This window comes from Idiomarina sp. ST20R2A10 (assembly GCF_051842345.1).
In the GTDB taxonomy this organism is placed as follows: domain Bacteria; phylum Pseudomonadota; class Gammaproteobacteria; order Enterobacterales; family Alteromonadaceae; genus Idiomarina; species Idiomarina loihiensis.
This window is the reverse complement of the sequence record NZ_JBNIEY010000011.1, coordinates 1-57671: the sequence shown is the minus strand read 5'-3', so window position 1 is coordinate 57671 and position 57671 is coordinate 1. Positions and strand designations below refer to the sequence as shown.

Annotated in this window: 55 protein-coding genes, 4 tRNA genes and 1 other annotated feature (1 of these 60 running past the window's edge); of the genes, 22 read left to right on the top strand and 37 right to left on the bottom strand. The window is 47.0% G+C overall.

What is annotated here, in order from left to right:
* A protein-coding gene (locus ACP7H9_RS12775; protein WP_110013834.1) for a SpoIIE family protein phosphatase crosses the window boundary here: on the bottom strand, nt 1-347 show its 5' end (the start). Its footprint begins 1324 nt before the window's first position; only the first 347 of its 1671 coding nucleotides appear in the window; its start codon is at nt 345-347; the stop codon falls past the left edge of the window.
* A complete protein-coding gene (locus tag ACP7H9_RS12770) occupies nt 347-652 on the bottom strand; it encodes an STAS domain-containing protein (RefSeq protein WP_011234950.1) in 306 nt (101 codons plus the stop codon). The genes ACP7H9_RS12775 and ACP7H9_RS12770 overlap by 1 nt, the downstream gene beginning before the upstream one ends.
* A gap of 101 nt (nt 653-753) precedes the next feature.
* Here ACP7H9_RS12770 and ACP7H9_RS12765 point away from each other — a divergent pair, with 101 nt between their 5' ends.
* Entirely contained in the window at nt 754-1548 is a 795-nt protein-coding gene (locus ACP7H9_RS12765) for a response regulator (protein WP_011234951.1), read from the top strand.
* Between the two features lie 97 nt (nt 1549-1645).
* On the opposite strand, the gene ACP7H9_RS12760 is transcribed toward ACP7H9_RS12765, so the two are convergent.
* Nucleotides 1646-2947, bottom strand: a complete 1302-nt coding sequence (locus ACP7H9_RS12760) for an amidohydrolase family protein (protein ID WP_439222868.1) — start codon at nt 2945-2947, stop codon at nt 1646-1648.
* Nucleotides 2947-6027, bottom strand: coding sequence for an amidohydrolase family protein (locus ACP7H9_RS12755; RefSeq protein WP_439222867.1), 3081 nt, complete (start codon nt 6025-6027; stop codon nt 2947-2949). Before ACP7H9_RS12755 ends, ACP7H9_RS12760 begins: the two co-directional genes overlap by 1 nt.
* 141 nt (nt 6028-6168) lie before the next feature.
* Here ACP7H9_RS12755 and ACP7H9_RS12750 point away from each other — a divergent pair, with 141 nt between their 5' ends.
* Nucleotides 6169-6633, top strand: coding sequence for a c-type cytochrome (locus ACP7H9_RS12750; protein ID WP_439222866.1), 465 nt, complete (start codon nt 6169-6171; stop codon nt 6631-6633).
* Here the strand turns inward: ACP7H9_RS12750 and ACP7H9_RS12745 are convergent.
* Entirely contained in the window at nt 6630-7277 is a 648-nt protein-coding gene (locus tag ACP7H9_RS12745; protein ID WP_439222865.1) for a cytochrome b/b6 domain-containing protein, read from the bottom strand. The two genes, ACP7H9_RS12750 and ACP7H9_RS12745, sit on opposite strands and share 4 nt — an antisense overlap.
* Before the next feature lie 78 nt (nt 7278-7355).
* Between ACP7H9_RS12745 and ACP7H9_RS12740 the strand changes: the two genes are divergently transcribed.
* Entirely contained in the window at nt 7356-7712 is a 357-nt protein-coding gene (locus ACP7H9_RS12740) for a response regulator (protein WP_034821749.1), read from the top strand.
* Between the two features lie 19 nt (nt 7713-7731).
* Here the strand turns inward: ACP7H9_RS12740 and tyrA are convergent, their stop codons facing one another.
* From tyrA to ffh, 7 genes are all read right to left on the bottom strand, one after another.
* Nucleotides 7732-8874, bottom strand: a complete 1143-nt coding sequence (tyrA, locus tag ACP7H9_RS12735; RefSeq protein ID WP_439222864.1) for a bifunctional chorismate mutase/prephenate dehydrogenase — start codon at nt 8872-8874, stop codon at nt 7732-7734.
* 11 nt (nt 8875-8885) lie between these two features.
* Nucleotides 8886-9488, bottom strand: coding sequence for a DNA-J related domain-containing protein (locus ACP7H9_RS12730; protein WP_110013840.1), 603 nt, complete (start codon nt 9486-9488; stop codon nt 8886-8888).
* Nucleotides 9489-9559: 71 nt separating this feature from the next.
* Entirely contained in the window at nt 9560-9919 is a 360-nt protein-coding gene (gene rplS / locus ACP7H9_RS12725; protein WP_011234959.1) for a 50S ribosomal protein L19, read from the bottom strand.
* 32 nt (nt 9920-9951) lie between these two features.
* The gene (trmD, locus tag ACP7H9_RS12720) at nt 9952-10710 is read right to left on the bottom strand and encodes a tRNA (guanosine(37)-N1)-methyltransferase TrmD (RefSeq protein ID WP_370543302.1); all 759 of its coding nucleotides are present in this window, start codon (nt 10708-10710) and stop codon (nt 9952-9954) included.
* A complete protein-coding gene (gene rimM / locus ACP7H9_RS12715) occupies nt 10710-11234 on the bottom strand; it encodes a ribosome maturation factor RimM (protein ID WP_011234961.1) in 525 nt (174 codons plus the stop codon). Before rimM ends, trmD begins: the two co-directional genes overlap by 1 nt.
* Before the next feature lie 28 nt (nt 11235-11262).
* Nucleotides 11263-11511, bottom strand: a complete 249-nt coding sequence (gene rpsP / locus ACP7H9_RS12710; RefSeq protein ID WP_011234962.1) for a 30S ribosomal protein S16 — start codon at nt 11509-11511, stop codon at nt 11263-11265.
* A 119-nt stretch (nt 11512-11630) separates the two neighbouring features.
* Complete coding sequence (ffh, locus tag ACP7H9_RS12705; protein WP_011234963.1) at nt 11631-12995, bottom strand: signal recognition particle protein; 1365 nt, start codon at nt 12993-12995, stop codon at nt 11631-11633.
* A 157-nt stretch (nt 12996-13152) separates the two neighbouring features.
* Here ffh and ACP7H9_RS12700 point away from each other — a divergent pair, with 157 nt between their 5' ends.
* Both ACP7H9_RS12700 and ACP7H9_RS12695 read left to right on the top strand, forming a co-directional pair.
* Complete coding sequence (locus tag ACP7H9_RS12700) at nt 13153-13947, top strand: cytochrome C assembly family protein (RefSeq protein ID WP_110013841.1); 795 nt, start codon at nt 13153-13155, stop codon at nt 13945-13947.
* 68 nt (nt 13948-14015) lie between these two features.
* On the top strand, nt 14016-15314 hold the full coding sequence (locus ACP7H9_RS12695; RefSeq protein ID WP_011234965.1) for an HlyC/CorC family transporter: 1299 nt from the start codon (nt 14016-14018) through the stop codon (nt 15312-15314).
* On the opposite strand, the gene ACP7H9_RS12690 is transcribed toward ACP7H9_RS12695, so the two are convergent.
* Nucleotides 15311-15949 carry a hypothetical protein gene (locus ACP7H9_RS12690; protein ID WP_439222863.1) on the bottom strand — a complete coding sequence of 213 codons (639 nt, stop codon included), beginning with the start codon at nt 15947-15949 and terminating at the stop codon, nt 15311-15313. The genes ACP7H9_RS12695 and ACP7H9_RS12690 overlap by 4 nt on opposite strands.
* Before the next feature lie 128 nt (nt 15950-16077).
* Entirely contained in the window at nt 16078-17691 is a 1614-nt protein-coding gene (gene gshA / locus ACP7H9_RS12685) for a glutamate--cysteine ligase (protein ID WP_110013843.1), read from the bottom strand.
* A 155-nt stretch (nt 17692-17846) separates the two neighbouring features.
* Between gshA and ACP7H9_RS12680 the strand changes: the two genes are divergently transcribed.
* The gene (locus ACP7H9_RS12680; RefSeq protein ID WP_110013844.1) at nt 17847-20447 is read left to right on the top strand and encodes a response regulator; all 2601 of its coding nucleotides are present in this window, start codon (nt 17847-17849) and stop codon (nt 20445-20447) included.
* Nucleotides 20448-20456: 9 nt separating this feature from the next.
* Nucleotides 20457-20630, top strand: coding sequence for a hypothetical protein (locus ACP7H9_RS12675; RefSeq protein WP_011234969.1), 174 nt, complete (start codon nt 20457-20459; stop codon nt 20628-20630).
* On the opposite strand, the gene ACP7H9_RS12670 is transcribed toward ACP7H9_RS12675, so the two are convergent.
* The 9 genes from ACP7H9_RS12670 to ACP7H9_RS12630 form a co-directional block, all read right to left on the bottom strand.
* Nucleotides 20627-21754 (bottom strand): sodium ion-translocating decarboxylase subunit beta, encoded by a 1128-nt coding sequence (locus ACP7H9_RS12670; protein WP_439222862.1) that lies wholly within the window; start codon nt 21752-21754, stop codon nt 20627-20629. The genes ACP7H9_RS12675 and ACP7H9_RS12670 overlap by 4 nt on opposite strands.
* A 1-nt stretch (nt 21755) precedes the next feature.
* Nucleotides 21756-23567 (bottom strand): sodium-extruding oxaloacetate decarboxylase subunit alpha, encoded by a 1812-nt coding sequence (gene oadA, locus ACP7H9_RS12665; protein ID WP_110013845.1) that lies wholly within the window; start codon nt 23565-23567, stop codon nt 21756-21758.
* Nucleotides 23564-23827: an oxaloacetate decarboxylase subunit gamma gene (locus ACP7H9_RS12660; protein ID WP_034821770.1), complete on the bottom strand. Its 264-nt coding sequence runs from the start codon at nt 23825-23827 to the stop codon at nt 23564-23566. Before ACP7H9_RS12660 ends, oadA begins: the two co-directional genes overlap by 4 nt.
* A gap of 176 nt (nt 23828-24003) precedes the next feature.
* Nucleotides 24004-24080 (bottom strand) — tRNA-Arg (locus ACP7H9_RS12655).
* Between the two features lie 21 nt (nt 24081-24101).
* Nucleotides 24102-24178, bottom strand: a tRNA-Arg gene (locus tag ACP7H9_RS12650).
* A 21-nt stretch (nt 24179-24199) separates the two neighbouring features.
* Nucleotides 24200-24292 (bottom strand) — tRNA-Ser (locus ACP7H9_RS12645).
* A 162-nt stretch (nt 24293-24454) separates the two neighbouring features.
* Nucleotides 24455-24643, bottom strand: a complete 189-nt coding sequence (gene csrA, locus ACP7H9_RS12640; protein WP_011234973.1) for a carbon storage regulator CsrA — start codon at nt 24641-24643, stop codon at nt 24455-24457.
* A gap of 148 nt (nt 24644-24791) precedes the next feature.
* On the bottom strand, nt 24792-27389 hold the full coding sequence (gene alaS, locus ACP7H9_RS12635; RefSeq protein WP_439222861.1) for an alanine--tRNA ligase: 2598 nt from the start codon (nt 27387-27389) through the stop codon (nt 24792-24794).
* An 81-nt stretch (nt 27390-27470) separates the two neighbouring features.
* A complete protein-coding gene (locus ACP7H9_RS12630; RefSeq protein ID WP_439222860.1) occupies nt 27471-27938 on the bottom strand; it encodes a regulatory protein RecX in 468 nt (155 codons plus the stop codon).
* A gap of 50 nt (nt 27939-27988) precedes the next feature.
* Here ACP7H9_RS12630 and ACP7H9_RS12625 point away from each other — a divergent pair, with 50 nt between their 5' ends.
* Together ACP7H9_RS12625 and ACP7H9_RS12620 are read left to right on the top strand one after the other, a co-directional pair.
* The gene (locus ACP7H9_RS12625; protein ID WP_034821778.1) at nt 27989-28708 is read left to right on the top strand and encodes an SIMPL domain-containing protein; all 720 of its coding nucleotides are present in this window, start codon (nt 27989-27991) and stop codon (nt 28706-28708) included.
* A 71-nt stretch (nt 28709-28779) separates the two neighbouring features.
* Nucleotides 28780-30624 carry a tetratricopeptide repeat-containing diguanylate cyclase gene (locus ACP7H9_RS12620; RefSeq protein ID WP_243734997.1) on the top strand — a complete coding sequence of 615 codons (1845 nt, stop codon included), beginning with the start codon at nt 28780-28782 and terminating at the stop codon, nt 30622-30624.
* On the opposite strand, the gene ACP7H9_RS12615 is transcribed toward ACP7H9_RS12620, so the two are convergent.
* The 8 genes from ACP7H9_RS12615 to ACP7H9_RS12580 all read right to left on the bottom strand — a co-directional run bounded on the left by ACP7H9_RS12615 (nt 30621) and on the right by ACP7H9_RS12580 (nt 38186).
* Nucleotides 30621-31670 carry an agmatine deiminase family protein gene (locus ACP7H9_RS12615; RefSeq protein ID WP_439222859.1) on the bottom strand — a complete coding sequence of 350 codons (1050 nt, stop codon included), beginning with the start codon at nt 31668-31670 and terminating at the stop codon, nt 30621-30623. The genes ACP7H9_RS12620 and ACP7H9_RS12615 overlap by 4 nt on opposite strands.
* The gene (gene rluB / locus ACP7H9_RS12610; RefSeq protein WP_011234979.1) at nt 31671-32531 is read right to left on the bottom strand and encodes a 23S rRNA pseudouridine(2605) synthase RluB; all 861 of its coding nucleotides are present in this window, start codon (nt 32529-32531) and stop codon (nt 31671-31673) included. It lies immediately after the preceding gene.
* Nucleotides 32531-33103 (bottom strand): SMC-Scp complex subunit ScpB, encoded by a 573-nt coding sequence (gene scpB, locus ACP7H9_RS12605; RefSeq protein ID WP_011234980.1) that lies wholly within the window; start codon nt 33101-33103, stop codon nt 32531-32533. Before scpB ends, rluB begins: the two co-directional genes overlap by 1 nt.
* The gene (locus ACP7H9_RS12600; protein WP_439222858.1) at nt 33084-33899 is read right to left on the bottom strand and encodes a segregation and condensation protein A; all 816 of its coding nucleotides are present in this window, start codon (nt 33897-33899) and stop codon (nt 33084-33086) included. The genes scpB and ACP7H9_RS12600 overlap by 20 nt, the downstream gene beginning before the upstream one ends.
* Nucleotides 33900-33926: 27 nt before the next feature.
* Nucleotides 33927-34550: an L-threonylcarbamoyladenylate synthase gene (locus ACP7H9_RS12595; RefSeq protein WP_439222857.1), complete on the bottom strand. Its 624-nt coding sequence runs from the start codon at nt 34548-34550 to the stop codon at nt 33927-33929.
* An 18-nt stretch (nt 34551-34568) separates the two neighbouring features.
* On the bottom strand, nt 34569-35396 hold the full coding sequence (locus tag ACP7H9_RS12590) for a PHP domain-containing protein (RefSeq protein ID WP_011234983.1): 828 nt from the start codon (nt 35394-35396) through the stop codon (nt 34569-34571).
* Nucleotides 35396-37417: an FAD-dependent oxidoreductase gene (locus ACP7H9_RS12585; protein ID WP_439222856.1), complete on the bottom strand. Its 2022-nt coding sequence runs from the start codon at nt 37415-37417 to the stop codon at nt 35396-35398. Before ACP7H9_RS12585 ends, ACP7H9_RS12590 begins: the two co-directional genes overlap by 1 nt.
* A 70-nt stretch (nt 37418-37487) precedes the next feature.
* Nucleotides 37488-38186, bottom strand: a complete 699-nt coding sequence (locus tag ACP7H9_RS12580) for a hypothetical protein (RefSeq protein ID WP_153849990.1) — start codon at nt 38184-38186, stop codon at nt 37488-37490.
* A gap of 122 nt (nt 38187-38308) precedes the next feature.
* On the opposite strand from ACP7H9_RS12580, the gene ACP7H9_RS12575 reads away from it, so the two are divergent.
* From ACP7H9_RS12575 to ACP7H9_RS12520, 12 genes are all read left to right on the top strand, one after another.
* Complete coding sequence (locus ACP7H9_RS12575) at nt 38309-39844, top strand: S10 family peptidase (RefSeq protein WP_011234986.1); 1536 nt, start codon at nt 38309-38311, stop codon at nt 39842-39844.
* Nucleotides 39845-39959: 115 nt separating this feature from the next.
* Nucleotides 39960-40064, top strand: a sequence feature (Trp leader region).
* Between the two features lie 52 nt (nt 40065-40116).
* Nucleotides 40117-41715: an anthranilate synthase component 1 gene (locus ACP7H9_RS12570; protein WP_414018963.1), complete on the top strand. Its 1599-nt coding sequence runs from the start codon at nt 40117-40119 to the stop codon at nt 41713-41715.
* Nucleotides 41715-42350 carry an anthranilate synthase component II gene (locus tag ACP7H9_RS12565; RefSeq protein ID WP_153849988.1) on the top strand — a complete coding sequence of 212 codons (636 nt, stop codon included), beginning with the start codon at nt 41715-41717 and terminating at the stop codon, nt 42348-42350. Before ACP7H9_RS12570 ends, ACP7H9_RS12565 begins: the two co-directional genes overlap by 1 nt.
* Nucleotides 42347-43360 carry an anthranilate phosphoribosyltransferase gene (trpD, locus tag ACP7H9_RS12560; RefSeq protein ID WP_153849987.1) on the top strand — a complete coding sequence of 338 codons (1014 nt, stop codon included), beginning with the start codon at nt 42347-42349 and terminating at the stop codon, nt 43358-43360. The genes ACP7H9_RS12565 and trpD overlap by 4 nt, the downstream gene beginning before the upstream one ends.
* On the top strand, nt 43353-44807 hold the full coding sequence (gene trpCF, locus ACP7H9_RS12555) for a bifunctional indole-3-glycerol-phosphate synthase TrpC/phosphoribosylanthranilate isomerase TrpF (protein WP_414018961.1): 1455 nt from the start codon (nt 43353-43355) through the stop codon (nt 44805-44807). Before trpD ends, trpCF begins: the two co-directional genes overlap by 8 nt.
* Nucleotides 44804-46027 carry a tryptophan synthase subunit beta gene (gene trpB, locus ACP7H9_RS12550; RefSeq protein WP_011234991.1) on the top strand — a complete coding sequence of 408 codons (1224 nt, stop codon included), beginning with the start codon at nt 44804-44806 and terminating at the stop codon, nt 46025-46027. Before trpCF ends, trpB begins: the two co-directional genes overlap by 4 nt.
* Entirely contained in the window at nt 46024-46833 is an 810-nt protein-coding gene (gene trpA, locus ACP7H9_RS12545; protein WP_110013859.1) for a tryptophan synthase subunit alpha, read from the top strand. The genes trpB and trpA overlap by 4 nt, the downstream gene beginning before the upstream one ends.
* Nucleotides 46834-46853: 20 nt before the next feature.
* Nucleotides 46854-47396 carry an inner membrane-spanning protein YciB gene (locus tag ACP7H9_RS12540; RefSeq protein ID WP_110013860.1) on the top strand — a complete coding sequence of 181 codons (543 nt, stop codon included), beginning with the start codon at nt 46854-46856 and terminating at the stop codon, nt 47394-47396.
* Nucleotides 47396-47698, top strand: a complete 303-nt coding sequence (locus ACP7H9_RS12535) for a YciI family protein (protein WP_110013861.1) — start codon at nt 47396-47398, stop codon at nt 47696-47698. Before ACP7H9_RS12540 ends, ACP7H9_RS12535 begins: the two co-directional genes overlap by 1 nt.
* 18 nt (nt 47699-47716) lie before the next feature.
* A complete protein-coding gene (locus tag ACP7H9_RS12530; RefSeq protein WP_110013862.1) occupies nt 47717-48565 on the top strand; it encodes an alpha/beta hydrolase family protein in 849 nt (282 codons plus the stop codon).
* Nucleotides 48566-48606: 41 nt separating this feature from the next.
* Nucleotides 48607-49869 carry an MgtC/SapB family protein gene (locus ACP7H9_RS12525; RefSeq protein WP_110013863.1) on the top strand — a complete coding sequence of 421 codons (1263 nt, stop codon included), beginning with the start codon at nt 48607-48609 and terminating at the stop codon, nt 49867-49869.
* A gap of 25 nt (nt 49870-49894) precedes the next feature.
* On the top strand, nt 49895-51022 hold the full coding sequence (locus tag ACP7H9_RS12520; RefSeq protein ID WP_110013864.1) for a DSD1 family PLP-dependent enzyme: 1128 nt from the start codon (nt 49895-49897) through the stop codon (nt 51020-51022).
* Between the two features lie 47 nt (nt 51023-51069).
* On the opposite strand, the gene ACP7H9_RS12515 is transcribed toward ACP7H9_RS12520, so the two are convergent.
* The 5 genes from ACP7H9_RS12515 to ACP7H9_RS12495 all read right to left on the bottom strand — a co-directional run bounded on the left by ACP7H9_RS12515 (nt 51070) and on the right by ACP7H9_RS12495 (nt 56818).
* Entirely contained in the window at nt 51070-52143 is a 1074-nt protein-coding gene (locus ACP7H9_RS12515) for an MBL fold metallo-hydrolase (protein ID WP_287797767.1), read from the bottom strand.
* Nucleotides 52144-52259: 116 nt separating this feature from the next.
* Nucleotides 52260-52667 carry a septal ring lytic transglycosylase RlpA family protein gene (locus tag ACP7H9_RS12510; protein ID WP_287797365.1) on the bottom strand — a complete coding sequence of 136 codons (408 nt, stop codon included), beginning with the start codon at nt 52665-52667 and terminating at the stop codon, nt 52260-52262.
* Nucleotides 52668-52730: 63 nt separating this feature from the next.
* Nucleotides 52731-53621: a TIGR01777 family oxidoreductase gene (locus tag ACP7H9_RS12505; protein ID WP_287797366.1), complete on the bottom strand. Its 891-nt coding sequence runs from the start codon at nt 53619-53621 to the stop codon at nt 52731-52733.
* Nucleotides 53622-53643: 22 nt separating this feature from the next.
* Complete coding sequence (locus ACP7H9_RS12500) at nt 53644-56148, bottom strand: ABC transporter permease (RefSeq protein WP_287797368.1); 2505 nt, start codon at nt 56146-56148, stop codon at nt 53644-53646.
* Entirely contained in the window at nt 56138-56818 is a 681-nt protein-coding gene (locus ACP7H9_RS12495; protein WP_110013869.1) for an ABC transporter ATP-binding protein, read from the bottom strand. Before ACP7H9_RS12495 ends, ACP7H9_RS12500 begins: the two co-directional genes overlap by 11 nt.
* 3 nt (nt 56819-56821) lie before the next feature.
* On the opposite strand from ACP7H9_RS12495, the gene ACP7H9_RS12490 reads away from it, so the two are divergent.
* Entirely contained in the window at nt 56822-57439 is a 618-nt protein-coding gene (locus tag ACP7H9_RS12490; protein WP_011235004.1) for an arylesterase, read from the top strand.
* A 46-nt stretch (nt 57440-57485) separates the two neighbouring features.
* On the opposite strand, the gene ACP7H9_RS12485 is transcribed toward ACP7H9_RS12490, so the two are convergent.
* A tRNA-Glu gene (locus ACP7H9_RS12485) sits at nt 57486-57561 on the bottom strand.
* Between the last annotated feature and the right edge of the window lie 110 nt (nt 57562-57671).

Sequence of the window (57671 nt, the reverse complement as noted above, 5' to 3'; positions counted from 1 at the left end):
GCATTTAGTTTTGCCTGCAGGACAACCGGCTCAAAAGGCACGCTAATAAAATCATCCCCTCCGGCCTCAAGGCATTTCAACAAGGTTTCCTGATCATCCAGTGCCGTAATAAATAAAATCGGCAAATGGACATCGCCGCTTAGGGCTTTTAACCGGGGAGCAGTCTTAAGCCCATCCATAACCGGCATCATAACGTCCAGTAGCACCACGTCCGGCGCCAGACTGGCGAAAATGTCTATAGCCTCAATGCCGTTATCAGCGCAGGTGACCTGATGGCCAAAGCGTTTAATCAGACCACTCAGCATCACCTGGTTAGCAGGCTGATCATCGACAATCAGTACCTTCATCAGGCAATAACAAACATCTTATCAAAGCGGGATATATCGAGAATACGACGCACGTCCGGTTTAGCATTAATCAGTTGAATACCTTTAACGCTGCTGCCTAAAGACTTACGCATGTTGAGCAGCATACCGAGCGCCGAGCTGTCCAGATAATCGGTTTCCCTCAGGTCGATAATTACGGTTGGTTGTGAATCACCAATATGACTGTAGGCCTGACGGAATTCCTGTACCAGGCTAAAATCAAATTTCCCTTTAATAGCAATAACTAACTGCTTACCATCATTTGAAAAGTCGCGACTAACGTTCATACTCACCTCTTTTTTTAATGAGCATAACACAGATTTTCTGATTGAGTTTATCTGCTGAATACCCTACTCTTTCGGTCACAATAAATCCTAATTATGTGATTATGGCAATAGCCTTTGACGAACTCCGTATTTTGCTTATCGAACCTTCCGATGTGCAAAGAAAAGTAATTACTCAGCACCTGAACCAGGCGGGCATTCAACATACCCGTGGCGCTTCAACCATTGCTGAAGCAAAAGAAGAAATACTTCGCTGGCAACCCGATATTGTCACCAGCGCTATGTATTTTTCTGACGGCACTTCACATGAACTCATTGAATTCATTAATAGTAACGACTTAAAAGATACTTTACATTTTATGTTGGTGTCATCCGAACATCGTGCCGATCAGCTGGAGCAATTCAAACAAGCGGGTATTATTGCCATTTTACCAAAACCTTTTACGCCGGATCAGCTCCAGCGGGCTATTACCGCTACCATGGACATGATGGAACCCGAGCCACTTCATCTTGAGCTTTATGATGTCGAGGATTTGCGGGTATTAATTGTTGATGACAGCATGACCTCGCGCCATGTCTTAAGACGTGTATTTGAAAATCTGGGTGTGGAGAGCTTTGTTGAAGCAGAAAATGGTCAGCAGGCAATTGATATCTTAGTGGAACATCAATTTGACTTGATCGTCACCGACTTTCATATGCCGGAGGTAAACGGCAGTGAACTCACCCAATACATTCGCAATAGCTCAGCACATGCTCACACTCCGGTACTGATGGTGACTGCACGCGCCAATGAGCCACAACTTGCTAACGTAAAACAAAGCGGTGTCGATGCCTTAACCGACAAACCCTTTGAACCGGCAACGCTAAGAAAACTCATCGCCCGTTTATTAAACAGTTGAGCCTGAATTTAAGAATTAATATTGTCCGTTAAAATGAAAAGCCCCTGCCAGTTGAACTGACAGGGGCTTTTTCGTTTTAGACTTAGCCAAAGAGCGGCTATTCAGATGGTTTCTGACGATACTTCTCGTAAAGCTCAGTATGTCGGCTGCTTAAGCTTACTTTGCGTCCATCAATATAAAGATGCGTTAACTTTTGTCCTATTGGATCAAGTAAGTCACCTTCAGAGACACTCAGTGAGGCACTTTTACCCACTTCCAGTGAACCCAGCTTATCGGCAACTCCCATAATCTCAGCCGGCTTCAATGTAATAGCTGCAAGAGCCTGCTGTTGATCCAGGCCAAAAGCAACCGCATTTCCGGCAGCAAAAGGTAAGTTACGTACGTCCCAGTAACCCGGATAAGAAATAGCAAAGTTAACTCCGGCTTCGGCCAGACGAGCCGGCGTGGCAAAGGCCTGATCATAACCTTCGTCGTTGCGGGCAGGCAGACCGTAAGGCGAGCCAAAAACAACAGGAACATTAAGCTCGGCTAGCTTATCGGCAATACGCCAGGCATCTCTGGCTCCCATAAGCACCAGTTCAAAGCCATACTCCTGAGCAGTATCAATGGCCTGCTCCAGCTGACGTTTGTCGTCTGCGTGTACGTACAGCTTCTTACTGCCGTCAAACAAGCCCGTCATAGCTTCCCAGCGCTGGTCCAGATCAATTTTACGATCGGCCTGCTTCGCATCGTAGTAAGCCTTTGCATCAGCGAAGACTTTCATTAGTTGCTGACGGGATTCCTCGTTCGCTTTACGCTGTTCTTCAGGTGAACGTCTTTCCCACCAGGTATTTACTACATATGTGCGCGGCCAGGAAACGTGCACACCTATTTCTCCGGCGACCAGAGCGTCCTGATAGTTCCACCCATCTAAGTTCATTAAAGATGACTGACCGGCTACCAGCGAGCCCTCAGGAGCTACCTGAGCGTGTGTAATGCCATGATAACGTACCGTCGGGATAATTTCCGAATCAGCATTAAAGGCAATGTGACCGGCAACTTCCGGGTGCACATCACCCACTTCACGCGCGTCGCGGGTTGCCCGTACTGCTTCAATTTCATTCAGGCCAATAGTGGTATCCATGGCAATAACTCCCGGATACACGTGCTGACCGGAAATATCGATAACTTCAGCGCCGTCCGGGATACTGACATCCTGCCCAATAGCGGTGATTTTACCGTTTTCAAACACCAAGTCTGAGTTGGTAAGCACTCCGTCAGAAACGGTATGCAAGGTTCCACCCTGAAGTACAATAGGGTTGCTTTGTTCTTCGCCCGGAACTTCGTCATGTGCCGCAGCACTATTAAGCGTCAGCGCACTGACTAATGCGGCACTAACGGTTGTAAGTAATTTATTCATTAGTGTTGTCCTCCGTGCTGATGCCCTTTGCCGGTAAAGTGATCTAACCAAAAGTCGTGTTCAGTATCACAGTGCCAGGTAGGTTGATCCGATTTATAACCGTCTTTAGCCCCTATTTTTGCATCATCACCTGCCGCTAAAACTTTTTGGATAAGTGCGTTCTTTTCTTGTTTAACCGCCTGCTGTCGTTGTTTATCCAGTTCGCGGTCGAAGAACTTACGGCCGTTAATCCAGGTTTGCTCTGCTCGCGCATAAGCACTTAACGGATAATGGCTCCAAAGTACGAAATCGGCGTGTTTACCTTTTTCAACAGACCCTACATAACGGTCCACTTTCAACTGCTTAGCCGGGTTAATGGTCACCATTTTCAGTGCTTCGTGTGGATCCATATCACAGTACAGAACCGATTTAGCCGCTTCAGTATTTAAACGACGTTGTAAGTCATTACTGTCAGAGTTAATGCTGGTTAAGACTCCGCGTTCTTTCATCAAGCACGCGTTATGCGGAATGGCATCATAAACCTCAAACTTATATGCCCACCAGTCCGCAAAGGTTGAGCCACTGGCACCGTGCTCAGCCATTTCATCAGCGACCTTGTAGCCTTCCAGAATGTGAGTAAAGGTATCCAGGGTAAACCCAAAGTCTTCTGCGACTTCCATTAACATCAAAATTTCTGACGCTACGTAAGAGTGAGCATGTACAAAGCGTTCACTGTTTAGAATTTCCAGCAACGTCTCCAGACGATAATCCGGCCGCGGAGCTGCAACTTTATTGCGTTCTGAACGGCTCATACGTTCGTAAGCCTGTTTCCGCTGCTGATACTCAAGAGCAGCCTGGAAAGCGTCGCGCATAATGGTTTCAACACCCAGGCGAGTTTGAGGGTATCGAACCGTCATGTTGTCACCCCAGTTACTCTGCTTAACGTTTTCACCCAATGCAAACTTGATAGATTCAGGGGCTGCATCGAACTTCATGACATTAGCGTCGGCGCCCCAGCGTAACTTAATTACCTGCGCCTGACCGCCGATGGGGTTAGCTGAACCATGAAGCAACTGTGCCATGGTAGTCCCGCCCGCCAGCGAACGATAAATGTGAATATCATCCGGATTAACCACATCACCAATCCGAACTTCAGATGTCACCGCTTCAGAACCTTCGTTAACACCACCTTCAATAGCTATATGTGAATGCTCATCGATGATACCCGGAGTTAAATGCATTCCGGCGCCATCAATTTCAGTCACGCCGGAAGGTGCTGACAAGTCTTTGCCGATGGCTGCAAACTCACCATCTCGAACCAGCACATCCGTTTCTTCAAGAATACCGTCGTCAGTTGCAGTCCAGACCGTTACGTTGCGGATAAGAACATCCTGACGCTCCGGCAAACCGTCCAGCCCGTAAGCCACATTCGGGAACGTCAGCTCGCTAACATATTCCACTGGTTCTGCTTCAGCATTTGTTTCAGTCTCGTTTTCAGCTGAATCCATTTGAGCCTGTAGCCTGACTTCTTCACCTTCTGGGGAAACCGCTGTTACTGAAAATGTTCCCTGAGCTTCCGGTTCCAGCTTAAAGCGCCAGCTTCCTGCGGGCTCTGCCTCGAGGTCGGCAACAAAAGACAAAGACTCATTACCCGACTGCACGTGACGTAAAGCGCTGGTCTTTTCATTTGCCTTAACTTCACCGCTTAGCGCAGCACCAGCCTTAACCGCAATTTCGATATCCTGGTTATTCAGTTTCATGCTGTAATTGCCGACAAAATCGACTTTATCCCGGGATACCAGCTCGTTTTCTTCGCCCTGCAACCAAACTGACTGAATGGTGCCATCTGCAAACAAATCGCCTTTGACCATAACAAAGTCAGCCTTGTAACCCTGAGCCAGCTTCCCTGCTTTGTCGTCTACCCCGGCAATTTTCGCCGGAATAGTCGTTAACGCGGCAAGAGCCTTTTCTTCGCTCAAGCCATGCTTCACGGCTTTACGCAGGTTAGGCCAGAAGCTGTCCGCCTTTTCTAAGTCGTGCAAAGTCAGAGCGAAATTGACTCCGGCTTCGGCCAACATTGCCGGGTTAGACGGAGCGCGCTCCCAATGACGCAATTTTGCTAAATCGACATCGAGGTGCCCATCAACATCGCCAACATCTGGTGCAGCCGGAAAATTAAGCGGAAGAATTAAGTCACTTCCGGCATTTTTTACTGCATCTAAGCGCGCGTATTCATAGCCTGAGGCAACGTAAACCGACGGCACCTTAAACTGGTCGAAAAGATCATCGGCGCGTAACAATGATTTCTCATCGCTCACCTTAAAAACAATCCCGGTATTCTCAATATCCGTCAGTGAATCAAGTGCCGCATTAAACTCGACCGATTGATTATGCGACTGCTTTCCATAAGAGTTTTCGTACCAGTTAGCATCAGATAAGGTTTGTCTGACCAGCGCAATGCTGCCCATTAAAGATGACGGATACTGCTGCTGTGAAGAACCTTTATCAAACGAGCCGAACTGCTTTCCTTCACTTTGATAAATAACGTCGTTAGGTATTTTGTCCGCCAGCGAAACTGTTACCGCCTGTCCCTGAAAAATACCGTCTAAATTAGCTGACTGCACACTGGTGAAACCTTGTGACACCCATTTATTTGCATCTTCAGAGCTGGTCTTAAACTCACTGAACCAGTGTTTTTGCGAGTGAATCGCGTCATTTGCCGCGTTACCACCCTCACGTTCATTGTTATAAACTGGCGTATCTGAACGTTCCTGCTGATTGCTAACGTTAATTCCATAGCTGCTGTAGGGGTCAATGAATCCCGGGTAAATCGTGTATCCGGTCCCGTCAATCACCCGCGCTCCGGCAGGAGCCCGATTATTACGCTCAATTGACTGAACGGCGCCATTTTCAATAACCAAAGTGGCGTTAGTAATAGATTTTCCCGGCTCAGTAATAATTGTTGCATTCTGAATTGCTGTCAGACTTGGTGTGTTATCCCGCATCCCGTTTGTCCGGGAAGTCTGATCAGCCGCAACCGAAGCGGTCAGTACTGACGTTACCGCTAACGTCAAAGCACTGAACTGATGCACTTTTTTCATGAATTGTCCCCATTTTGACTTATTCTTGTCATTTAGTTATCTCATTAGATAAGTTACTTTGTTATACATAGAGGTGACAAGCATTAACCGACAGATCGTGTATTATTAACGATCAGTGAATTCAATAAACGGAGTGTTTCAATGAAAAAACAATTACTAACAACAGCTCTAGCTGGCCTGATGACTCTGTCATTCAATGCAACGGCTAACGAGAACGCTTTTAATGACGCCGATAAAGCCGTGGAATATCGCCAAAAAGCGTTATCAGTTATGCAGCAAAACTTTGCGGCTATGGCTGCAATGGTCAAAGGCGAAGTCGAATACAACGCTGACTTTTTTCAACGTCGTGCAAATGATTTTGAGAAAATGTCGGGTATTCCATGGGCTGGTTTTGCCGTTGAAGGCGCAATGCCAGGCAATAACTCTGATGCATTAACCGCCATATGGGATAACTGGGATGACTTTCAGCAGCGCGCTAATGACTTGCAAGAGTACGCTGCCAAACTGGCGGACGTTAGTCAAAAAGGTTCTATTGACTCAATAAAACCCGTTTTTATGGATGCCGCTAAAACCTGCAAAGGCTGCCACGACGAATATAAAGACTAGTTAAGCAGCAACATTAAGATTAACCAGACAGCAACCGCTAAAATGAGCCCCTGCCAACCGGGTTTTAGATTTGGCGCTTGCTGACTGGTGATTCTGTAACCATGCACCATGGAAGCCACTAAAGGTGTTCCTTTAAAGCGATAAAAAAGCACGGCCAGAATATGTACGGCAATAACAATTAATATTACGTCGAACTGGGTTTTATGCCAGCTGGTTACCGCTTTTTGCCCATCCGAAGATAGCCAATTAGATAATGGCCCCGAAAATAAAATGGCGTCGGTTGAAAATAGTCCCGTAATAACCTGGCTTAAAAGCAACCCAAGCATAATGATGACAGCCCAGCCACCAGCAGTGCTGTGGGTGTTTTCTGCTTCATAGCGCCCTTTAAAAACATTATGCAGATGCTTCAAGATAGCCTTAGGAGACTTTAAAAAGGTTTTAAAACGGGCATTTTCGCTACCAAATATTCCCCAGCAAATTCTGACTAAAAGTAATGCAAGTAAGGCAATACCAATATCCTTATGCAGCTCCATGCGGCCATTTTCGACGGTCCACCATAGCCCGCCTAAAAGAACAATAAGCAAACCGTGAAACACACGAATAAAGCTATCCCAAACTTTTATAGAATTTCCTTTCTGATTCATGTTGTTAGCTCCAAATTACTGGGAATATAAAAAGCTAAGTGCTAGGGTATAATTAATTCCATTAAATGGGTAGTGACTATGCGCAAAGTTCTTATTGCTGACGACGACTTTATCAGCCTTGAAGTGTTAAAAGCGATGCTGGCCAATTTTGAGGTAAGTATATTAACAGCAATGACAGGGGAAGAAGCTTTGAACCTGGCAGGAGAGGCTCCGGATCTTATCTTTCTGGATTACGAAATGCCGGACATGTCGGGAGCTGAAGTCTGCCAGGAGTTGCGACAAAGCGATATGCACAAGAACACACCGGTTATCGCTATCACCAGTCATCAAAGCGCGAGCGAAATGAGCGCTTGTCGTGAAGCCGGCATGAATGCAACATTGCATAAGCCGGTTTCACCAGAAGCGCTTAGCGAGTTAATGACTGAATACTTATAAAGCTTGTAGCCAGCAACTATTATTGATGCTTGAATCTTTGGTCGTCTGCCAGCTGCACCAAAGATTCGCTTTCTTTCAGGAACTGACTGGAAAATTCACCGAAATACTGGCTAACTTCATCGAAAAGCGATATAAAGTCAGATTTTTTACCGTTTTCGATATCATCAATGATTGCTGAGAATTGCTGTAGATAACGTCTGATCGATGCAAATTGTCCTTTGTTCGCAGCAATAATATCGGCATAAAGTTCCGCATTTTGCGCAAACAAACGGCCAATCATCATCAATTCCATTCGATAAATAGGCGAGCTCAGTTCCAGCAACTCTTTAATATCGACACGTTCATTAGCTAAGTGAACACCGTAAGCAAAAGTGCTTAAATGACGCATCGCCTGGATCCAGCCCATAGCGTCGTCATGCTTATCGGCATTCACTTCGTGTAAGTGCGCGCCCCAGTTAACAAACTGGTCCAGTAACCACTGATAACGCTCAGTCTGACGACCGTGAGTAACAACCACCAGCTGCTTCGCCAAGTTCTGCACAGAAGGACCAAACATAGGATGCAAGCCAACGACAGGGCCGCGATGCTGTGCCAGCATGGCGTTTAAAGGAGCCGCTTTAATACTGGTTACATCAGCCAGAATACAGTCCTCCGCTAAAGGTGGTAACTGCTTTATCAATTCAACGGTCTTATTGACCGGCACACTCATCAATACCAACTGCGCCTGGCTTAAATCGTCCTTGTCTGGCCAGTCATCGTCTTTATCAATGGTTATTACCGAATAGCCTGTTTGCCGTAACTGACTGACCAGACGCGCACCCAAAGCTCCTTTACCGCCAAACACAAAAACCGGTCGTTCAAGTTGAGTCGAAGTTGCAGCCGCCTGTGCCGTTTGCGTCCGATACGACTCTCGAATAATACGACGAATAACATCTTCGATTAAGTCTTCCGACAAGCCTGCCTCTTTGGCTTTGCTTCTGCGCGCTTTTATTAAAGAACGTTCTCTCTGTGGAACGTAAAGAGGCTGTTTCAACGAACGTTTGGTTTCTCCCACAGCGGCAGTTAACTTTGCTCGCCGGGCAATTATCTCAATTAATTCGTTATCAGTGGCATCAATTGCATTACGCAGTTCTGATAATTGTTGGTCCGGGTCATGGCTCATGAGCGGTTATCTTATTCCTCTTTTATGGCTTCTATAACACGATGGTAGGCTTTCTGAATTTTTTGCATTTTAGCCACACTCCCGCCTTTATCGGGATGATACTTGTGTACTAACTTACGATATTGCTTTTTAATAAAGGTCTGGCTTGCCGGCGGTTCAACTTCCATAATCTGCCAGGCATCGTTCACAGGCATACTGGTTTCCACCCTAGAAGAAGAATGCCCCATGCGCCGCCAAAAATCATCCAGCATAGATTCAACATCAGCGCCGGATGTCGAGCCCAGTTGATTCAGATCTAAATAATATTCTGCTAACGCGTCCTTTTCTGTCAATGCAGAAACGCCACGTTGCCATGGCTGACACTCAATATTAAGGGTATGAATAAAAAGCTCGTACTTTTTTTCTTTCCGCCAGCGTTCACGCAATTTATAAAGACAGTGAAACAATAAAAAGTGAGTCTGAAACAAGGTCAGGGGATCACGCAGAGCTTCTTTATCAAAGAACTCATAAGGCGGCCCCTGCAAAGACGCAATCAGTTCATGCTCAGTCCAGTGGTGCTGAGCATCAAGGTTCTCAGCTAAAATTTGGGTTAATATTTCGATATCTTCGTTCATTCTAAAACACTATCAAAAAACCCAGCACAAGGCTGGGTTTTTCTTTGCTATTTCGTTTGTTTGCTAAAAGCTTAAGACAGCTTCTCGCGGATACGTGCAGACTTACCAGAACGCTCACGCAAGTAGTACAGTTTCGCGCGACGAACCGCACCACGACGTTTGACTTTAATGCTGTCAACTAATGGGCTGTGCGTTTGGAAAGTACGCTCTACGCCTTCACCGTTGGATACTTTACGTACTGTGAACGCTGAATGCAGACCGCGGTTACGAACACGGATAACAACACCTTCAAACGCCTGAAGACGTTCGCGGTTACCCTCTTTTACTTTTACATTTACAACAACAGTGTCACCTGGTGCAAACTCAGGTAAATCTTGTTTCATCTGCTCTTCTTCAAGAGCCTTAATGATGCTTTGGCTAACTTTTGCCATTTTCGTATCTCCTATCCTAGGTAAACTGTACTTTATTCGCCGGATGATTGTTGTGCGATAAACTCGTTCAACAATGTTTCCTGCTCGTCAGTCAGAGCTAGGCTATGAATTAACTCTGGTCGTTGCAGCCAGGTTTTACCCAAAGACTGCTGTAAACGCCAGCGACGTATCTTTTCATGATCACCGCTTAATAAAACCGGCGGTACTTGCTGCTCATTATAAGTTTCTGGTCGAGTATAGTGAGGGCAGTCCAGTAACCCGCTGGCAAAAGAATCTTCTGCCGCTGAATCCTGGTGTCCCAACACCCCGGGAATTAACCGTGAAACCGCGTCAATAAGTACCATTGCTGGCAACTCACCACCGCTTAATACGTAATCCCCTATCGACCATTCTGCATCAACGTATTGTTTAATAACGCGTTCATCAATGCCTTCATAACGGCCAGCAATCAAAATCATTCGATCATTGCCGGAGAGCTGTTGCACTCCGCTGTGATCAAGTTTTTGCCCTTGCGGTGACAAATAAATAACAGGAGTATCCTCACCCAGGCTTTGTTTTGCTGCGTTGATAGCATCCACAAGTGGCTGCACCATCATCAACATACCCGGACCACCGCCATAAGGCCTGTCATCAACAGTCCTGTGGCGATCATGAGTGAAATCACGAGGATTCCAGACACTCACTGTCAGCAAACCTTCCTTTATTGCTCTGCCGGTAACACCGTAATCGGTGACGGCCGAAAACATTTCAGGAAACAAACTGATGACGCCAACCTGCAAAGGCTTGCCCATCAAAAGTCCGATGGCCACTCAACCTGAATCTGTTTGGCTTCCTTATCAACCGCAGTGACATATTCACTTTGGATAAAAGGAATTAAACGTTCAGATTTTCCGAACCCATCGTTGCTGTTTGCTTTTACGACCAACACATCGTTCGATGCGGTGGGCATAATTTGTTCAACCACACCCATATCATAGCCGTTGGTGTTCACTACACGCATACCAATAAGGTCGCGCCAGTAAAACTCATCGTCAGCTAATGCCGGTAACTCATCTGCCGTAATGCAAATATCCGCACCAGTAAGGCGCGCAGCCTCATCGCGATCGGATATGCCTTCTAACCTGGCGATAAGTCCGTTGTTGTGGCGACGCCACTCGACAACTTTCATTTCGCGCTCAGTTTTCTGGCTGAGTAACCAAGGGCTGTATTCAAATATCGATTCTGGATCATCGGTAAATGACTGCACTTTCAACCAGCCTTTTACGCCATACACCGCACCGATGCGACCAACGACGATTTGCTCTGATTGCTGCATTAATTTACCTACCTGAATCTGTTAATGCTTACGCAGCAGCGCTTGCATCTTTAACTAATTTAGCAACACGATCAGATAACTGAGCGCCTTTGCTTACCCAATGCTCGATGCGGTCAACATCAACACGAAGTTTTTCTTCCTGACCACGAGCTACAGGGTTAAAAAATCCTACTTTCTCAATGAAACGACCGTCGCGAGCATTGCGACTGTCAGCAACTACCATTTGGTAGAAGGGGCGTTTTTTCGCGCCACCACGTTGTAAACGAATGGTTACCATTGCGTTCCTCAATATAACTGTTTTGTAAATGTAAAAAATAGCAAAGCCCTCCGACATAGTCGGAAGGCTCGGCAATTCTACTGATTTTTACTGCAAATGCAAGCTTGACGCGCTTTTTCCTAGCGTCCGGGGAACATTCCTGGTGGCATCTTTCCGCCCATGCCGCGCATCATTTTCTGCATGCCGCCACCTTTCATTTTTTTCATCATTTTTTGCATTTGAGTAAACTGTTTAAGCAACTTGTTCACGTCCTGCACCTGAGTACCTGAACCGGTTGCTATACGGCGCTTACGCGAGCCCTTTATTACGTCGGGTCGTAGCCGTTCTTTAGGAGTCATGGAGTTGATAATGGCTTCCATGCGCAAGGTCATTTTGTCATCCATCTGACCTTTCATTTGTTCTGTCATTTTACCCATGCCCGGCATTTTGGTCATTAATCCCATCATGCCGCCCATTTCACGCATCTGTACGAGCTGATCACGAAAATCCTCCAGTGAGAACTGGCCTTTTTTCATGACTTTTTTCGCCACTCGCTCCGCTTTTTCTTTATCGACTTTTTGTTCGACTTCCTCAATCAGAGAAAGCATATCGCCCATGCCAAGAATTCTGGAGGCTACGCGGTCAGGATGAAACGGCTCCAGCGCATCGTTTTTCTCACCAACACCCAGGAATTTAATAGGCTTACCGGTAATATGGCGAATAGACAGAGCCGCACCACCACGAGCATCACCATCGGTCTTCGTCAGAATAACACCCGTTAAAGGCAAAGCCTCGCTAAATGCTTTGGCGGTATTTGCCGCGTCCTGACCCGTCATCGCGTCAACGACAAACAGGGTTTCAACCGGATTGATGGCTGAGTGCAGTTGCTGAATTTCCTGCATCATGTCTTCGTCAATAGCGAGACGACCGGCGGTATCCACTAATACCACATCAATAAACTGCTTACGTGCCTGGGCAATAGCAGCATTAGCAATATCAACTGGTTTTTGATCAGTTGAAGACGGGAAGAACTCAACGCCTACCTGCTCGGCAAGAGTTTCCAGCTGTTTAATAGCGGCCGGACGATAAACGTCGGCACTGACCACCATGACTTTTTTCTTCTGGCGCTCAGTTAAATATTTAGCCAGTTTGCCCACACTGGTGGTTTTACCCGCACCCTGCAAACCTGCCATCAAAATAACAGCTGGCGGCTGGGTATTTAATTGCAGAGGTGCATTCGCCTCACCCATTGCCGCTTCCAGCTCAGACTGGACAATTTTGACAAAAACCTGACCCGGCGTCAGGCTTTTGTTGACCTCTGTACCTACGGCCCGTTCTTTAACTTTAGCAATAAAGTCTTTTACCACAGGCAAGGCAACATCGGCTTCAAGCAGCGCCATGCGAACTTCGCGCAAGGTTTCTTTAATATTGTCTTCGGTCAGTCGCCCCCGGCCACCAATAGAATGCAGCGTTTGCGACAAGCGTTCCGATAAATTCTCAAACATGTCGATCGTCTCTTATATTGCGATTTCTGACGTTAATAGTAATGGGGGCAGTATATCTGATTTGCAAGAAAGTTTCGCCCCGTAAGTATTGGGTTTAACCGACTGACGTCGTATACTCAGGGCACGAACAACAGGAATCAGGGAAGTCGGGCGCGTGATGCTCTCTTTATTGTTGCTAATCAGCTTATTGGGTTACAGTGCCAGCGCTTTTGTTATTCTACAAAATATCTTAAAAAACAAAGTGCTTCACCCAGCTTATCAGATTGTACCAGCTGCTTTGGCGGTTGCTGCGCATGGCTGGCTCATTTTAATACAACTTTCCAACGATGATTTCGATCACATTAATATCTCATCCAGTCTGGCTATTGTGGCTTTTCTGATAGCCGCTTTAACCGTAGTGAAAAATAACCAGGCCAGTAACTTATTCCTGAAGCCGGTTATTTATCTGTTTTCTGCGCTTACCACACTGTTACTTGTGTTCACTCCGGTTAACTGGGGTGCTGACATCAGCATCGGACATGGGTTAGTTTTTCACATTACCTTGTCACTGGTCGCCTATGGAATATTGGCCTTAGCCACACTTTACGCGTTACAAACCAGTTATTTAAACCGTGTATTAAAAAACCGCAAAGGTCATATTCTGCTGAGCAAACTGCCACCATTAATGACTGTCGAAAAATATTTCTTCAACCTTCTGGCGCTGGGCACTTTTGTGCTGTTTCTCGCTCTGGGTTCAGGGTTTCTTTTCCTCGATGACATGCTCGCTCAACAGCAAGCACACAAAACCATTTTAACCAGCGTCGCGGCTTTGCTTTACCTTTTGGCGGTTGTCCTACACCGGACATCAGGCTTACGTGGGCGCATTATTGTGGTCATTACCGTACTTGCCAGCACCCTATTAACCTTAGGGTATTTTGGCAGTCGGTTCGTGAAAGATTTTCTCTTATCCTGAATGACACTTGACTTCATAGCTGAGAACTCTACATTGTCACATTCACAGTATAATTAAGGAATAAACCGTTGGACGAGATATCAACGGGCATGTTGCTCGTGATTTTAGCCGTACTGTTATTTTTATCCGCATACTTCTCTGGCTCCGAAACTGGCATGATGTCTATCAACCGGTACCGTCTGCGCCATCTGGTACAAAACAATCACCCCGGAGCTAAGCGTGTCCAGTACCTGCTTGATCGTCCCGATCGGTTAATTGGCCTTATCCTTATTGGCAATAATCTGGTCAACATTGGTGCATCGGCTATCGCAACTATCCTTTGTCTGCGCTGGTTCGGTGACGCTGGAATAGTAATAGCTACTTTTGGTTTAACCTTAATTATTCTGATTTTTTCTGAAGTTACGCCGAAAACCATTGCAGCACTGCATCCGGAGCGCATTTCTTTTCCCAGCTCCTTAATTTTGATGCCTTTGCTAAAGGTCATGTACCCTATCGTTATTGGTATGAACTTCATCACCAATTCTTTCATGCGCCTGCTGGGAGTTAACCCCAAGCAGTCACAAATGGCTGACGCGTTAAGCTCCGACGAGCTGCGTACAGTAGTAAATGAAGCAGGGAATTTAATTCCGACTTCGCACCAGGAAATGCTGGTCAGCATTCTGGACCTCGAGAAAGTTACGGTAGAAGACGTCATGGTGCCCCGTAATGAAATCGTTGGCATCGATATTAGTGACGACTGGAAGTCTATTGTTAAGCAACTGTCAAATGGTCAACACACCCGCGTACTGCTTTATCGTAATGAAATAGATGACGCTATCGGCTTTTTGCATGCACGCGATATCATGCGCCTGATGAGTAAAAATCAGTTTACTGCGGATAAGTCCATTTTAGTGCGTGCTGCGCGGGACAGTTATTTTATTCCCGAAGGCACACCATTAAATGTGCAGCTACTAAAATTCCAGCGTCGTAAAGAACGTATCGGACTGGTTGTTGACGAATACGGCGACATTCAGGGACTCGTTACTCTGGAAGATATTCTGGAAGAAATTGTTGGTGACTTCACGACTTCTATGGCGCCGGCTCCCAGCGAATCTGTCACACTGGAAACTGACGGCAGCTTTTTAGTCGACGGTTCAGCTAACTTGCGCGAATTGAATAAAGAAATGAATTGGGATTTTCCGACTGATGGCCCAAAAACCTTAAGCGGTCTTATTATTGAACAGTTCGGAGATATTCCTGATGCCCGGTTGTCGCTGCGTTTAGGCGGTTATCCGGTAGAGCTTGTTGAAATTGGTGACACCATGATAAAACAAATTAGAGTGTTTCCTGAGCTCTACCAAAAACCCGATAACCAGACCAATGACTAACCGAAAAATAAACGCCATAGCCAGCCGTGCTTTAAATCTTCCTCACACTTATTCAATTGCGCGGCGTATGTCATAGAGCGGCTTTTTACAACCCTGGATACTTTTACCAGCCAGGGTTTCTTTAAATAAGACTTACGCTGATAGCCACCCCAGCCTTCATGATAGTTAAGATATTGTCCGTAGGCGTCCCATTTCGATACCCCATTAATTTTATAGGTTTTTGCTATAAACCAACCCATAAAATCAATTGCATCTTCAAAGTCATCGCGACTGGCCCAACCGTTACCCGTTTCACGCTGGTAATCTTCCCAGGTCATCGTTTTCGCCTGCGAGTAACCGTAAGCCGAACTCACCCGACCCCATGGAATAAAGCCTAAAAGGTAGTCTCTGGGCGGCAAAGCATTATGCTTGAAGGAGCTCTCCTGATACATCATCGCCATTGGTACATGAATAGGCACGCCCCAGCGTTCACGCACATCAGCGGCCGCATGATACCAGTCACTGTGCTCTTCAAAAATATGACAGACATTTTCAGGGTTCGCCGGAGGGGGTGTTGCGCAACCACTGAGAGTCGCGACAAACAAAGCACTTATCAGTACTTTCGATTGAATAGGGAAAAAAAGTTTTATCGCCATTGAACTTTATTCACTCGTTAAACTCTCAGTAATTGAACACATGTTGTAGCTGATAAATGCATTCATGTTCATCCCCTGAACGTTTTATTGAACGCAGTCCAAATTTGGGCTGCGTTTTTTTATGTTTATCAATCAGCTAGCTGACCAGAGCGTGCTGCCTGTTTGAAATAATTTGCCAGAAACGTATCAAAGTCAACGTTATTGTCTTGCTGATAACGTTCTTCAAACGCTTGCTCTGATTCGGCCGCCCATTTAGCAAAGTCGTCTTGTTGATAGTAACTGAGCGGCTCATTTTTCAGTTGCTCGCGGTATTGCTTAGCTAACTGCATACCTAAATTGCTGTTATCGCGGTCTTCTTCTTTGAGCAATCGTAAAATTTGACCCGATAACGTACTTTCCGGATTTAATACCCACTCGTACAAATCCGCTAAATGATTCTGATAAACTTTATTGTCTGAACTGTTATCCAGTGCTTTGGCAATTGAAGAGAAATCTGCAAAAAGCTCTTCCAGCCAGTCGGCCATTAGGCGATCAATGCCGTTTTGCTGCAAGCTTAAGCGCGGATCACGTCCCTGCATAACCACTTTAGTAAAATTCTTGTCGGCTTGCTGCTGCTGTTCCCAGCTCATTTCTTCGCTTGGTTGTAATAAACAATGCAAAAGCATTAAGTCCAGAAAGTGCATTTGCTGCGCCGTGATACCCACATCACTAAACGGGTTCACGTCCAGTGCACGAATCTCTACATACTCTACCCCACCACGCTCTAGGGCCTGGCTTGGCGTTTCGCCATCGCGGGCTGTCTGTTTAGGACGAATTGGCGAATAAAACTCATTTTCTATCTGCAGAATATTATCGTTAAGCTGACGATAATCGTCGCCTACTTTTACACCGATTTTCGAAAACTGCTGAGATGGCGTTGTAATTGCGCGACGCAGGCCTGTCACATACTCATCCAATGAATTATAAGTAATTTTCAGAGTTGCCTGTTCTTTATTGGTATAACCTAAGTCGCTCATTCGCAACGACGTACCATAAGGCAAGAATACCGTGCCTTTACCTACCGTATCAAAATCCCATTTTTTCAGAATCTCTTCATTTTTAGTCTGACTGAAAAACGATTTACACAAAGCAGGCGAAGCGCCAAACAAGTACGGAATAACCCAGGCCACGCGCTTAAAGTTACGGATGAGAGCGAAATAGCGTTCGGTACGGAAACTTTGGTTATTACTGACACCCTCAATCTCCGCTAATTCTTCCCACATTGCATCGGATACAGAAAAATTATAATGCACTCCGGCAATAACCTGCATAGTGGCGCCGTAGCGATATGTCAGACCGCGACGGTAAAGGCTTTTCATGCGTCCCGAGTGCGAGTCACCATATTTAGCGATACGAATATCGTCATCTGAGCCAATGTAGCAAGGCATGCTCATTGGCCACAACAATTCGTCATCAATGGCGTTATAAGCCACCCGATGAATATCACGGAGCTGTGACAGCGTTGTGTCAATATCGGAGGCAACCGGAGTAATAAACTCAAGTAGGTTCTCTGAGTAATCGGTTGTAATGGTCGGATGCGTCAGAGTTTTCCCCAGTTCCTGGGGATGGTCACCCGGCGCCAGCGTCCCATTTTCTTTTATTCGCAAAGCTTCACGTTCAATACCACGTTTAATGCCCTGCCAAACTGCTGTTTTACCCGATTGCTTAAGCTTTTCGATAACTGCTTGAAATGTTGCTTGCAAAAGACAACTCCATTCACTGAGGCGGAAGGTTTTCTGCCGCTAAGCTTACTGGTAATTCGCTAAAAGGTCTATGGTTGTCACTCATAACTTGGCGATTACAGCACAACGTGGCAGACTAGCTGCTGTTTATATAACCTTTCGGTTACGGATCAACCATGAATTCATTCTGGACATTTTTACAGCTCATTTTTGTCATTCTTCAGGTAACCAGTCTTGCGTTATATGCCCTGTTACCTGCCCCCTGGAGTGACACTGTATTAGTCGCGATGATTCTGTTCAGTTTGATTATTGGCATTGTCATTTGGTGGTGGTCCCGGCGCAACGCACTGACAGCGCCTTTTCGGCAACCCTTTTTATCGTCAGACTCGTTACAACTGTTTGAACAAGTTTTTAATGACCTGCCAACCCGGGTTTACTGGCGCGACCCCGAACTAAAATTGTTAGGCGGCAACCGTGCTTTTGCTAATGACTTTGGTATTGATCCTGAATCTCTGGCCGGCAAAGCGGATGCAGAAATTGATTCCCTTGCCAGTAATGACGTATTACTGGAGCGCGACAGAAAAACCTTTAGTCAGCAGGCTCCATCAGTTAATGCAGAAATCGAACTGAAAGTAAGCGGTAAAAGCCAGTGGGTCGAGCATTCCAGTGTTCCGCTTTACGATGACGATCACAATATTATCGGCATTCTCGGCAGCTATTACGATATATCCGGCATTAAATCAGTTGCTGAAGAAATGGAAAAGGCCAAAGAAACCGCCGAGCGTGCCAATCAGTCAAAAGGTGAATTCCTGGCAAATATGAGCCATGAAATTCGCACACCAATTAACGCTATTGTGGGTATGGCAAACCTTTGCCTGAAAACTGAACTTACCCAAAAACAAAAACGCTACATCAAAGTCATCGACTCTTCTTCACAGGCTTTACTGGGCGTTATTAATGACATTCTCGACTTTTCAAAAATTGACGCGGGTAAGTTAACTGTCGAGCGCATTCCTTTCGATTTGCAGGATGTTCTGACCTCACTGGCCGACATGTTTGCTTACCGGGCTTACGATAAAGACCTCGAGTTTATTATTAACTTACCGGCCAATATACCAACGCGTTTAATTGGCGACCCGCTGCGCTTGAACCAGGTGCTGGTTAACCTGATCAGTAATGCTATTAAATTTACCGAAGACGGTGAAATCAATGTTGCCGTTAACCTGCTGGACAGTTCCCGGGATAATGTTTTGTTGCGGATATCGGTTACCGATACCGGTATTGGTATGGACGAAGAGCAGCGCGCTAACCTCTTTAAAGCCTTTACTCAGGCAGATACTTCGACAACCCGTAAGTATGGCGGTACCGGCCTTGGCTTAGCCATTTCCCGACGTCTTATTTTATTAATGGGCGGTGATATCGGCGTAACCAGCGCCGCCGGTCAGGGCTCAACGTTTTACATAGAAGTAGAACTGCCGTTACAGACAGAGCAGGACAACAGTCATCATCAGTACCTTTTGCAGAAACTTAAAGGCGTTCGAATTCTCGCCATTGATGACAACTTAAGTACCCGCGAAATGCTGTATGAAATGCTGCGCAGTTATCAGGTTGACGTAAAAGTGTGCCGCACGGCGGAACAAGCCCTGCAAGTTTTTCAGCTGTCTGTCGAGGACAACAATCCTTATCAATTGGTTTTGGTTGACTGGCGCTTGCCGGGTATGGATGGTCTGGAATTTTGCCAGAAGATAACCGAGCGTTATGCAGAAGACATAAGGCCGAAAATGACGCTGGCGACAGGGTATTATGCTGAAGAATTATCAGAAAAGGCGAAGCAGGCAGGCGTCAACGACATCATTTCAAAACCCTTTACCGCGTCAACATTAGGTAGAAGCCTGACCTCAACATTATTTCAGCGAGAGCTCTCCGATGCGGACGATGCTGACAGTGGTGACGGCATCCCGGAAAGTATTTTGCGAGCACCTATTTTGGTGGTAGAGGACAATGAGATTAATCAGCAAGTCGCCAGAGAAATACTCTCAAGCCACAAATTTAAAGTGGATATAGTGGAAAATGGGCAGCTAGCAGTAGAAGCCGTTCATAACAAAAATTATTCGCTGGTATTAATGGACATTCAAATGCCGGTCATGGACGGGCTGAAAGCGGCGCAAACAATCCGCGCCGACTTCAATTATCAGCAGCTTCCTATTCTGGCCATGACAGCCAACGCAATGAGTGGCGACGAGGAGCGTTCACTTGCCGCGGGTATGCAAGGACATATTGCTAAGCCAATTGATGAACAACAGCTGATTAAAGCCATTATTAAATGGGCGGTCCCGGGTGACTACACCAATAACCAACAACCAGAAGTACCACCAGAATCTAAACAGGATGAGGTTAATAAACCGCCGGTTCGTATTCCACAAGTGAAGGGCATTGAGTTTGAAACGGCATTAAAACGCTTACAGTACAACGTTGAGCTTTATCTGAAATTAGTAGAGCAGCTGTATGAAACCTACCAGGGTAGCGCTACTAAAGTCTCTGACTTTATTACCCGGGGCCAGCATGAAAGTGCGCGCCGCTATTTTCATTCGTTAAAGGGAGCTGCCGCGAATCTTGGCTTTACTCAGTTACAAAGCAAAGCCGCCGACTTAGAGCAATTTATGGCTGAAGGTAATATTGATAAAGTCGCTGACCAGATCACTGAACTGGAAAAACGTTTACGCTATGCGCATCAGGCGGCTGTCGACTTAGAAGCCATTCAACAACATCAGTCTTGAGGAATTACTATGATCCGCTATTTTTTTATTATTCCGTTACTACTCAGTCTGATTTGGTTGCTGTATTTACGCGCTAATGGCTGGAGTATCAAACAAGGTTACAAAGGCTTTGTGTATATTGCGGTGATAAGCGCTGTCATCGCCGCTTTTTACACGGCGATGATGTTTCTGACCGGGCGTTAAACCAATGCCAGTAAAACCCCCGCTGCAACTGCTGAGCCTAATACTCCGGCTACGTTAGGTCCCATCGCATGCATTAACAGGAAGTTTTGCTGATTAGCCTGTAAACCAACCTTATTAACCACCCGTGCTGCCATAGGTACAGCGGATACTCCAGCAGCACCAATTAACGGGTTAATCGGGTCTTTGCTGAATTTACCCATTAATTTCGCCATTAAAATACCACTGGCAGTTCCTATGGCAAATGCAACGGCACCTAATACCAGAATGCCCAGCGTTTGGAAGCTGAGAAATTGCTCCGCCTGCAATTTAGAACCCACAGCCAAACCGAGAAAGATGGTCACAATATTAATCAGCTCGTTCTGAGTGGTTTTAGTTAAGCGCTCCACCACGCCAGATTCACGCATTAAGTTACCCAGGCAGAACATGCCAACCAAAGGCGTTGCTGAAGGCAAAAACAACAACGTTAACCCCATAGCTATTAGCGGGAAGAAAAGCTTCTCACGACGAGCTACCGGTCGTAACTGCTCCATTTTAATCTCACGCTCGGCCTGAGTTGTCAGCAGTTTCATTATTGGCGGCTGGATAATAGGCACCAGCGCCATATAAGAATAAGCCGCAACAGCAATAGCGCCTAATAAATCCGGTGCCAGCTTCGACGCCAGGAAAATAGCCGTGGGACCATCAGCGCCGCCGATAATTGAAATCGCCGCCGCATCGGACATCGAAAACTCAATGCCCGGTATGCCATTCAAAGCAATAGCTCCAAACAAGGTAGCAAAAATACCGAATTGAGCTGCCCCACCCAAAAACAGCATTTTAGGGTTTGCCAGCAAGGGGCCAAAATCGGTTAATGCGCCAACCCCCATAAAAATAAGCAATGGGAACATACCGGTGTCGATGCCAACGCTATACACGTAGTAAAGAACTCCCCCAGGCTCAGTGAAGCCACCTAAAGGGATATTTGCCAGTATTGCGCCAAAGCCAATAGGTAATAGTAATAAAGGTTCAAATTTCTTTGAGATTGCCAAATACAACAACAACCCACCCACCAGAATCATGCTGAACTGACCGAATGTCATTGCAGCAATACCAGTGGTTTCCCATAAAATCTGCAGCTTCTCCATATTAGCCTACCGTCACCAGAGCATCACCCACGGTCACTGCGTCACCTTCTTTTACATGAAGAGACTGAACAGTACCGTCTTTTGGTGCTTTAATATCGGTTTCCATTTTCATCGCTTCCATTACTAAGACAACGTCGCCGGCTTTAATCGCAGCGCCCTCTTTGGCTACAACTTTAAAAATATTACCGGCTAATGGCGCTTTTATGGTTTCACCCTCGCCTGATCCACCTGATGATTGCTGCGATGACTCAGGTGATGATTGTGAAGACTCTGCTGAGGACGATGACTTCACAGAATCGAGCTGACCCGCTGGGCCGACTTTTACATTATAACGCTTACCTTCAACCTCAACTTCGTATTGCTCAACATCTCCGGTTGCCTTTGGAGCTTGTTGCTCTTTAGATTCCGTTTGCTCTTCAGGTTCTTCTCCAGGCACCGGCTCAAAAGCATCCGGGTTATCACGGTTCTTCAGGAATTTAAGCCCAATTTGCGGAAACAGCGCATAAGTTAAGACATCATCAACAACATCATCCGCTAAACGAATATCTTCATCTGTCGCTTTATCTTTTAGCTCTTTGGTCAGCGCATCCAGTTCGTTATCCAGTAAATCCGCCGGGCGACAGGTAATAGGTTCTTCACCGTCCAGAACGCGCTTCTGCAAGTCTTTATTAACTTCTGCAGCGGTTGCTCCATATTCACCTTTAAGAACCGCAGCAGTTTCTTTAGAGATATTCTCGTAACGTTCACCGCTCAACACGTTCAGAACCGCCTGGGTTCCTACAATTTGTGAGGTTGGCGTAACCAAAGGGATAAATCCAAGGTCTTCACGTACCTTCGGAATCTCTTTTAAAACTTCATCAAATTTATCCAGCGCACCCTGCTCTTTTAACTGTCCTTCCATATTGGTCAGCATACCTCCCGGTACCTGAGCCAGAAGAATGCGCGCATCAACCCCTTTGAGAGAACCTTCGAACTTAGCGTATTTCTTGCGCACATCGCGGAAATAGCTGGCTACTTCAGCTAAGTCAGGTAATGACAAGCCTGTGTCCCGGTCGGTATTCTCTGTCATTGCAACCAGGGTTTCTGTTGGCGAATGGCCGTAAGTCATGCTCATTGACGAAATGGCGGTATCCAGCATATCGATACCAGCATCAATGGCTTTCTGGTAGGTTGCCACACTTAAGCCCGTTGTTGCGTGACACTGCATAGCAATTGGCAAGTCCGTCTTTTCCTTCAACGCACTGACCAGTTCATAGGCGTCGTTAGGCCTTAACAAGCCAGCCATATCTTTAATGAATAACGAGTCACAGCCTAAATCTTCCAATTCTTGTGCCATTGCCACCCATTTATCCAGGGTATGAACCGGGCTGACAGTATAAGCGAGAGTACCCTGCGCATGGCCATCAACGTCTTTTGCCGCTTTTATTGCTGTTTTTAAATTTCGAACATCGTTCATCGCATCAAAAATACGGAAAACATCAACACCATTTTCCTTTGCGCGTTCGACAAAACGTTTCACCACATCATCGGCGTAATGCCTGTATCCCAGCAGGTTTTGCCCTCGAAGCAGCATTTGCTGGCGAGTATTCGGCATAGCCTTTTTCAGTTCACGAATGCGTTCCCAGGGATCTTCACCAAGGTAGCGAATACAAGAATCAAAAGTCGCACCACCCCAGGACTCCATTGACCAGTAGCCGATGCTGTCGAGCTTTTCAGCAATGGGAAGCATGTCGTCCAGACGCATACGCGTTGCGAGTAGTGACTGATGTGCGTCACGAAGCACCAACTCTGTTAGTAACAGGGGTTTACTCATTGTGATTTCTCCTTGTTATTCGCTGCTTTTTTGCCTTGACGATAACGGTGTACCGCAGCAGAAATTGCAGCCAGTACCGCAGGACTTGCCGCATCAGAGCTATTACTTTCGACTGAAGGCTGAGTACTGGCAACAGGCTCTGGTGTTGGGATCAGGCGTTTCATAACGCTCATGGCAACGACCAGTAAGCAAAGAAAGATGATGACTGCGCCCATGCCTACCAGCATGAGTTGCGCAGCTTGACTGAGCAATTCTGACACGAAGCACTCCTGATTGGTTGCTAAGGTATTGTTATAAAATTATTAAATACCATGGTAGCAAGTCACGCAAGGAGATACAGCAGTAAATAGTGGGTATTCAGGATTTAAATGAGATTAAAAAATATTCAAAGGGACTAATGAGCAAAGAAGATAATTTAAGGGGATATAAAAAAGAATGGCGCGCTCGGGAGGACTCGAACCTCCAACCGCCTGGTTCGTAGCCAGGTACTCTATCCAGTTGAGCTACGAGCGCGTATTCAGGTTAGTAACAATATGGCGCGCTCGGGAGGATTCGAACCTCCGACCGCCTGGTTCGTAGCCAGGTACTCTATCCAGCTGAGCTACGAGCGCGTAATTGTTACTGTAAACGACTGGCGGAGAGGGAGGGATTCGAACCCTCGATAGGGCTACAAACCCTATACTCCCTTAGCAGGGGAGCGCCTTCAGCCACTCGGCCACCTCTCCAAATCGTTGTGGCGTGAATTCTAGCGATGTTGGCAATAATGTCAATCGCTTTTTTAAAAACTAGGGTTTAAGTGTGGGATAATTGACCATCTCGCGTGATTTTTCTTCAGAATGCTCAAAAACATAAAAAAAGACCGGCTTTCGCCGGTCTTGTCTAATCACTTATTCTTTGTCTTGCTCATCGTCTTTTTCAGACTGAATGCGCATGTATATTTCTTCGCGATGAACGGAAACGTCTTTCGGGGCATTAACACCAATACGTACTTGGTTTCCCTTAACGCCGAGAACGGTGACCGAAACATCATCACCTATCATTAATGTTTCACCTACACGGCGAGTTAAAATTAGCATAGATTGCTCCTTCAATACTGTTCCGATTCTTACCGCGAATATCGAACTTTTCCCTGAACTGGCGTAAGCAGTCTACCAACACTGAGAGTGATTACACTATAACGAAGCGCATACTTTTTCGTTGTGTTTTAATCGCTTACAGCGACAGCTAAAGCTGTTGCTGTAACCAAGTTGTCGCAGTAGCCAAAGCTTCATTTAACTGTTCCGGGAGTGAACCACCTGCCTGCGCCATGTCAGGACGACCTCCGCCCTTGCCACCAACGACATTTGCAGCCTGATTCACGATATCTCCTGCTTTAACTTTAGACGTTAAATCGGTAGTAACGCCAGCAATTAAACTGACTTTATCACCGTTTGCAGTTCCTAATAATACGATACCTGAGCCCATTTGGTTCTTCAGATCATCAACTAATCCACGCAAAGATTTCGGATCGGCCTGGTCTAGCTCCGCAATAATTGCTTTAACCCCATTAATATCAACAGCCTGAGCGATTAACCCACCACCGGCCTGCTGTGCCAGTTTTTGTTGCAGTTGCTCGTTCTTACGCTCTAATTCACGGAACTTATGCTGCAGTTGCTGAACTTTATCGGCCACAGAGCTTGGTTCTGTTTTGAGTTCTCCAGCAATTTGCTGCAATACGCTTTGCTGCTGTTGAGTATATCGTACGGCTGCTTCTCCGGTTACCACTTCAATGCGACGCACACCCGAAGCAATACCGCCCTCTGAGGTTATTCTGAATAAACCGATATCGCCTGTCGCTTTGACATGAGTACCGCCACAAAGCTCCATGGAGAAATCTCCCATACGCACAACTCGTACCTGCTCATCATACTTTTCGCCGAACAAGGCCATTGCGCCCGCTTCTTTTGCTTCGTCAATAGCCATGAGCTCGGTTTGCAGTGGCAGGTTAGCGCGAACTTGTGCATTTACCTCACGCTCTAATTGAGCCAACTGCTCAGTCGTCACTGGTTCAAAGTGCGAGAAGTCAAAACGCATTTTGTCCGCTTCGACCAAAGAACCTTTTTGCGTAACGTGCTCACCCAGCAAGTTTCTAAGCGCTGCATGCAGCAAATGCGTTGCCGAGTGGTTGCGTTTAATATTCTCACGACGCTCAGAATCAATTTCGGCTTTTACGCTGTCGTTGAGCTTAACCGCAGCTTTCGCTACGCCGTGGTGCGCTATCGCTTTGCCAATATACTGGGTGTCTGTCACTTCAAATGCCGGTCCGTTGACAACCAAAACACCTTTGTCACCGATTTGACCACCACTTTCTGCATAAAATGGAGTTTCTGATAAAACCACAATGCCGTTTTCGCCCGCCTGCAACTGCTCTACCGGTTTACCATCTTTAAATAACTCGACCACTTTTGCCTGCCCGGCAACGTCATCGTAACCGGTAAATGCGGTTTTATTGTCAGATTTAAGCTGTTGATTATAATCCATTCCAAACTGAGAAGCCTGCTGAGCCCGCTGACGCTGCTCTGACATAGCCTGTTCGAAGCCTTGTTCATCAACTGTCAATTCCTGCTCACGGGCAATGTCCGCAGTTAAATCAACCGGAAAGCCATAAGTGTCATAGAGTTTGAAGACCACGTCGCCCGGTATAACATGACCTTTCAGCTCGGCAATTTCGTCTGATAAAATTGCCAGACCGCGCTCCAGCGTGCGCGCAAACTGCTGCTCTTCGCGTTCCAGTGCGTCTTTAATAATTTGCTTTTTCTGCTCCAGCTCAGGATACGCTTCACCCATCTGGCGAGCCAATTCGTCTACCAAGCGGAAAAAGAAGGTCTCTTTAGCGCCCAGTAAGTGCCCGTGCCGCACGGCTCTGCGTATTATACGGCGCAGAACATAACCACGGCCTTCGTTTGATGGCATAACTCCATCGGTAATCAAGAAGGAGCATGAACGAATATGATCAGCGATAACCCGCAATGATTTATTATCCAAATCATTGGTGCCAATAATTTCAGCCGCCGCTTTAATCAGTGCCTGGAACAAATCAATTTCATAGTTACTGTGAACATTCTGCATAATGGCAGAAATACGCTCCAGCCCCATGCCCGTATCAATAGAAGGATCAGGCAAGGGTTCTAAGGTACCGTCAGCCTGACGGTTATACTGCATAAAGACCAGATTCCAAATCTCGATGTAACGATCACCGTCTTCTTCAGGGGTTCCCGGAGGGCCGCCCCATACTTCTTCACCGTGGTCATAAAACACTTCAGAGCATGGACCACAAGGCCCGGTATCTCCCATAGACCAGAAATTATCTTTTTCGCCAATACGCGAAATACGGTCTTCCGGTACACCAATGTCTTTCACCCAGATATCGTAGGCTTCATCATCTTCGGTAAACACCGTAACCCAGAGCTTTTCAGCCGGCAGCTTCAACTCTTTGGTTAAAAAGTCCCAGGCGTACTGAATAGCTTGTTTTTTAAAGTAGTCACCGAAACTGAAGTTACCCATCATTTCAAAGAAAGTGTGATGACGGGCTGTGTACCCAACATTTTCTAAATCGTTATGTTTACCGCCGGCACGCAGACAGCGTTGCGCCGAGGTGGCTTTATCATAACGACGTTTATCAGTACCCAGAAAAACGTCTTTAAATGGAACCATACCTGCATTGGTAAATAACAAGGTGGGATCGTTACCGGGGATCATCGATGCTGACGGAACTTTCTCGTGTCCTCGTTCAGCAAAGTAATTTAAAAATGCATCACGAATTTGGGCACTGTTCATGCTCATATTGAGTCCTACTTTTCTTAACTGAGTGACTTTAGGTCAATGTTTTAATGCTCTAAGACTATCACGAAGTAGCCGTCTAGCCTAGCGTCGTGGTCGATTGACGCAAGCGAAAATTTGCTCCGGAGTAAAACCTCGCTGCTGCAAAAATCGAACCTGCCGACTCCACTCTTTTTCATCAGACGGGTCATCATCGCCAAACTTTTTCTGCTTCAGCTCTGCACACAGTTCAAACCAGTCGACTTCCATGGATTCGAGCACGTCCTCAACAATTTCCGTAGCAACACCTTTTTGTTGGGTGACCTGCGCCAGGATTTTTAACCGCCCCTGCTTCTGCCCTACTTTTTCACGAATAAAACTACTGGCGAAGCGTTCGTCACTCTGCCAGCCTTCCTTATTCAGCTCGTCGACAACGCGATTGACCATTTCTGCAGGCCATTGTTTCTGGATTAATTTACGCTTTAATTCAGTTCCGCTCTGCTCGCGCATTGCCAACAAACGAAAGGCACTATCCCGCAAAGCTTTTTCGTCATATTCTGAACTTTCATCCATGGTCTATACTCCAACACCTAACTATGGAATTTGGTCTAAGGATGCTTAATATGACTCAGAGTAATTCAAAATCAAGGTTTCTCTTCATTTGTCTTGCCTTTCTTACCGCAGGATTTACCACTTTCGCTCAAGCAGACGAGCGTACCTTATCAATATCCGGTAGCGGCAGTGTTTCTGCTATTCCGGATCAGATGTCACTGACTTTTTGGATAGAAGAACGCGGGAATAAACTCAGCTCACAAAAAACATTAGTCGATAACACCACTAGCCGCTTAATTAACGATCTGAATAGTAAAGGTATAGAAGACAAAGATATTCGTTCTTACCAACTACAAATTTACCCTCGGTATGAACAAAACGATGACGGGAAAACAGAGCAAGATGGTTTTGTCGTTCAACGCGAAGTTCAGGTCACTTTGTTAGAGCCCGAAAACTACGACGATATTATCGACTTAGCGCTAGCGCGCGGCGTCACTCGCGTTGGTCAGGTTCGGTTTGAAATTAGTGACCAGCAAGGTTTATATCAACAAGCACTGATCAACGCTTATAAACAAGCAAAAAATAAGGCCGAGCGTTTGGCTACTGCTGCGGGTCTAGAGCTGACGGGAACATTAAGTATCGCTGAACGCTCTATGTCACGACCGGTGGTTATGCAAATGGCAGAAATGAGTAGCCGCTCAGATAAAGTGTCATTACCTGGACAACAAACCATTGAGGCACAGGTAGAGGTTATATTCTCAACCCAAACTCAGCCGGACTCTGACAATTAAATCGTTGCTATGTTGAGCACTCGGAGTAAAATGGCTTGATATTCAACAATTTTGCAACAGAAAGAGCCATTTTGTTCCTAAAAATTCAGAGCCTTTTATTTATCACTTTACTCGCTGTCACTTCATTAGTTTCAGCTCAGGAGTGGCAGCAGCAACGTGTTGATGCCAGCAGTAATCCAGATGCCTGGATAAAAAAAACTTCTGAATTAATAGAACAGTACGATAACCAGCGCCAGTTTGAAGAACTGGCAATGGCTTACGCACTGCAAGTTGAAGCCTACCGATATTCCGGTCATGAAAGTAAAGCACATGCAGCTATAGATGAAGGCTTACGCTTTGCTGAATTGGCCAACTCAAAAATTGCAAAAACTCTGTTGAGAATTAACCAAACATGGTATTTCTTACAAAGAGGTCAGCTTCGCCAGGCCAACACCAGCATTACCTATGCAATAGAAAACGCTAAGGCTTCAGGTAATAAAGATTTACAGATAGAAGCAGACATACTTCATGCGCAAGTGATGCAGAATACAGGGGATATAGCCCATGCACTGCAGACTCTGGAAAAGCTCAATCGTAATGCCTACACGGCACACCCCAGGTTGCAGGTAGAGTTTCACGCTTTAATTGGTTCTATTTATCTCGATGTTGGCGCAAACGATATTGGCTTAGAACACATTCAGGATGCACTCGACATCAGCAGAGAACATTTAGGTCAATGGGATGTTTCTGTACTCGAGTACAATTTAGCCACTGGTTATCAAGCCGCCGGAAATGATGAAAAAGCCAGACAGCATTTCGAGACGGCTTTAGAAATCAGTAAAGAAATTAAAGATGACCTTGGCGTCGCTTACGCCCTCTTCCAAATGGCCTCAATTGATATCGAAAACGAAAGTTATCAACAGGGTTTAGAACGCCTAAATCAAGCTATGCCGCAATTTAAGTCAGCCGGAGCTCATCCTATGGAAGCACAAAGCCGGCTAGCCATGGTTTCGGCTTATTTAGGTACCAACGAACTTGAAAAAGCGCTAGCTCAACTAGAAGCCGCCAGTTCGGTTATTAACACATTAGCTGATAATCAATTATATCAGACCCTGAATGAGCGCTGGTCTGAGTATTATCAGAGTAAAGAAAATTACAAGGCTGCTCTGGAGCGTTACAAAACTTCTGTCAATTATATGCAGAAAGTGCAGGAGCAAACTCAGGATAAACAAGTACAAGAAATTATGGTGCGCCTGGAAATTAAAGAGCAGGAGACCACCAATGAATTACTTAAAAAAGAAAATCAGTTGCAGCAGTTAGAACTGCAGGAGCAGCAAACCTCCTATTACCTGCTGGTGTGGATTATTATTTCAGGCCTTTTGGTGGTTATTATTGTTTCGGCTTTTCTGTATCAGCAATGGCGGGCTCGTAAAAACTTCGCCGAACTGGCATTAAAAGACGATTTAACTAACGCGCCGAATCGACGTGCCATTGTCCGTATATGCAAAAAAGGTCTGGAGCAAGCTCGCGAACAACAACGTCAGTTAGCCCTGGCCGTTGTCGACTTCGATTACTTTAAGGCAATAAATGATCAGTTCGGTCACGACGTTGGTGACCGCGTATTACAACGTTTTGCAGAAGTTGCCAAACTCAGCCTGCGTGATCAAGACAACTTCGGTCGCCTGGGAGGCGAAGAATGGCTGTTGGTCTTTTTCGATGTCAGTAAAGAGGACGCGAAAAACATCTTCGAGCGCATTACCAAGGAAATGAACAGCAAGCCCATTAGCGGTTTGCCGGAAGATTACCGCATTACCTTCAGTATGGGCTTTACTAACGCTCACCCGGAAGATAGTTTTGACTCTCTTTATAAACGTGCGGATGACGTTTTGTTCGAAGCTAAGGATAAAGGCCGGGAACGCCTAATCATCACTGATTAAAGCTTACCTGTCTTAAATTTAGGCAAGTTATGACTGATACAATGCAAACCACCGCCCCCTAAAACAAATTCGCGAGCATCAATGGCAATAACCTTTCGCTCCGGAAGAGCTTCGCGAACAGTCCGCACGGCTTGAGCGTCTGTGGTTAACCCAAATTGAGGTACCACAACCAGTTTACTCGTTTGCAAAACATTCACATAACTGCACAGTAAAGGCAGTTCAACGGTACGTTTTAAGCTTGACGATGTAAGCTCCACCCCCGCTCTTTCTTCACGAGCTGGCAGTTGTGGAGGCGGCAAAGGTAAAGGAATGGTTTGAATGTAAGCAGGCAGTTTATCCAGTAGTTTTTTAAGCGCCTGGCAGGTTTTATAATCCGGATGCGCTGTATTATCAGTGGCAGCATACAACACAGTATTTGCGTCAACGAATAACGCCATATTATCAATATGCCCGCCCGTTTCATCAGCAACCAATCCACCATCAAAAAAGTGCAAACGTTGCCCGGGCAACAACTGACCTAATAACGACTTTATCTGCGGCTCTGTCATTGCCGGGTTTCGCTGCTTAATACAGGCCAGACCAATTAGCCAGTCACCCTGGCCGTTGTGCGTAAAAGCACCGCCTTCAGCAATAAGCAGGCTATTTGTTACTGGACACATGAAGCGAGAGCACAGGCTTTGACTAAAGGCTTTATCAGCAGCAATAACATTCTGGACACCACCCCAGCCATCAAAATCAAAAGACAATGCCGCCAACTGACCGTCGCTATTTAACTGCCACAGTGGTGTAGTATCGCGTAGCCAGATATCGTCATAATCCAGCTCTATGCGCTGAACGGATTTAAGTGCCTCGGGTACACTGTCGCTTATGCTCGCAGGAACAACGAGCGAAACCGGCGTGTTATCAGGCAATTGTTTTATTAGCTTTATGAGAGCGTCTCGAGCTGGATCGGCATGCTTACGCCAGACATCACTCCGGTATGGCCAGGCCAGCAACAAGCGCTGGTTTTCCATAAAATCAGGTAACCAGCGGGCAGTAGTGGTCACTTACTTACCCCGTCGTTTACTCTGTTTTTTATCCAGTCTGTGGCGGGCGGTGGCTTTACGAATTTTCGCAAAACGACGCTGTTTAGACTCTTCATGACGAGGGTCGAGAAACGACTCTTTTTCCGCCGGTAAGTTAACCTGAGCTCTTAACGCGTTGACCTGAGGCAATGACATTTCCGCCCAGCCACCTTGCGGCAAACCGGGTTCCAGAGGAATATCGCCATAGCGAACACGGATAAGACGACTGACCTGCACTTCCTGCGACTCCCACAAGCGGCGAACTTCACGATTACGCCCTTCACTGATGGTTACATGGAACCAGCGGTTCATGCCATCACCACCGGCAGGCTTTATGCTATTGAAATGCGCAGGGCCATCTTCCAGTTGCACACCTTTTCTCAGGCGTTGCATCATGGCTTCATCAACGTCACCAAACACCCGTACCGCGTATTCACGTTCAACCTGCTGGCTGGGGTGCATCAGGCGATTAGCAAGCTCACCGTCGGTAGTAAATAACAACAGACCCGAGGTATTCACGTCAAGCCGCCCCACAGCGACCCAACGCGCACCACTCATTCTTGGCAAGCGGTCATAAACGGTCGGCCGTCCCTCCGGATCCTTGCGCGTACACAATTCACCCTCGGGCTTGTGGTAAATCAGAACTCGGCAAATGACCTCTTCTTCAGGTTTAATCTGAACTTCGTGGCCATCAATGCGTACTTTTGCGTCGGCATCAATACGCTCACCCAATTGTGCTACTTTGCCGTTCACACGAATTCGGCCGGCTGAAATTTTTGTTTCAATTTCGCGGCGCGAACCATGTCCAGATCGGGCTAAAACCTTTTGTAATTTCTCGGTCATTACGAATCATCTCTCTCGTTAGTCGCTGTCTCAGCGGTACGTTCATCATCTTCATTAAGTGTGTCGATATCAGGTAATTCTGATAAGTCACTTAAATTAAAATCATCTAAAAAATCGTTAGTGCTGGCATAAAGCTGAGGTCTTCCCGGCACTTCTTTGTGCCCTACAACCTTAACCCAGCCTCGTTCCTGCAGTGTCTTCATTATTTGGCTACTGACACTTACACCGCGTATTTGTTCAATTTCACCACGGGTAATGGGCTGCCGGTAAACAATTAATGCCAAAGTTTCCAGCAAAGCGTTTGAGTAACGAGGCGGTTTTTCCTGCCAAAGCCCGGCTAACCTCTGACCCAGCTCGGCCCGGGTTTGAAAACGGTAGCCGGAAGCCACTTTTACCAACTCAATACCACGTTCCTGATAGTCTGACTGCAACTCTTTAAGTTGCTGCCTTATGGCCGCCAGCGAGGCCTCGCCTTCATTCAGCAACAGCTGATACAGCTGCTCAGCCGATAACGGCTGCGGATGCGCAAACAAGGCCGCTTCAATAAGTTGTTTAAGCTGTAACGGATTCATCTTGATTGTGCTGTCTCAAACTCAGGCGAATATCACTCATAGGCTCTACTTGTGACAATTCTACCATTGATTCTTTCACAAGTTCCAAAATTGCTAAAAAACTGACCACAGCTCCGGCGCGACCTTCTTTTCGGGTAAAGAGCTGGCTAAAAGAAACGTACTTTTTATGGCTCAACAACTCCAGTACCTGACTCATCCGCGCTCGTGTCGATAGTTGCTCGCGCTTTATCTGGTGGTGAGCTTTTAACTCCACTTGCTGTAACACTCGACTAAAAGCAAGAGTTAAGTCTTCAAGAGTCACTTCCGGAGGTGCAGCCGTTAACCCCTCGCGTGCATTACTGCCAACCTCACTCAATAAAATGTCCCGCCCCACCTGCGGTTGCTGATCAATATATTCAGCACCCTGGCGTATCGCCTCATATTCCTGTAGGCGTCTTATAAGTTCCGCTCTAGGGTCTTCTTCCTCATCCTCTTCCTGAGGCGGTTTCGGCAACAGCAAACGGCTTTTTATTTCGGCCAGAATGGCCGCCATCACTAAATAATCGGCGGCAAGCTCCAGCTTCAACTCTTGCATCATGTCCACATACTCAACATATTGCCGGGTAATAGCCAGAATAGGCATGTCCACAATATCGAGCTTTTGTTTGCGAATTAAATACAACAAGAGATCCATCGGGCCGCTGAAAGTGTCGAGTATAACTTCCAGCGCATCCGGTGGTATATAGAGGTCTTCAGGCTTTTCTATAACCGGTTCGCCGCGAACAAAGCCTAAAGGCAGTGACTGTTGTTCCGCCATAATTAAACCGAGTGCCTGTCTAACTGACTAAAAATCAAAAGGCTCTACGTCTCCGGAACCTTCGCGACGAATGGTCGGTGCTCCCTCAGATAAATCCACAACCGTCGTTGGCTCTTCACCTTTATGACCACCATCAATAATTAAATCCACCAGCTTTTCCAGCTTATCCCGAATCTCTTCCGGATCAGATTCAGCCAGCATTCCTTCGCCAAGGATCAAGCTGGTCGACATTAATGGTTCATTTAACTCTTCCAGCAGAGCCATTGCGATACGATTAGTCGGAACCCGTATACCAATAGTTTTACGTTTGGGGTTCAACAGCCGCTTGGGAACCTCTTTAGTTCCTTTCAGAATAAAAGTGTAAGGTCCGGGAGTGTTGTTTTTCAGTAACCGGAAGGCATCGTTGTCAACCCGGGCATAAGTCGCAAGCTCAGATAAATCACGGCACATTAGAGTAAAATTGTGCTCTTTGTCTATTTCACGAATCTGGCAAATACGTTCAGCCGCTGCTTTATCACCAATTTGACAACCAATGGCATAACCCGAGTCAGTAGGGTAAACCACCACCCCACTTTTACGAATAATTTGAACCGATTGCTGAATTAAACGTGCTTGAGGATTTTCCGGATGAATTTCAAAATATTGACTCATAATCTCACCTCAATCCTTCTACTGTGACCAATGCTCCCATATTGGCACACAGTCCGCTGGCAGACAAAGATTTTTACCCAGTTCGCGCCAATTCCCCGGATAGTGAAAATCCGACCCCTGCGAGGCTAGCAGACCATATTCCTGACTCATTTTCGCTAATGCATCACGATGACCGGGAGACTGCTGACACAAACTGACTTCCATGGCATCGAGCCCCCACTCTTTTCCCTGTATTAACAGCTTGCGCAGCCATTTATTCGACATTTTGTAACCGTGGGGATGCGCCAGTACCGCCTTCCCCCCGGCGCCGTGGATGGCTTCTATCGCAGTGGGAATATCGCACCATTCGGGATTGACATAGGCGCTGTTACCTTTGCCAATATAGCGATCGAAAGCTTTTTGTGGGTTACTGACAATACCTTTTCGTACCATAGCGTCAGCAATGTGCTTACGTGTTGGCAACCCCTCCGTTTCGCATTCTTCTGCCGATAAACTGACACCGCGCTGGTATAACTTTTCAAGCATCGCATCAAAGCGATCATAGCGACGTTGCTGTTGTTCGCTCAATAAAACCTTTAGGGGTTCCGCATCTGGGTCAATATTAAGTCCAACAATATGAATTTCAAAACTGTGCCAACGACAACTAATTTCAACTCCGTTCACCAACTCGATTGGCAAATTCTCGTGTTCAATAAGACGACTCGCTTCTGCCAGCCCGTCAACGCAGTCATGATCGGTTATCGCCAGTACATCGACGTTCTGTTCGCAAGCGCGCAGCACAAGCTCGGACACTGACAAAGAGCCATCAGAACAGGTGCTGTGACAATGCAAATCGTAAACTGACATTAAATCTCCGCCGCCAGTTCTGTACCCTGACGAATCGCGCGTTTGGCATCGAGTTCGGCAGCAACATCGGCCCCACCAATTAGGTGTACAGTCTGGCCAGCCGACTGCAACGCGTCGTGTAATGATCGCTGTGGTACCTGCCCCGCACAAATAATCACATTATCAACTTGCAGCAATTGTTTTTCACCTTCACGTTCTATTTCAATACCTTCTGGCACAATGCGGTGATAAGTGACCCCATTCCACATATTCACAGACTTACTTTTTAGTTCGTTACGATGAACCCAGCCAGAGGTTTTACCTAACCCCTTACCGACTTTGCTCTCTTTACGCTGAAGCAACCAAACCTGACGCGTACTCTGCTCTGGCTGCTGCGGTTTCAGACCGCCGCGATCACTGTAGCTTTTATCAATACCCCAACGCTCTGACCATTCTGGTTCATCCAGTGTCAGTGACTTTTCGGTGGTCAGGTATTCAGAGACATCAAAACCAATACCACCGGCACCAATCACAGCCACTTTTTTACCCACAGCTTTGTGGTCACGTAAAACATCTAAGTAACCCAGCACATGCGGCAAATCAACACCCGGAATATCGACCTGGCGAGGGCTGACTCCGGTTGCCAGAACCACATCATCGTATTTTTCTGCCAGCAACCCTTCGCAAGTTTGCTCTTTTCCAAGCTTCAAATTAACACCGGTGTCTTCAATGCGGTACTTAAAGTAGCGCAGGGTTTCATAAAACTCTTCTTTACCCGGAATCTGTTTAGCGTAGTTAAACTGACCGCCAATTTCTTCGGACTTATCGTACAAATCGACCTGATGACCGCGCTCTGCAGCATTACAGGCAAAGGCCAACCCTGCAGGGCCAGAACCAATGACCGCAATGCGCTTTTTCTGTTCAGCCGGCTTCATTACCAACTCCTGCTCAAAGCAGGCTCGGGGGTTAACTAAACAGGACGCCCTTTTATTCTCAAACACATGATCCAGACAGGCCTGATTACAGGCAATACAGGTATTAATACGTTCAGACTGGCCTTGTTCCGCTTTTTTCACAAACTCTGGGTCAGCCAGTAGCGGTCGTGCCATAGAAACCATGTCAGCCTGGTTGCTTTCTAAAATATGCTCGGCAATTTCCGGCGTGTTAATACGATTAACGGCAACCACAGGAACCGACAATTCTCTGCGTACGCGCTCGGTTATCCAGCTAAAGGCGCCACGTGGTACCGAGGTAACAATGGTTGGTACCCGGGCCTCATGCCAACCAATACCCGTATTAATAATGGTAACGCCCGCCTGCTCCAGCAGTTTTCCCAGTTGCAGAACTTCATCCAGCTGATGACCGTCTTCAACTAAGTCCAGCATCGACAACCGGAAAATAATAATCGATTTTTCGCCCACAGCCGCGCGCACAGCTTTTACAATTTCCAGTGGAAAACGCATACGGTTTTCGAAGCTGCCGCCCCAGTTATCATCGCGTTTATTCGTTCTTGGACACAAAAACTGGTTAATTAAATAACCTTCCGAACCCATGATCTCAACACCATCATAGCCAGCCTTTTGCGCCAGCTTTGCGCCGCGGGCGTAATGCTTTATGGTGTTTTTAATCTGGTGCTCCGACATGGCTTTTGGCTTAAACGGGTTTATCGGGGCTTTTATCGCGCTGGGAGCCAGAGAAAAAGGATGATAACTGTAACGCCCCGCATGCAATAGCTGCAGGCATATTTTACTGCCATATTTGTGAACGGCATCGGTTACCTGACGGTGTTTACCCACGTGCCAGGGCTTAGACATTTCACTGCCAAAAGGCGCAAGACGCCCACGAAAGTTAGGGCTGATACCGCCGGTGACAATAAGGCCAACACCACCTTTGGCACGCTCTTCATAAAAGCTGGCTAATTTACTAAAGCCATTTTTTTCTTCTTCCAGGCCTGTATGCATTGAGCCCATTAAGACCCGGTTCTTCAATGTCGTAAAACCAAGGTCCAGGGGTTTCAGTAAATTTGGGTATGATTTTTCCACGCCAACCTCTTATTTTAAACGGGTGTTTAATTTTTTCTAACTTTACTGCTTAAACCCGTTTAACTCAAGCTCAGAACGCCATCGCTTCACGCAATAAGAACCTTGAAAGCGCCATGCTATCGACTTGTACGTTAGGGTTTCCGTTACGCACTTGTTTCGAAACCTGCTCAAAAATCGGCCACAACAGCTCCTGCACCTGATCATTCGCATCTTGCATTGACTGCAGGTCTTTCAATTTAAGCTGGTCAACATGCACACTTAAAATTGGCTCACCTTTATCAAATAAGTTAATGGTAACGTCTTCCATCAACCACTCATCAACCCGCCAGTTTAAAGGCACCGAATTCACCTTTTGAACTTTAACACCACTCATTTGCTTTAGAAATTCATGCAAGTTTGAGCGTCCGGTATCGTAATATGCGACGGTTAACTGAGCGCCGGACATCTCAATTTTAGAAATATCCACACGGCTGCTGCCAAGTGCCTGCCAGTCACCGGTTAGCATTAATTGCTTAGCCAGTAGAAGTTGATTTTCAGGCTCCGACAAGGCTTTGACCCGGGTCGCAAAACGAACATTATTTGCGGTCAGGCCATTGGTTAATGAGTTAACCTCAAGTTCGCCTACTTCCAGATCCGCATTTAATTGCTCCGAAGCCATTGTCTGTAACCCCTCTTTCATCGCATCAGACAAATTCTGAGCCGCAACGGAGAAGCTCAGCAGGGGTAAGAACAACCAAAAAGCCGCCCGCGTTATAGTTGTAAATTTCATTGATGACCTCATTCAAATAGGTTCCAGTCGCAGGAATAAACCCAATAATCGCATAACCTTTGACTCTTTAAAGTAATTATTTGTTAATCTGAGGCAAGATTATAAAAACGGAGAACAATCTTATGCACAAGAGTCTCGCTTTAGTTGCCTCTTTAACTTTAATGGGCTGCTCAATCGTTTCTGCGCCCGTTACTGCAGAAGAAGCCCCGAATAACCACAAGCGTATGCTGCCGGTCGACACCGAAGTCGTTACCGAACACAGCGTAGAAATTAAGGGCGAAACTGTCGACTACACAGCCACCGCAGGAACTCAACCCGTGTGGGACGACGAAGGCAATCCGACCGCATCGCTATTCTACACCTATTATGAACGTCAGGACGTTGATAACCGCGAATCTCGTCCGATTGTATACTCCTTTAACGGTGGCCCGGGTTCGGCATCTGTCTGGATGCACATTGCTTACACCGGTCCAAAAGTGCTAAACCTGAGCGATGAAGGTTACCCGGTTCAGCCTTATGGCGTGCAGGACAACCCGCACTCCATTCTCGATGTTGCCGACATTGTTTTCATTAACCCGGTTAACACCGGCTATTCGCGCGTACTGCCGAATGAAGAAGGTGAAATGCCGTCTCGCGAGAAGCAAAAAGACATGTTCTTTGGCGTTAATGCCGACGTGAAATACCTGGCCGAATGGATGAATACTTTTACTTCACGCATGAACCGCTGGCAGTCGCCTAAGTACTTAATTGGTGAAAGCTATGGCACAACCCGTGTATCTGGCCTTGCACTAGAGCTTCAGAATAGCCAGTGGATGTATTTGAACGGTGTTGTTTTAGTTTCACCAACTGATATCGGCATTGACCGTGACGGACCGGTAAAACAAGCGAACCAATTACCTTACTTTGCAGCCGCCGCCTGGTATCACGACGCACTGCCAGAGGCTTTACAGAGTAAAGATTTAGACGAATTATTGCCTGAAGTAGAAAGCTTCACTCTGAACGAGTATTTACCTGCATTAGCCAAAGGCGCCATGCTACCAGATGACGCACGTGAACAAATGGCAGAACAAGTCGCTAAATATTCAGGCCTTTCGAAGCAGGCTGTACTGGATAACAACTTAGCGCCAAGCACCTGGTACTTCTGGAAGGAGTTACTGCGTGACCGTGACCGTACCATTGGCCGTTTAGACTCGCGCTACCTTGGACTTGATGAAAAGCGCGCTGGTGACCGTCCGGACTTTAACGCCGAACTGACTTCATGGTTACACTCGTTCACGCCAGCCATTAACTACTACCTGCGTGAAGAATTAAACTTTGTGACCGACATTAAATACAACATGTTTGGCCCAGTTCACCCGTGGGATCGCACGAACAACAACACCGGTAAGCAACTGCGCCAGGCCATGGCACAAAACCCTTATCTGAACGTGTTAGTACAGTCAGGTTACTTTGACGGTGCAACCAACTATTTCGACGCGAAGTACACAACCTGGCATTTGGATCCAAGTACTCAGATGACTGATCGCATTGACTTTAAAGGTTACCGTAGTGGTCATATGATGTATCTGCGTCGTGCTGACCTGGAGAAGGCGAATGATGATTTACGCGAGTTTATTCGTAAGTCTGATTCAAAAGGCAAACCGGCAGAATATAAATAGAAAGTATAAACTGAAAGAAAAACAACTATTGACAGACTTTCGCGCAAGCGTTAGTTTGTCAGCATTAAATTGAATTAACAGAGCTATACAACTTATGTTTTTACGCACAACAACACAACATTGGTGGTGGCACTTCCCAAACGAGCGGGTGGTGTAGTTGTGCGTGTAACGTAAATAGCTTCACTTTGAGAAACCCGCTCCTTTGAGCGGGTTTTTTGTTGCCGTTTCACTGGAGCAGGTTTGAACAACAACAAAAGAATACGAGGTCTGAGGTGAAAAACCTGACAACTGAACAAAACGGCAATTTAGAAACACTACGAGTGTCGCTGCCCTATCAGGCGGAGCCACTAAAAGTATTTCAGAATACTTGCAGCACACAAGGTGAACATTTACTGCTGGACTCAGCTGATATCGGCACCAAGCAACAAGTAAAGAGCTTGCTACTGATTGATGCGGCGTTACGAATTACCTGTAACGACCAGCAAGTCACTATTATTGCCCTGACCGATAATGGTGCTGTTCTGCTCAGCTGGATTGAAGAGCAGCTCAAAGATAGTGCCGCCATTGAAAGAACGCCTGAACAACTGAGGTTAACTTTCAGTGCAGCAAATACACCGATTGACGAAGACTCCCGCTTACGTCAAATCAGTAACATGGAGCCGCTGCGAGTACTCCAACAAAAGCTCAATAAAGCCAACAACACAGCAAAACAGCATCCGTTTTCGGTTTTCCTCGGTGGTGCTTTTGCCTATGACTTCGTCGCCAGCTACGAGCAACTACCGCAAGTTGATGAAGGCGAGAACAACTGCCCTGACTATGTCTTTTACCTGGCGGAGACCTTGCTAATTATTGATCACCAACAGCAAACCACTGAGCTGCTTGGCAGTGTATTCAGCGGTAAAGGCCACGACCAACGTTATCAAGCTATGAGCCAGCGTATAGGAGAACTGGCCGCACGTTGTCAGCTACCGGCAATAGAACCTCAGCCTCAACCGGTTGATGTACAAGTAACGGCCACGCCCTCAGCGGAAGAATTTGCACGCATTGTGACCCGGCTAAAAGAAAACATTGTCGCGGGTGACATTTTTCAGGTTGTGCCGTCCCGACGTTTTAAAATGCCCTGCCCTGACCCGTTAGCCGCTTATCAGCAATTGAAAAAGAACAACCCCTCGCCCTATATGTTTTTTATGAGTCATCCGGACTTTTGTCTGTTCGGTGCTTCGCCTGAATCTGCATTGAAATACCAGCAGGACATCAATCAGGTAGAGCTTTACCCTATTGCAGGTACCCGCCCCCGCGGTAAGAGCGCCGACGGCAGCATTAGCCCTGATCTCGACAGCCGCATGGAACTGGAACTGCGGCTTGACCAAAAAGAACTGGCAGAGCATTTAATGCTGGTTGATTTAGCCCGCAACGATTTAGCCCGTATTAGCGAAACTGGCACTCGCTACGTTGCCGATCTACTTCAGGTTGACCGTTATTCTCATGTGATGCATTTGGTATCACGCGTAGTAGCAAAACTACGAAACGATTGCGATGCCCTTCACGCTTACCGCGCCTGCATGAATATGGGAACTTTAGTTGGCGCACCCAAAGTGAGTGCTGCGACTTTAATCCGTCAGGCCGAAAAGCAACGCCGCGGCAGCTACGGCGGCGCTGTTGGGTATCTGGCCGGGAATGGCGACATGGATACCTGTATTGTTATTCGCTCCGCTTTCGTTAAAAACAACCAAGCCATAGTGCAAGCCGGTGCTGGCGTAGTACATGACTCAGACCCGACCAGCGAAGTAACCGAAACCGAAAACAAAGCTAAGGCCGTTATTCTGGCAATTCAGCAGGCTCACACTTTACCTGACCAGGAGGCGGTATAATGACTCAGTCAGCTCGTATCGTACTGATAGATAACGTCGACTCGTTCTCGTACAACCTGGTGGATGAGTTGCGCCAGTTAGGCTTTCCGCTGGTTGTTTACCGTAACCAGCTGGCCGCAGCCGATGTGATTGAACAGCTGGAAAGTTACAGTGGCCCTCAATTGGTCTGCCTCTCACCCGGCCCCGGGCACCCAGCAAACGCAGGCAACTTAATGGAAGTGATCCGATACTGCAGTGGTCGCATACCCATGCTGGGTATTTGCCTCGGCTTTCAGGCGCTCATTGAACACGCCGGTGGCCGCGTGGATACCTGTGGTGAGATTGTTCATGGTAAAACCGCAAAAATAGACACCGTGCCACACCCGGTGTTTGTCAGCGCGACAGACAACAACCAATGCGTTGTGGCTCGTTACCACTCGCTTAGCGGTTATGACCTGCCCTCCACAGTGAGCATAATTGCCAGTTTGGATGGCCCTGACGGTAGTATTCCTATGGCTGCTGAATTCTTCGGTAAAGAAGAAAACAACACCAATGCCATTGGTTTTCAGTTTCACCCTGAATCGCTTCTAACGCCAAAGGGAAAACAATTACTTAGCAACAGTATTCAGTATTTACTAACAGGAGCAAAGCCATGAAAGCCCTACAAACTCTGATGTCTGGTGAGTCTCTGACACAAGATCAAACCCGTGAGTTTTTCCAGCGCTTAATTAAAGGCGAGCTCAACGACATTCAGGTATCCGCCGCACTTATCGCCATGAAAATGCGGGGCGAGACCCCAGCCGAGTTAGCCGGTGCCGCTGAAGCCATATTATCCGCAGCGAAGCCATTCTTACGCCCGGACACCACAGTCATTGACAGTTGCGGTACCGGCGGCGATGGCAGTAATACCATCAATATTTCTACGACGGCGGCTTTAGTTGCCGCCAGTATGGGTCTGGCTGTGGCCAAACATGGTAATCGCAGTGTGTCTTCACGTTCAGGCTCAGCTGATGTACTCGAAGCACTCAAACTTCGCGTTAATCTGGATCCGTCGGATGCCTCGACTCAGTTAGCCGATAATGGTTTTTGCTTTCTATTTGCTCCGCATTATCACCCCGGCATTAAGCATGCGATGCCGGTAAGACAAACGCTGAAAACACGCACCTTATTCAACCTGATTGGTCCTTTAGTTAACCCTGCGCGTCCTGATGCTCAACTGCTCGGTGTTTATAGCGAGGAATGGGTAAGACCAATGGCTGAAACCCTGCAACGACTGGGGGTTAAACGTGCTATGGTCGTACACGGAAGCGGGCTGGATGAACTGGCTCTGCACGGGCCAACGCGAGTTATTGAACTGCGCAACGGCGAGCTCAATGACTACCATGTAACACCTAATGACTTTGGGGTTCCCAGCGCCCCGCTTGATGAACTGAAAGGCGGTGACGCTGACTTTAACGCTCGTATTCTGGAAGACATTCTTGCCGGAGGCGGCAGCCCCGCTCAGCGCCACTCGGTTGCAATGAACGTTGCCGCTTTGCTGTATTTAAGTGGACAATACAACGATATGAAAGCCGCAACCGCAGCAACAATGGAGCATTTAGACACCGGCCAGCCACTCTTGCATTTACGTCGGGTGCAGGATGCTCAGGAGACCTATCATGTCTGACACCATTCGTTTAGAAAAGAACGTGCTGAAAACGATCGTTGAGCGCAAGGTTGAGCAGAACAAAACTCAGGCCGAGCTCATGCCCCTGAGTGAAATAAAGTCTCAGCTCAGGCCCAGTGACCGTAGCTTATATGAAGCACTAAGCGGTGAGCGGGCAGGCTTTATTCTGGAGTGTAAAAAAGCCTCTCCTTCAAAAGGTTTAATTCGTGCTGACTTTGACGCACCGCAACTGGCAAAAAGCTACCAGCCGCATGCCGCAGCTATTTCCGTATTAACCGAGCCTGAGTTTTTTCAGGGGCGACTGGACTATCTGACAGCCGTGCGCCGGCAGGTTACCCAGCCGGTTTTATGCAAAGACTTTTTTATTGATGAAGAGCAAATTTACCGCGCCCGCTACTTTGGTGCGGATGCCATTTTGCTTATGTTATCAGTCCTCGATGATGCGCAATATATCGCCCTGCGCGATATAGCTGAGTCACTTGCGATGGATGTACTCACCGAAGTTGCCAACGAAGAAGAAATGAAACGTGCCGCAAAACTGGATGCGAACATCATTGGCATTAACCACCGCGATTTAACAGACTTGAGCATTGAGCCGAACCGCAGTGCGCAGTTAGCTCCGCTGGCTCCCCAAAATGCCTTACTCATTGCAGAGTCGGGTTTTGCTGAGCACGCCGACATTCGCCGGGTTGCCCCTTTTGTTAACGGCTTTCTTATCGGCAGCGCATTGAGCGCCCAGCCGGACGTTGATTTAGCCTGCCGCAAACTGCTTTATGGACAAAATAAAGTTTGCGGTCTGACTCGCGCTGAAGATGCCATAAACGCACGTTCTCAGGGTGCGGTATTCGGGGGACTGATATTTGTTGAGCGTTCACCTCGTTGTGTGACACTGAAGCAGGCAAAGCAAATAACAACTGAAGCAAACGGACTTGAGTATGTGGGTGTTTTTGCTGATCAACCGTTAGAGAGCCTTATCGACACGGCAAAATACGTCGGGCTCTCTGCTATTCAACTGCACGGCCATGAAGATATCGACTATGTTGTTCAATTACGTCAGCAATTGCGTCAGGCAGGTCTGGAAACAGTCAAAATATGGAAAGCTTTAGCTATTGAAAGCCCGGCACAGTTGCCGGATCTTGCGGTTGATGCCTTTGTTCTGGATAACCGCGGTGGTGGCAGCGGCAAGGCTTTTAACTGGGAGTTGCTGGAACCATTAAGTACAGAGGAGCGTCAACGTTGTCTGTTAGCCGGAGGCATTGGCCCTGAAAGCATCAGCAGTGCAATAGAGTTAGGCTTTGCCGGAGTGGACATTAACTCTCAAGCCGAATGGAAACCTGGCATTAAAAATAGCCAAAAAGTAGCTCAAACATTCACGAAAATCCGCCATTATGGTCGTTTTTCAGAAAAACATCTTTCAAATAAGAATACCCAACAGGAGGCTGTATGAGTCAGTCATTACCCGCTTATTTTGGCGATTTCGGCGGCCAGTTCGTTCCTGAGATCTTACTACCCGCACTAGAGCAGTTGGAACAGGCCTTTATAGAGGCACAACAGGACGATGACTTTCAGGCTGAATTTCGCGGATTGTTGAAAAACTACTTAGGCAGACCGACACCACTGAGTTTGTGCCGTAACCTGCCGCTGAACAGCCCGAATAAAACCAAAATTTACCTTAAACGTGAAGACTTACTTCATGGCGGCGCCCACAAAACCAATCAGGTGCTGGGACAAGCCTTGTTGGCTAAACGCATGGGCAAAACGCGCATTATTGCCGAAACCGGCGCAGGTCAGCACGGCACCGCAACAGCCCTGGCCTGCGCGCTGCTGGACCTGGAATGCATTATCTATATGGGTAAAAAAGATGTTGAGCGCCAGCAACCCAATGTCTTCCGCATGGAATTAATGGGCGCGAAAGTGGTACCTGTAGATACCGGCAGCGGTACGTTAAAAGATGCGGTCAACGAAGCTCTGCGTGACTGGACAGCAAGTTACCCCAACACCCATTACTTATTAGGCACAGCTGCAGGCGCACACCCTTTCCCGACTATAGTGCGTGAATTTCACCGTATGATTGGTGAAGAAGCTAAAGCCCAGATTATTGAGCAGGCGGGTCGCTTACCGGACGAAGTTATTGCCTGTGTCGGCGGCGGCTCCAACGCCATTGGTATGTTCGCCGACTTTATCGACGAGGAAGGTGTTGATTTAGTGGGTGTTGAGCCTGCGGGTAAGGGCGTGGAAACCAAGCAGCACGGCGCTACACTGGCTGCGGGTAAACCGGGAATTTTGCATGGTTGCCTGTCGTTTCTAATGCAGAACGACGAAGGACAAATTGAGGAGTCCTATTCAGTATCAGCCGGTCTGGACTACCCCGGCGTGGGCCCTCAACATGCGCATTTAAAAGCTATTGGTCGCGCGCGATACGAATCAGTAACCGATGAAGAAGCACTGGAAGCCTTTAAACTGCTCTCGCGCCATGAAGGTATTATTCCTGCGCTGGAACCGGCCCATGCGCTGGCTTACGCGCTCAAACGGGCCGCTGAGCCGGATGCTCCGGAAATATTATTACTTAACTTATCCGGCCGCGGCGATAAAGACATTGACCACGTACGTCGTATTTTTAGTGCTCAGGAAAATGCTGAAGTTAGCGCGAAAGGAGAACAAAAATGAGCCGGTATGAAAGCTGTTTCGCACAATTAAAAGCTAATAACCAGGGTGCCTTCGTTCCTTTTGTCACGCTTGGTGACCCAACTCCGGGGCAAAGTGTGGAAGTTATCAAGGCTCTTATTGATGGTGGCGCCGATGCGCTGGAACTCGGTCTGCCATTTTCAGACCCGGTTGCAGATGGCCCCATGATTCAGCGGGCAAATTTACGAGCCCTGGAGTCGGGAACAACCTTTAAGCATATTTTAGAGATTTTAAAAGAAGTTAGAGACTATTCACCACAGATCCCCATAGGTTTATTGGTTTACGCAAATTTGATCTACGCGAAAGGTGTTCGCAACTTTTACCAACAAATGAAAGATGCAGGCGTAGATTCAGTGCTTATTGCCGACGTTCCTACAAAAGAAGCTAAACGCTTCGCCGACATAGCCAAAGAAATTGGAATTGAAGCGGTGTTTATTGCGCCGCCAGATGCTAGTGATGCGCTGTTAGTTGATATCGCTAAACAATGTGCCGGCTATGTCTACCTACTGAGTCGATCCGGGGTTACCGGTGCTGATACACAAATGCAGGCCCCCGCTTCGGAACTGATTAACAAACTGAAAGAAGCCGGTGCACCGCCGACTTTACTTGGGTTTGGTATATCGCAGCCTGAACATGTTCAGCGGGCGCTTGCGGCAGGTGCCGACGGCGCTATTAGTGGCTCAGCTGTGGTTGCGCTTATCGAGAAAAACCTCGACAATAACGCGCAGCAAGTAGCGGACTTAAAGGCTTTTGTAAAAGCCATGAAAGCCGCAACCCAATTGTCGTAGAGTTGCCTCCGGAGTAGTTAATGGCCCTGTTGTTAGAATATTTACCCATAATCGCCTTTTTTGTGTTTTACAAACTAGCGGATATTTACGTTGCGACTGGCGTATTAATGGCCGGTACCGTATTACAGCTACTGGGTCTTAAACTCCTCAAGCAACCTATAACCACTCGCCACTGGGTCATCCTGGCGGTTGTTATGGTCTTTGGTGCCGTCACGCTGTTACTGCGCGACGACTGGTTCATTAAAATGAAAGTATCCGTCGTTTACGTGGCCATAGCGCTCATGCTTTTAGGCGGCTTAATATGGAAAAAGCGCAGCCCGATTCAGGCCATGATGGGTAAAGATATAAAGCTGCCAGATACCGCCTGGTTGCGCTTAACCTATGCCTGGATCATATTCTGCCTGGCACTGGCAGCAGTAAACCTCTACATTGCGGAATTCTGGAGCCAGGAGGCATGGGTTAATTTTAAAGTCTTTGGCATACTGGGTATTTCACTCGTATTCACAATTGGTACCGGATTCTATATGTACCATCACGCCATTGATGAGGAGACCCAGGACTAATGTGGTTTGTTATTTTCGCAGAAGACCATGAGAACTCTCTGGAAGGTCGTAAGCAGGCACGCCCTGCTCATCTTGAACGCTTAAAAGCGTTGCAAAATGACGGTCGCCTGCTCGTCGCAGGCCCCTGTCCGGCCATCGCGGAACTGGACCCGGGTGTGCTTGGTTTTACCGGCTCTGTGGTCATCGCTGAATTTGAGACTCTGGAAGAAGCAGAGCTATGGGCTAACGACGACCCCTACTGGCAAGCCGGTGTCTATAAAAAAGCAACGGTTAAGCCATTTAACGCCGTTTTACCGAACTAATCAGGTTAATTAGTGACTATGCAGAGCGTCGAACTTACCGCCAATAATCGCTACCTGCATTGTGTCCGCTTTGAGCCTGAATCGAGCGCTAAGGCCACTGTTGTTATAGCTGCTGCGTTAGGTGTGAAACAACGTTTTTATCAACCCATAGCCCTCTGGTTAAGCAAACAGGGTTACCGCGTCATTACCTTTGACTATTATGGTATTGGCCAGTCCGTTGATAAGCCTTTGAAACAAATCAAGTCTGATATTATCGAATGGGCCGAGCTCGATATGACCGCCGTGATTGACTATGCTCAGTCCTGCCAAAGGGGTGAGCCCTTAATTTGGCTAGCACATAGCCTGGGCGGCCAAATTGTCGCCATGGCGCAGAATGCCAACAAGATAGATAAGATGGTGACCATAGCCAGTGGCACCGGTTATTGGTTAAAAGCCAGCAAACAGGTCCGTTGGACATCATGGTTACTCTGGTATTTTGCAGCTCCTATTAGCACACCTATTGCCGGTTACTTTCCCGGTAAACGCTTAAACATGGTTGGCGATATGCCCGCAGCAGCGATGAAACAATGGAGCCGCTGGTGCCGCAGTAAAGACTATTTGTTTGATAACATCAGTACTGATCAAAAAGTCCGTTACGATGAATTTTCTGCACCCATCAGCGCCTTTCATATTACTGACGACGAATTGTTGCAACGCTCCAACATCGAAAACCTGCTGTCGCACTACCCTAACGCAGAGAAGGTATTAAAAGACTTGCAACCGGAAATAACCGAAAGCAAAGGTATCGGGCATTTCAACTTCTTTCGCAGTCAATTCAAAGAGTCTCTCTGGCGTAAAAGCTTGCTAGACGCACTGCAGGTCAATTAAAGTCGTTATAGAATCAGTCTAATTAATAAAGGCGCTTTGCAATGCACTACCAAATCGAACTGGCGTTATCTTTACTGGCAGCTCTGGCGTTAGGCTTGATGATAGGCATTGAACGCGGCTGGAGCGGCAGAGACAGTGATGAGGGCACTCGTGTTGCCGGCGTACGAACCTTCAGCCTAATAGGTCTTAGCGGCGGTGTTTTTGCTATTTTAGCTCAACAATGGGGCGTATGGCTTATCGTTACCGGTTTCATTGTTGTTGCCATACTCATTGCATCGTCTTATATAAGTTATAGCAAGCTCTCCGATGACGCAGGTATTACCACCGAATTCTCAATGCTGCTGACTTTTGCACTGGCAATTTGGGCTGCCTCTGGTGATCCTCTACCTGCGCTCAGTTGCGGTGCGGTAGTTGTTGCTCTTCTCGGCCATAAAAAAAGTCTGCACAAATTGCTTAAATGCATTTCACCTAAGGCCTTTTACTCAGGTATCACACTACTATTGATATCTGTGGTGGTTCTGCCTTTGCTGCCAAATGAAGGCTACGGCCCCTGGCAGGCGTTGAACCCCTACTGGCTTTGGTGGATGGTCGTTTTAATTTCGGGTCTGTCTTTTATTGGCTATCTGTTTACCCAACTGCTGGGAGAGAGGCGCGGCACTTTGATTACCGCAATCGCCGGAGGCTTCGCATCATCCACAGCCGTTACCCTAACTATGGCTCGTTTTGCGAAAAAAAACTCTCAGAGCGTAATTTACGCCAGCGGCATGCTGCTCGCCTGTAGCATTATGTTCCCGCGAGTTCTTATTGAGGTCTTTGTGGTTAACCGTGAACTTTTACCATTATTGTGGCCGCCTATTCTTCTCATGTTCGCCGGGTTATTAACTGTCATAACACTCATGTACAGACAACATAAACGTAATCCTCCCTCCGAAACCGGAGAGATTACCATCAATAACCCACTGCAACTGACCACTGCTATCCAGTTTGGTATTTTATTAGCAGTTATTTTGTTATTGGCAGAGGCAATGAAAAACTGGTTTGGTGATGCCGGGATATACGGCCTTTCCATAATATCCGGTCTGATGGATGTTGACGCTATTACCTTGTCACTATCACGCTCAGCTCAGAGCGAACTCTCGCGCCAGGTAGCCGCTACGGGAATTATCTTAGCCTGTGTCAGTAATACTCTGCTTAAAGGCATTATGTTCGCTTCTGTCGCCGGTATTAAATTGCACTATCGTTACGCTATTTACATGATTTTAAGCGTTATTCCCGGCTTGCTTTACGCCTTTTGGCAGTTTTAATTATCACAAACGCAGGACAACAATTATGAAATCAGCTCCTGACTGGATTGCACATCCGGATACACCTTATTTGCTCATCGATGAAGCTAAATTGAAGAGTAACATTAACTATCTTAAGCAACGGGTTGAGTCCCTTGGCAGTCATTTACGCCCGCACTTAAAAACCCTGCGTACTCTGGAGGCGGCTGAGTATCTACTCGATAGTAAGAGTGCTCCGGCCACAGTATCAACGTTAGCTGAGGCCGAGGCCTACGCGAAGGCAGGTTATACCGATTTACTTTATGCTGTTGGCATAGCGCCGGCAAAGCTAAAGCGTGTAGCCGCACTAAGACAGCAAGGCATTAATCTGCATATTCTTTTAGATAATATAACGCAGGCACAAGCGGTTGTTGATTATGCTGCTGAGTTTGGGCAAGACTTTTCCGTTTTTATTGAAATAGACAGTGACGATCACCGTGGTGGTATTAAGCCAAGCGATTCAAAATTGTTAACCATTGCAAAAACACTTGGCGAGCATTTCACCGGTTTAATGACCCATGCCGGTGGCTCATACGCCTGCAATACGGAACAAGGCTTAAAAAACTTCGCCAAACAAGAATGCGATGCCGTTCGAATAGCACGAAACAACCTGGAAACCGCCGGTATTCACTGCGCTATAACCAGCGTTGGTTCAACGCCGACAGCTCATTTTGGCGAAGACTTTAGTGACATTAGTGAAGTCAGAGCCGGCGTTTACACCACCTTTGACTTAGTCATGAAAAACATCGGTGTATGCGACTTCTCGCACATAGCCATGTCCGTCGTCACCACAGTAATCGGCCACAACAAAGAGAAGAATTGGCTGCTGACTGACAGCGGCTGGATGGCATTGTCGCGTGATCGTGGAACAGCGGGTCAGAACCGTGATTTTGGCTATGGACAAGTATGTAAAATAGACGGTTCTGTGCTTGATGGCCTTTGTGTTAATAGTACCTCGCAAGAGCACGGCGTTATAGAGTTAAGCGACGCTTACCAATTAGAAGACTTTCCCGTTGGTCATCAGCTACGCATTATGCCCAATCATGCCTGTGCCACTGCCGCCATGCATCCCGTTTACCATGTGCTAATGAGTGACGGTTCGCATAACACCTGGCAACGCATTACTGGATGGTAATCAACTGCACCGCTTCTTAGTTGCCAGGTTACAAGCAAAAGGGAAAGCTACAAGCTTTCCCCTTCTTTTAAAATCACGATTTCAGCTGATGTGCCAAATTTCTCTGCCATATTCAGAAAACGAGTTAGTGCCGAGTGAGAGGATAGATCTCCCATCCCCCAGCTGGCGTTGCCGTAACCCCAGGGGATAAATACTTTGCAATTAAGTTCAGCGGCTGCCGTCAGAGCATCTTCCGGAGTCAAGTGAACGTAGCGGTACCATTCAGGTGACTCCTCACTGTAATAAGACGCTATCGACAACAGACACACATCAATATCACCGTAGCGCTTGTTTATTACTTTAAAGTGTTCTGAATAGCCGGTATCTCCGGCGAAAAGCAACGTCTTCCCCTTGTTTTCGATTAACCAGGCATTCCAGGAGTCTTTATTGTTATCTTCGTAAATAAAGGGAACCAAGGTACGGCTACTAAAATGATGAGCAGGCACTGCAGTCACCAGAGAGTCACCTACTTTCTTCGAAGAAAACCAACCGAGTTCAGTTATATTTGCTCCAATGGATGGAAAGTGATCGGCCAGATTCAATGGCACTAAGTATTCGGGCTTGCGCCCTATGGTTTCAATATCGCTCTTATTAAAATGATCGTAATGAATATGAGAGTATAATACCGCATCGGTGGCATCAATCAGCTCTGGATCTTGCTCCACATTCACCTTTCGCTGTTCACCTCCAACAAGTGAAAACAGCCAGTTAACTGGCCAGTCAAAGTCATTGAAGACTGGATCCGTTAAAAACGTCTCTCCGCTTGAGGTTTTAATGACAAAAGCTGCGTGACCCAGCCATTTAACAGAGAAATCCGTCCCCCCGAGGAAAGCATTCTTATTTCCAGTGTACTGACACAACCCATCGCTACCACACTGAATATCGCTACGAGGCTTATAGCAGTCTTGTTTACAGGTTAACGGATAGCTCTTCTTACCCGCGTCCAGGTTTTTAAAGCGCCCGGTTTTCTCATTAGTTGGCTGAGATTCCTCTTCTATTGTTGTTACAGAATTTGCGCTACAACCTGTTAATACCAGTGTTAGCAATGCCAAAGTATTTACTGAAACTAAAGTTCTAAACATTGACACCGGCATCCCACCTCTAAAGTTTAACTAAAACAAGAAAGCTAATATCAATACGTTAAGAGGTCACGCGCTAAATTGTTAGTTTTTGTAACACTAAGGCACGAGCTCTGATATTACCTGATAACCTCAGTAGTCACTTTGATAACACCTAAATCAAGATCAGCTATTTTATCAAAAGCGGAGCGTGACAAATCAATCACTCTGCCATCAATAAACGGCCCACGATCATTAATTTTCACCACAACACTTTTGTTGTTAGCAATATTGGTGACTCGAACTTTGGTTCCAAACGGCAAGGTTCGGTGAGCCGCGGTGCTGGAAAAGTGATTATAAGTCTCACCGCTTGCGGTAGTTCTGAATTGATACTTCATGGCGTAGTAGGAGGCTTTACCAGACTCTCTAGTACCAACTAAGTTTTGAGGGCTTTCAGCGGGAATAGAAGTACACCCGGTAAGCGCCAGCATAAAAATGCCAACGCCAAGGGTTAATTGTTTAAGTGGATACTGGTTTTTTGTTTTCATTTCTCAATTTTACTGAGTTCCGAAAACACTGTCCGTTAAGAAAACAAAAAGACGTGTAAAGAATTAAACACTTGCCTTAAAAGCTTCTCGTACTGTCGGATACTCAAATTCAAAGCCATGATTACGCAGTTTATCCGGCACCACAGCTTGCCCTTCAAGTAGCATCGACGACATTTCACCCAAGCCTAACTTAAGGACAAACGCCGGTACTCTCATAAAGTGCGGTTTATTCATAACCGATGCCAGAGTACGACTAAAGGCTTCGTTAGTCACTGGTCCGGGAGCCGTCATATTAACGGGCCCCGACAGATTATCGTGCTCCAACAGATACTCAATGGCTCGAATCATATCGTCCAGCTGAATCCAGGACATCATCTGATTGCCCTCACCCAACGGACCACCTAAACCAAACTTATAAGGCGGCAGCATTTTTGCTAATGCTCCCTCTCCTTTTGCCAAAACGACACCGGTACGCAGCAAAACTACACGAGTTGCATCTTTTGCTGCCAAAGCCCGTCGCTCCCACTCTTGACACAAAGTAACAGCAAAGTCCTTATGCTCAGCGACATGGTCTTCATTAACCGGCTCTGCATCACGCGGACCATAATAGCCAATGGCCGAGCCACTCAAAAAGGCTTTAGGTGGCTTTTCTGCTTTATTAATCATGGCGGCGAGCTTTTCTGTCACCTGCCAACGACTGTCTTTCAGGGCTTGCTTACGGGAATCAGACCAACGTTTATCAGCAATACCTTCGCCCTGTAAGTTTATAATCGCATCAAACTGACCAATATCCACAATTTCATCGACCGAAGACAGCAAAGTTACATTGTCGCCCAGCTTTTTTCTCGCCCTTTCCCTGCTGCGAGTGGTGACCGTAAACTGATGCGTGTCCTGGTACTTATGAATAAACGCTGAGCCAATAAGCCCAGTACCACCTGTCATTAAAATGTTCATCGGTCACCTCTTTTATGTTCCATCAGGCCAGCTTACGTATAAGCTGTGCCGTATTTCTCTGAATGAGCCGGTGGCAGGATAAACGACCTAAAACAGCCACCACAACAGCACCAAATACCGGCCCTAACAACCAAAGCTTCCAATGAATCACTGGCGTCATATTGAATACCTGGTTTTGCAATATAAATAGCGAGACTTCCATGGCTAAGGTTGCTATTAGCCCGCTAATTGCCCCAAGCACCAGAAACTCATAAGTAATACTGCGACTCAATAATTTACCCGGCGCTCCCAGGGTTCGTAAAATCACCAGTTCCTTCTGCCGTTCTTCCATACTGGCCTGCACTTGCGCAACCAGCACTAAAGCTCCGGCAATAATGACCAGCACCAGTACAAAAACAATGGCTAAACTGACCTGCCCAATCACCTCGCGAATCTGATTAATCATAGCGTCCAGATCAATCAACGACGTTTGCGGAAAAGGTTTAAACAATTGGTACAATTCGTCTTTTCGGTCTTCACCCAGTCTAAAACTGGTGATGTAAGTTGCCGGAAAATCTTCCAGTGTCGAGGTATTAAAGATCATGTAAAAGTTTGGCTGCAGGGTATTCCAGTCGGCTTTACGTAAACTGGTTACCGGCACAGTGAACTCTTCGCCACCTAAGTTAAAGCGTAGTTCATCACCCACTTTTATATCCAGTCGTTCGGAGACATTTAATTCGACAGAGACCTGAGGTTCAGCGTTGTCGCCCCACCACTCTCCAGCAGTAAGTTCGTTGTTAGGTGGCAAGGTGTCTCGCCAGGTCAGTGAAAGCTCTCTTCCTATACCTTCGCGGCCTTCAGCATCATCGTCATCACGATCTTCCTTGGTGACTTCGTCTAGCAGCTTCTCGCCATTAATATGGGTTAAGCGTCCCGGTACAATGGGGTACAGATCAGTCGACGGAATGTTCTCTCGCTCAAACATGGTCTGCATGTCATCAACTTTGTCTTCGGCTATATTGATGGCGAAATAGTTTGGCGCATCCGCTGGTAACTGACTTTTCCAGTCTTCCAGTAAGTCGTTACGCAAAACAATAACGAGCAACAACAGCATAATGGCGGTTGAAAAACTCAGCATTTGAACACTGTTGGCGGCTGCTCTTCTTTGTAAGCCCGCCATAGCCAGGCGCCAGCTACTGCCTGCTTGCATACCCGCCTTACGGCTGGCAGAAATAAACAGCCGGCCTAATCCAAGCAGCAGCACAGCGGCGACTGCACCGCCTGCAAATAAGGCTGTCGATAACCACCACTGCTGGCTGTAAATAACCAGCAATGCGTAAATGGTTCCGCCACTTAGTACCCATTGTAGCCAGCGTACCGCGTTACCTGCCGTTAACTGACGGTGCAGCACGCGCAGCGGCGGAATAGAAACCAGCCGAAATAACGGGTACAGAGTAAACATAACGGCACTGATAACACCGGTGGCTCCGGCTAAAACATAAGGCTGCCAGCCCGCCTGAGGTAAAGTCGCATCCAGTTTCTGTGCGACCCACTCAATAACCAGATACTGAAGAGCCCAGCCAAGCGCCATACCGATGGCCACACTCGCAGCGGTTAATAGCAACAGGTGCAGCATAAAAATACGACGGATTTGCTGACGACTGGCACCTAAGGTCTTGAATATGGCGACCACATCGTAATTTCGTTGGCAATAACGCTGTGCTGCAACCGCAACAGCTGTTGCAGCCAGAACCACACCAAGTAAGCTTGCGAGCATCATAAAGCGCTCGGCACGATTCAGCGACCGTGACAACGGACTGTCGCCATCTTCAATACTACGCCAGCTGTGCGTATCGTCATTCAGGCGTGGTAACAGCCAGTCTTCGTAGGCATTAATATCACTGTTATTACCAGCCATCAGCACATTAAAACGAACCCGGCTGCCGGGTTGAATCAGACCGGTTTCTTCCAGCTGCGAATGGCGAATCAATACGTTAGGACTGTCGGTAAAAACTGAAAAGCCAACGTCAGGCTCGTAAGTAACCACCTTAGTGACTTTAAAGCTACTATTGCCCACTTCAATATCATCGCCAATCTCTAATTGCAGCGCCTGAAACAGCTGCGAAGCTACCCAGGCTTCACCTTCTGCGGGCAGCCCTTTGGCAACGTAACCCTGCCCAAAAGGTTGATCCGCTATTTCCAGCTCACCGCGCAGCGGATAACCGTCACTCACCGCTTTAACATCCACCAGGGTCATGTTTCCATCAGCAAAAGCCATGGAATTGAAAACCACTTTCCAGGCGGTTTTCAAGTTCATTTGCCCGGCTTGCTCAAGCCACTCCTGCGGAATATCGCGTCTGGAACTTAGTACTCTGTCGGCAGCCAGAAACTCACTGCTACGTTCAGTTAATCCTGCTTGCAGACGATCACTGAAAATAGACAACGAAAGCACTGCGGTCACCGACAAAATAATAGCCAGTGCCATAATGGTCAGTTCACCGCGCCTCAGCTCCTGCTTTAACAGACGAAATGAAATCTTATGCCACATCCTGAGCTGCCTCCGATAGCTGGCCTGCTTCCATTTGCAACACGCGCTGACAACGCGCAGCAAGTCGCTGATCATGGGTGACCACAACAAGTGTGGTGCCATAATCCTTATTCAAGTCAAATAGCAGCTCTTCAACCTTGCCGCCGGTTTTTGCATCAAGGTTACCGGTAGGTTCATCAGCAAACAGAATTTTGGGTTGTCCAACAAAAGCCCGAGCAATAGCTACGCGTTGCTGCTCACCGCCAGACAGTTGGTTCGGATAATGGTGCCAGCGATCTTCCAGCCCAACCTTCGCCAGTAATTCTCTGGCTTCTTTCTCTGCGCCTTTATGTCCGGCCAGTTCTGCCGGCAGCATAACGTTCTCTAAGGCACTTAAGCTAGGTACCAGCAGGAACGACTGAAAAATGAAGCCGACTTTGTCAGCACGAACTTTTGCGCGCTGCTCCTCATCCAATTCGCTTAATTTTTCGTTCTCTATAAGAACCTCTCCGGAGGATGCGAGGTCTAAACCCGCCAGTAGTGACAATAACGTCGACTTACCTGAGCCGGAAGCGCCGACAATGGCTACGGTGTCACCGGCATTGATACTGACGTTAATTGGCTGCAGAATCTGTAATGGACCCTCAGAGGTGTCTACGGTTTTTTCCAGTTGTTGAGCTTGAATGAGCATAAAATGAAAAACTTCCTTTTGAAAACGTGTTTATTTTTAGCGCTGTTGTTGGTTATACGCAGCGTTTCCGCAAATGTCTCACTTGTCGTTTTAGGTGACAGCTTAAGCGCCGGTTATGGGCTTTCTCAGGAACAAACCTGGGTTGCCGAGTTAGATCGCCGCTGGGAGAGCTCTCATCCCGATATTAACATCATTAACGCCAGCATTAGTGGCGAGACCACTCGTGGTGGTTTGCGCCGCTTAGAAGGCGTTTTAGAGCGTCATAAACCCGACGCATTATTTATTGAGCTGGGTGGTAATGACGGACTTCGTGGGTTCGACCTAAACACAGTTCGTTCAAATTTGAAACAAATCATCGACCAGGCGCAGCAACAAGGCGTTAAAGTCGGTTTGAGTCAGGTTATGGTGCCACCAAACTATGGCCAGCGTTTTGCTGAACAGTTCCAGAAAATGTTTGAGGAAGTTGCAGAAGAAAAAAATGTGACACTCATACCTTTCTTTATGGAAGAAATAGCAACAAATGCCGATTACGTGCAGGATGATGGCATTCACCCCACCGCGGAAGCCCAGCCAAAGATAGCTGATTTTCTGGAACCTTATTTACTGAAGTTGGCGCAGTAGCGAAAGCCAGAAACAAAAAAAACCGCCTGCGGGCGGTTGATTTAAGTGGCGTCCCCTAGGGGATTTGAACCCCTGTTACCGCCGTGAAAGGGCGGTGTCCTAGGCCACTAGACGAAGGGGACCCATGGAACTTAATTTAATATATGCAGAAAAGTAATGGCGTCCCCTAGGGGATTTGAACCCCTGTTACCGCCGTGAAAGGGCGGTGTCCTGGACCACTAGACGAAGGGGA

Bases quoted from the DNA above. Each gene is read 5' to 3' on its own strand.
- ACP7H9_RS12590 (WP_011234983.1), bottom strand. From the start codon at position 35,396: ATGTCAGTTTACGATTTGCATTGTCACAGCACCTGTTCTGATGGCTCT.
- trpCF (WP_414018961.1), top strand. From the start codon at position 43,353: ATGTCTGACACCATTCGTTTAGAAAAGAACGTGCTGAAAACGATCGTT.
- ACP7H9_RS12490 (WP_011235004.1), top strand. From the start codon at position 56,822: ATGAAAAACTTCCTTTTGAAAACGTGTTTATTTTTAGCGCTGTTGTTG.
- ACP7H9_RS12680 (WP_110013844.1), top strand. From the start codon at position 17,847: ATGAATTCATTCTGGACATTTTTACAGCTCATTTTTGTCATTCTTCAG.
- scpB (WP_011234980.1), bottom strand. From the start codon at position 33,103: ATGAATCCGTTACAGCTTAAACAACTTATTGAAGCGGCCTTGTTTGCG.
- ACP7H9_RS12595 (WP_439222857.1), bottom strand. From the start codon at position 34,550: ATGAGTCAATATTTTGAAATTCATCCGGAAAATCCTCAAGCACGTTTA.
- trpB (WP_011234991.1), top strand. From the start codon at position 44,804: ATGAGTCAGTCATTACCCGCTTATTTTGGCGATTTCGGCGGCCAGTTC.
- ACP7H9_RS12730 (WP_110013840.1), bottom strand. From the start codon at position 9,488: ATGAACGAAGATATCGAAATATTAACCCAAATTTTAGCTGAGAACCTT.
- ACP7H9_RS12630 (WP_439222860.1), bottom strand. From the start codon at position 27,938: ATGGATGAAAGTTCAGAATATGACGAAAAAGCTTTGCGGGATAGTGCC.
- ACP7H9_RS12670 (WP_439222862.1), bottom strand. From the start codon at position 21,754: ATGGAGAAGCTGCAGATTTTATGGGAAACCACTGGTATTGCTGCAATG.
- ACP7H9_RS12535 (WP_110013861.1), top strand. From the start codon at position 47,396: ATGTGGTTTGTTATTTTCGCAGAAGACCATGAGAACTCTCTGGAAGGT.
- ACP7H9_RS12765 (WP_011234951.1), top strand. From the start codon at position 754: ATGGCAATAGCCTTTGACGAACTCCGTATTTTGCTTATCGAACCTTCC.
- ACP7H9_RS12675 (WP_011234969.1), top strand. From the start codon at position 20,457: ATGATCCGCTATTTTTTTATTATTCCGTTACTACTCAGTCTGATTTGG.
- ACP7H9_RS12760 (WP_439222868.1), bottom strand. From the start codon at position 2,947: ATGAATAAATTACTTACAACCGTTAGTGCCGCATTAGTCAGTGCGCTG.
- trpA (WP_110013859.1), top strand. From the start codon at position 46,024: ATGAGCCGGTATGAAAGCTGTTTCGCACAATTAAAAGCTAATAACCAG.
- ACP7H9_RS12505 (WP_287797366.1), bottom strand. From the start codon at position 53,621: ATGAACATTTTAATGACAGGTGGTACTGGGCTTATTGGCTCAGCGTTT.
- rplS (WP_011234959.1), bottom strand. From the start codon at position 9,919: ATGGCAAAAGTTAGCCAAAGCATCATTAAGGCTCTTGAAGAAGAGCAG.
- trpD (WP_153849987.1), top strand. From the start codon at position 42,347: ATGAAAGCCCTACAAACTCTGATGTCTGGTGAGTCTCTGACACAAGAT.
- trmD (WP_370543302.1), bottom strand. From the start codon at position 10,710: ATGGGCAAGCCTTTGCAGGTTGGCGTCATCAGTTTGTTTCCTGAAATG.
- ACP7H9_RS12515 (WP_287797767.1), bottom strand. From the start codon at position 52,143: ATGTTTAGAACTTTAGTTTCAGTAAATACTTTGGCATTGCTAACACTG.
- rluB (WP_011234979.1), bottom strand. From the start codon at position 32,531: ATGACCGAGAAATTACAAAAGGTTTTAGCCCGATCTGGACATGGTTCG.
- ACP7H9_RS12510 (WP_287797365.1), bottom strand. From the start codon at position 52,667: ATGAAAACAAAAAACCAGTATCCACTTAAACAATTAACCCTTGGCGTT.
- ACP7H9_RS12540 (WP_110013860.1), top strand. From the start codon at position 46,854: ATGGCCCTGTTGTTAGAATATTTACCCATAATCGCCTTTTTTGTGTTT.
- ACP7H9_RS12495 (WP_110013869.1), bottom strand. From the start codon at position 56,818: ATGCTCATTCAAGCTCAACAACTGGAAAAAACCGTAGACACCTCTGAG.
- ACP7H9_RS12500 (WP_287797368.1), bottom strand. From the start codon at position 56,148: ATGTGGCATAAGATTTCATTTCGTCTGTTAAAGCAGGAGCTGAGGCGC.
- tyrA (WP_439222864.1), bottom strand. From the start codon at position 8,874: ATGAGCCATGACCCGGACCAACAATTATCAGAACTGCGTAATGCAATT.
- oadA (WP_110013845.1), bottom strand. From the start codon at position 23,567: ATGAGTAAACCCCTGTTACTAACAGAGTTGGTGCTTCGTGACGCACAT.
- rimM (WP_011234961.1), bottom strand. From the start codon at position 11,234: ATGCAGCAATCAGAGCAAATCGTCGTTGGTCGCATCGGTGCGGTGTAT.
- ACP7H9_RS12575 (WP_011234986.1), top strand. From the start codon at position 38,309: ATGCACAAGAGTCTCGCTTTAGTTGCCTCTTTAACTTTAATGGGCTGC.
- ACP7H9_RS12755 (WP_439222867.1), bottom strand. From the start codon at position 6,027: ATGAAAAAAGTGCATCAGTTCAGTGCTTTGACGTTAGCGGTAACGTCA.
- ACP7H9_RS12600 (WP_439222858.1), bottom strand. From the start codon at position 33,899: ATGGCGGAACAACAGTCACTGCCTTTAGGCTTTGTTCGCGGCGAACCG.
- ACP7H9_RS12690 (WP_439222863.1), bottom strand. From the start codon at position 15,949: ATGGCGATAAAACTTTTTTTCCCTATTCAATCGAAAGTACTGATAAGT.
- ACP7H9_RS12525 (WP_110013863.1), top strand. From the start codon at position 48,607: ATGCACTACCAAATCGAACTGGCGTTATCTTTACTGGCAGCTCTGGCG.
- rpsP (WP_011234962.1), bottom strand. From the start codon at position 11,511: ATGGTAACCATTCGTTTACAACGTGGTGGCGCGAAAAAACGCCCCTTC.
- csrA (WP_011234973.1), bottom strand. From the start codon at position 24,643: ATGCTAATTTTAACTCGCCGTGTAGGTGAAACATTAATGATAGGTGAT.
- ACP7H9_RS12745 (WP_439222865.1), bottom strand. From the start codon at position 7,277: ATGAATCAGAAAGGAAATTCTATAAAAGTTTGGGATAGCTTTATTCGT.
- ffh (WP_011234963.1), bottom strand. From the start codon at position 12,995: ATGTTTGAGAATTTATCGGAACGCTTGTCGCAAACGCTGCATTCTATT.
- ACP7H9_RS12530 (WP_110013862.1), top strand. From the start codon at position 47,717: ATGCAGAGCGTCGAACTTACCGCCAATAATCGCTACCTGCATTGTGTC.
- ACP7H9_RS12700 (WP_110013841.1), top strand. From the start codon at position 13,153: ATGCTCTCTTTATTGTTGCTAATCAGCTTATTGGGTTACAGTGCCAGC.
- ACP7H9_RS12625 (WP_034821778.1), top strand. From the start codon at position 27,989: ATGACTCAGAGTAATTCAAAATCAAGGTTTCTCTTCATTTGTCTTGCC.
- ACP7H9_RS12740 (WP_034821749.1), top strand. From the start codon at position 7,356: ATGCGCAAAGTTCTTATTGCTGACGACGACTTTATCAGCCTTGAAGTG.
- ACP7H9_RS12520 (WP_110013864.1), top strand. From the start codon at position 49,895: ATGAAATCAGCTCCTGACTGGATTGCACATCCGGATACACCTTATTTG.
- ACP7H9_RS12770 (WP_011234950.1), bottom strand. From the start codon at position 652: ATGAACGTTAGTCGCGACTTTTCAAATGATGGTAAGCAGTTAGTTATT.
- alaS (WP_439222861.1), bottom strand. From the start codon at position 27,389: ATGAGCATGAACAGTGCCCAAATTCGTGATGCATTTTTAAATTACTTT.
- ACP7H9_RS12565 (WP_153849988.1), top strand. From the start codon at position 41,715: ATGACTCAGTCAGCTCGTATCGTACTGATAGATAACGTCGACTCGTTC.
- ACP7H9_RS12580 (WP_153849990.1), bottom strand. From the start codon at position 38,186: ATGAAATTTACAACTATAACGCGGGCGGCTTTTTGGTTGTTCTTACCC.
- ACP7H9_RS12750 (WP_439222866.1), top strand. From the start codon at position 6,169: ATGAAAAAACAATTACTAACAACAGCTCTAGCTGGCCTGATGACTCTG.